This is a genomic window from Pseudoalteromonas arctica, from assembly GCF_012927645.1.
In the GTDB taxonomy this organism is placed as follows: domain Bacteria; phylum Pseudomonadota; class Gammaproteobacteria; order Enterobacterales; family Alteromonadaceae; genus Pseudoalteromonas; species Pseudoalteromonas arctica_A.
In genome coordinates this window covers 1-57,671 of the sequence record NZ_JABBMT010000002.1, presented here as the reverse complement: position 1 = coordinate 57,671, position 57,671 = coordinate 1, and the positions used below count along the sequence as shown (strand labels likewise).

The 57,671-nt window shown below is 40.4% G+C and carries 38 protein-coding genes and 9 tRNA genes; 23 read left to right on the top strand and 24 right to left on the bottom strand.

The annotated features are described in order from the left end of the window. Positions 1–417: 417 nt before the first annotated feature. The 3 genes from HHO47_RS01840 to HHO47_RS01830 all read right to left on the bottom strand — a co-directional run bounded on the left by HHO47_RS01840 (position 418) and on the right by HHO47_RS01830 (position 4,557). The gene (locus HHO47_RS01840) at positions 418–2,442 is read right to left on the bottom strand and encodes a S9 family peptidase (RefSeq protein WP_169018343.1); all 2,025 of its coding nucleotides are present in this window, start codon (positions 2,440–2,442) and stop codon (positions 418–420) included. Positions 2,443–2,599: 157 nt separating this feature from the next. After that, positions 2,600–3,316, bottom strand: a complete 717-nt coding sequence (locus tag HHO47_RS01835; RefSeq protein ID WP_169018341.1) for a thioesterase II family protein — start codon at positions 3,314–3,316, stop codon at positions 2,600–2,602. After that, positions 3,313–4,557 (bottom strand): MFS transporter, encoded by a 1,245-nt coding sequence (locus tag HHO47_RS01830; RefSeq protein WP_169018339.1) that lies wholly within the window; start codon positions 4,555–4,557, stop codon positions 3,313–3,315. Before HHO47_RS01830 ends, HHO47_RS01835 begins: the two co-directional genes overlap by 4 nt. A 497-nt stretch (positions 4,558–5,054) precedes the next feature. On the opposite strand from HHO47_RS01830, the gene HHO47_RS01825 reads away from it, so the two are divergent. The 5 genes from HHO47_RS01825 to HHO47_RS01805 all read left to right on the top strand — a co-directional run bounded on the left by HHO47_RS01825 (position 5,055) and on the right by HHO47_RS01805 (position 14,199). Then, positions 5,055–6,209 carry an isochorismate synthase gene (locus tag HHO47_RS01825; protein WP_169018337.1) on the top strand — a complete coding sequence of 385 codons (1,155 nt, stop codon included), beginning with the start codon at positions 5,055–5,057 and terminating at the stop codon, positions 6,207–6,209. Between the two features lie 30 nt (positions 6,210–6,239). After that, a complete protein-coding gene (locus tag HHO47_RS01820) occupies positions 6,240–6,887 on the top strand; it encodes an isochorismatase family protein (RefSeq protein ID WP_169018335.1) in 648 nt (215 codons plus the stop codon). Positions 6,888–7,043: 156 nt separating this feature from the next. Then, complete coding sequence (dhbA, locus tag HHO47_RS01815; protein ID WP_211183573.1) at positions 7,044–7,802, top strand: 2,3-dihydro-2,3-dihydroxybenzoate dehydrogenase; 759 nt, start codon at positions 7,044–7,046, stop codon at positions 7,800–7,802. A 33-nt stretch (positions 7,803–7,835) separates the two neighbouring features. Then, on the top strand, positions 7,836–11,336 hold the full coding sequence (locus HHO47_RS01810) for a condensation domain-containing protein (RefSeq protein WP_169018333.1): 3,501 nt from the start codon (positions 7,836–7,838) through the stop codon (positions 11,334–11,336). Then, complete coding sequence (locus HHO47_RS01805; protein WP_169018331.1) at positions 11,323–14,199, top strand: amino acid adenylation domain-containing protein; 2,877 nt, start codon at positions 11,323–11,325, stop codon at positions 14,197–14,199. Before HHO47_RS01810 ends, HHO47_RS01805 begins: the two co-directional genes overlap by 14 nt. Positions 14,200–14,408: 209 nt before the next feature. Here HHO47_RS01805 and HHO47_RS01800 read toward each other — a convergent pair whose 3' ends face one another. The 6 genes from HHO47_RS01800 to HHO47_RS01775 form a co-directional block, all read right to left on the bottom strand. Beyond that, positions 14,409–15,530, bottom strand: a complete 1,122-nt coding sequence (locus HHO47_RS01800) for a siderophore-interacting protein (protein WP_169018329.1) — start codon at positions 15,528–15,530, stop codon at positions 14,409–14,411. 111 nt (positions 15,531–15,641) lie between these two features. Then, positions 15,642–16,814: a type III PLP-dependent enzyme gene (locus tag HHO47_RS01795; protein ID WP_169018327.1), complete on the bottom strand. Its 1,173-nt coding sequence runs from the start codon at positions 16,812–16,814 to the stop codon at positions 15,642–15,644. A gap of 1 nt (position 16,815) precedes the next feature. Then, on the bottom strand, positions 16,816–17,439 hold the full coding sequence (locus HHO47_RS01790) for a GNAT family N-acetyltransferase (protein ID WP_169018325.1): 624 nt from the start codon (positions 17,437–17,439) through the stop codon (positions 16,816–16,818). Positions 17,440–17,517: 78 nt separating this feature from the next. Next, positions 17,518–18,795, bottom strand: coding sequence for a lysine N(6)-hydroxylase/L-ornithine N(5)-oxygenase family protein (locus HHO47_RS01785; RefSeq protein ID WP_169018322.1), 1,278 nt, complete (start codon positions 18,793–18,795; stop codon positions 17,518–17,520). A 12-nt stretch (positions 18,796–18,807) separates the two neighbouring features. Beyond that, entirely contained in the window at positions 18,808–20,442 is a 1,635-nt protein-coding gene (locus tag HHO47_RS01780) for a (2,3-dihydroxybenzoyl)adenylate synthase (RefSeq protein WP_169018320.1), read from the bottom strand. 34 nt (positions 20,443–20,476) lie between these two features. Beyond that, positions 20,477–23,560: a condensation domain-containing protein gene (locus tag HHO47_RS01775; RefSeq protein WP_169018318.1), complete on the bottom strand. Its 3,084-nt coding sequence runs from the start codon at positions 23,558–23,560 to the stop codon at positions 20,477–20,479. A gap of 393 nt (positions 23,561–23,953) precedes the next feature. Here HHO47_RS01775 and HHO47_RS01770 point away from each other — a divergent pair, with 393 nt between their 5' ends. Then, positions 23,954–25,312, top strand: a complete 1,359-nt coding sequence (locus HHO47_RS01770; protein ID WP_169018316.1) for an MATE family efflux transporter — start codon at positions 23,954–23,956, stop codon at positions 25,310–25,312. Positions 25,313–25,381: 69 nt separating this feature from the next. On the opposite strand, the gene HHO47_RS01765 is transcribed toward HHO47_RS01770, so the two are convergent. Further along, positions 25,382–26,239, bottom strand: a complete 858-nt coding sequence (locus HHO47_RS01765) for a helix-turn-helix domain-containing protein (protein ID WP_169018315.1) — start codon at positions 26,237–26,239, stop codon at positions 25,382–25,384. A gap of 146 nt (positions 26,240–26,385) precedes the next feature. On the opposite strand from HHO47_RS01765, the gene HHO47_RS01760 reads away from it, so the two are divergent. Then, positions 26,386–28,407 (top strand): TonB-dependent receptor domain-containing protein, encoded by a 2,022-nt coding sequence (locus HHO47_RS01760; RefSeq protein ID WP_169018308.1) that lies wholly within the window; start codon positions 26,386–26,388, stop codon positions 28,405–28,407. An 83-nt stretch (positions 28,408–28,490) separates the two neighbouring features. Then, on the top strand, positions 28,491–29,696 hold the full coding sequence (dapE, locus tag HHO47_RS01755; RefSeq protein WP_169018306.1) for a succinyl-diaminopimelate desuccinylase: 1,206 nt from the start codon (positions 28,491–28,493) through the stop codon (positions 29,694–29,696). Positions 29,697–29,901: 205 nt separating this feature from the next. Here the strand turns inward: dapE and HHO47_RS01750 are convergent, their stop codons facing one another. Continuing rightward, positions 29,902–30,600, bottom strand: a complete 699-nt coding sequence (locus tag HHO47_RS01750; protein ID WP_169018304.1) for a 4'-phosphopantetheinyl transferase family protein — start codon at positions 30,598–30,600, stop codon at positions 29,902–29,904. Positions 30,601–30,780: 180 nt separating this feature from the next. On the opposite strand from HHO47_RS01750, the gene HHO47_RS01745 reads away from it, so the two are divergent. After that, the gene (locus HHO47_RS01745; RefSeq protein ID WP_169018302.1) at positions 30,781–31,161 is read left to right on the top strand and encodes a VOC family protein; all 381 of its coding nucleotides are present in this window, start codon (positions 30,781–30,783) and stop codon (positions 31,159–31,161) included. Between the two features lie 155 nt (positions 31,162–31,316). Here HHO47_RS01745 and HHO47_RS01740 read toward each other — a convergent pair whose 3' ends face one another. From HHO47_RS01740 to HHO47_RS01720, 5 genes are read right to left on the bottom strand one after another with little or no spacing between them, the layout of a single operon-like run. Beyond that, positions 31,317–31,625, bottom strand: coding sequence for an aminotransferase class IV (locus HHO47_RS01740; RefSeq protein WP_432651924.1), 309 nt, complete (start codon positions 31,623–31,625; stop codon positions 31,317–31,319). A gap of 49 nt (positions 31,626–31,674) precedes the next feature. Beyond that, the gene (locus HHO47_RS01735) at positions 31,675–31,842 is read right to left on the bottom strand and encodes a glutamate cyclase domain-containing protein (protein ID WP_348981629.1); all 168 of its coding nucleotides are present in this window, start codon (positions 31,840–31,842) and stop codon (positions 31,675–31,677) included. A 10-nt stretch (positions 31,843–31,852) separates the two neighbouring features. Beyond that, positions 31,853–32,584 carry a 5-oxoprolinase subunit PxpA gene (locus HHO47_RS01730; protein WP_169018671.1) on the bottom strand — a complete coding sequence of 244 codons (732 nt, stop codon included), beginning with the start codon at positions 32,582–32,584 and terminating at the stop codon, positions 31,853–31,855. A gap of 12 nt (positions 32,585–32,596) precedes the next feature. Continuing rightward, entirely contained in the window at positions 32,597–33,394 is a 798-nt protein-coding gene (locus HHO47_RS01725; protein ID WP_169018297.1) for a putative hydro-lyase, read from the bottom strand. 17 nt (positions 33,395–33,411) lie between these two features. Next, positions 33,412–35,229, bottom strand: a complete 1,818-nt coding sequence (locus HHO47_RS01720; protein WP_169018669.1) for a glycoside hydrolase family 3 protein — start codon at positions 35,227–35,229, stop codon at positions 33,412–33,414. Between the two features lie 370 nt (positions 35,230–35,599). Here HHO47_RS01720 and HHO47_RS01715 point away from each other — a divergent pair, with 370 nt between their 5' ends. Beyond that, positions 35,600–38,461: an FAD-binding and (Fe-S)-binding domain-containing protein gene (locus HHO47_RS01715; protein WP_169018295.1), complete on the top strand. Its 2,862-nt coding sequence runs from the start codon at positions 35,600–35,602 to the stop codon at positions 38,459–38,461. A gap of 149 nt (positions 38,462–38,610) precedes the next feature. After that, positions 38,611–39,309, top strand: a complete 699-nt coding sequence (locus HHO47_RS01710) for a M15 family metallopeptidase (RefSeq protein ID WP_169018293.1) — start codon at positions 38,611–38,613, stop codon at positions 39,307–39,309. Here HHO47_RS01710 and HHO47_RS01705 read toward each other — a convergent pair whose 3' ends face one another. Beyond that, positions 39,310–39,810, bottom strand: coding sequence for a hypothetical protein (locus tag HHO47_RS01705; RefSeq protein WP_169018291.1), 501 nt, complete (start codon positions 39,808–39,810; stop codon positions 39,310–39,312). Between the two features lie 123 nt (positions 39,811–39,933). On the opposite strand from HHO47_RS01705, the gene HHO47_RS01700 reads away from it, so the two are divergent. From HHO47_RS01700 to msrB, 9 genes are all read left to right on the top strand, one after another. Beyond that, positions 39,934–43,944, top strand: a complete 4,011-nt coding sequence (locus tag HHO47_RS01700; RefSeq protein WP_169018289.1) for a rhombosortase-dependent M36 family metallopeptidase — start codon at positions 39,934–39,936, stop codon at positions 43,942–43,944. Between the two features lie 162 nt (positions 43,945–44,106). Next, entirely contained in the window at positions 44,107–44,838 is a 732-nt protein-coding gene (locus HHO47_RS01695) for an RNA methyltransferase (protein WP_169018287.1), read from the top strand. An 80-nt stretch (positions 44,839–44,918) separates the two neighbouring features. Beyond that, on the top strand, positions 44,919–48,314 hold the full coding sequence (locus tag HHO47_RS01690) for a chromosome segregation SMC family protein (RefSeq protein ID WP_169018286.1): 3,396 nt from the start codon (positions 44,919–44,921) through the stop codon (positions 48,312–48,314). Positions 48,315–48,354: 40 nt separating this feature from the next. Next, positions 48,355–49,107, top strand: a complete 753-nt coding sequence (gene zipA, locus HHO47_RS01685; protein ID WP_169018284.1) for a cell division protein ZipA — start codon at positions 48,355–48,357, stop codon at positions 49,105–49,107. Positions 49,108–49,196: 89 nt separating this feature from the next. After that, entirely contained in the window at positions 49,197–51,218 is a 2,022-nt protein-coding gene (gene ligA / locus HHO47_RS01680) for an NAD-dependent DNA ligase LigA (protein WP_169018282.1), read from the top strand. Further along, a complete protein-coding gene (locus HHO47_RS01675) occupies positions 51,211–51,555 on the top strand; it encodes a DUF3392 family protein (RefSeq protein ID WP_169018280.1) in 345 nt (114 codons plus the stop codon). Before ligA ends, HHO47_RS01675 begins: the two co-directional genes overlap by 8 nt. Continuing rightward, on the top strand, positions 51,552–52,055 hold the full coding sequence (locus HHO47_RS01670) for a DUF2919 domain-containing protein (RefSeq protein ID WP_169018278.1): 504 nt from the start codon (positions 51,552–51,554) through the stop codon (positions 52,053–52,055). The genes HHO47_RS01675 and HHO47_RS01670 overlap by 4 nt, the downstream gene beginning before the upstream one ends. A gap of 112 nt (positions 52,056–52,167) precedes the next feature. Then, the gene (locus HHO47_RS01665; RefSeq protein WP_169018276.1) at positions 52,168–52,677 is read left to right on the top strand and encodes a peptide-methionine (S)-S-oxide reductase; all 510 of its coding nucleotides are present in this window, start codon (positions 52,168–52,170) and stop codon (positions 52,675–52,677) included. Between the two features lie 8 nt (positions 52,678–52,685). Continuing rightward, positions 52,686–53,126 carry a peptide-methionine (R)-S-oxide reductase MsrB gene (gene msrB / locus HHO47_RS01660; protein WP_169018275.1) on the top strand — a complete coding sequence of 147 codons (441 nt, stop codon included), beginning with the start codon at positions 52,686–52,688 and terminating at the stop codon, positions 53,124–53,126. Between the two features lie 153 nt (positions 53,127–53,279). Here msrB and HHO47_RS01655 read toward each other — a convergent pair whose 3' ends face one another. The 7 genes from HHO47_RS01655 to HHO47_RS01625 form a co-directional block, all read right to left on the bottom strand. Continuing rightward, complete coding sequence (locus HHO47_RS01655; RefSeq protein WP_169018272.1) at positions 53,280–54,941, bottom strand: tetratricopeptide repeat-containing response regulator; 1,662 nt, start codon at positions 54,939–54,941, stop codon at positions 53,280–53,282. A gap of 293 nt (positions 54,942–55,234) precedes the next feature. Continuing rightward, positions 55,235–55,310, bottom strand: a tRNA-Val gene (locus HHO47_RS01650). Between the two features lie 124 nt (positions 55,311–55,434). Next, positions 55,435–55,510, bottom strand: a tRNA-Val gene (locus tag HHO47_RS01645). A gap of 42 nt (positions 55,511–55,552) precedes the next feature. After that, positions 55,553–55,628: transfer RNA gene (locus HHO47_RS01640), tRNA-Val, on the bottom strand. Between the two features lie 119 nt (positions 55,629–55,747). After that, positions 55,748–55,823: transfer RNA gene (locus tag HHO47_RS01635), tRNA-Val, on the bottom strand. Between the two features lie 126 nt (positions 55,824–55,949). After that, positions 55,950–56,025, bottom strand: a tRNA-Val gene (locus tag HHO47_RS01630). 170 nt (positions 56,026–56,195) lie between these two features. Beyond that, positions 56,196–56,271 (bottom strand) — tRNA-Val (locus tag HHO47_RS01625). Between the two features lie 601 nt (positions 56,272–56,872). Between HHO47_RS01625 and HHO47_RS01620 the strand changes: the two genes are divergently transcribed. From HHO47_RS01620 to HHO47_RS01610, 3 genes are all read left to right on the top strand, one after another. Next, positions 56,873–56,948: transfer RNA gene (locus tag HHO47_RS01620), tRNA-Ala, on the top strand. 39 nt (positions 56,949–56,987) lie between these two features. After that, a tRNA-Glu gene (locus HHO47_RS01615) sits at positions 56,988–57,063 on the top strand. A gap of 233 nt (positions 57,064–57,296) precedes the next feature. Further along, positions 57,297–57,372 (top strand) — tRNA-Glu (locus HHO47_RS01610). Positions 57,373–57,671 lie beyond the last annotated feature (299 nt).

The window sequence follows — 57,671 nt, the reverse complement described above, 5'->3', positions numbered from 1 at the left end:
TTTTGGATCAGAGTTTAATCAAGTAAGTTTTTTGGCGGTATTTTTTATCAATTTAGCGATTTCAACAGCTTTTAGTTCTTTGGAAAGGGGGGATGTTGATAAAAATGGCCGTTATCAGCCATTAATTAAAAAATACAAACCGATTTTTTACCAACTCTAACTGACTACAAACCACTTTTTTACCAACTTAAACGCCATAAACAGTGGCTCAAACCGATTTTTTACTAACTCAATGACTAAAAAATGTCATAAACCGAAATTTTACTAACTCGATTTTTTACAAAGTCCGATACTGTTTAAGTATGTAAGGAATTACTCACGTTATCATTGTAAAGGGGGTTTACAAAAAGTGAGCCGCGACTGTCAGTAGGAGATAAAAGAGCTAGGTTTATCTGAAAGCTAGCCCCTAAACCCTTTTTACTTACTATGCTTATCAAACCACCATTGAATATAAGCTACTTTAGCCATCAAGTTTGACGGCCGCTTTGTTATGCCATGTGATGCATCAGGAATACGTACCATTGCAGTATCAACTCCTTGTAGCTTTAATGCTTGGTAGAATTGCTCGGTCTCAGAAATCGGAGTGCGGTGATCCGCTTCACCAGTGAGTAGCATGGTTGGTGTTTTAACATTACCAACATAGCTAATTGGCGAGCGTTTCATATAATGCTCAATATGATCCCATGGTTTACCTGGGAACCAGTAATCAGCAAAGAATGGGTAGAAGTCAGCAGTTAGTACAAAGCTGATCCAATTGATCACTGGCTTGGCAACAACTGCGGCGGCAAATCTGTCGGTATGGCCAACAATCCACGCCGTAAGAACACCGCCACCTGAGCCACCTGTTACAAACAGTTTTGACTGATCAATAAAACCTTTGCCAATAAGCGCATCAACGCCTGTCATTAAGTCATCAAAATCGTTACTTGGATAATTGTGATGAATAGTTTGCGCGAACTTCTTCCCATATGAATCACTACCACGCGGGTTCATATATAAAACCACATTACCTTTAGCGGCAAATAATTGTATTTCAGCGCTAAAGTGTGGACCGTAGTTAGCCACGGGGCCGCCGTGTATTTCTAAAATAAGTGGGTATTTTTTACTACTATCAAACCCAGGAGGGTAGGCGACCCAACCTTGAATAGGTAAGTCGTCATAACTTGATTTCAGCCAAATTTCTTCTACTTTTGCCAGCTGTTTATTACCAAGCGCGTCATCATTTAATTTTGTTAAACGTTGTGTTTTACCATTTTTAACTATTGCTATATCAGCGGGGCGTTGGCTATCTGCAAGCGTGATTGCCACATCACCATCGTCGCTTATATCAAAGTCACCTCCAGAATATGGGCGACCAAATGACACACTACCAATTTTTTCAGTCACTATTTTACGCTTACCACTGCGTGGTTGATAAGCGAGTACGGTTTGTCCTTCACTAGCGTAACTAAAGTACACACCTTTTGAGTTATCAGCCCATTTTATTTGCCCAACACTGCGGTCAAAATCCGAGGTTAAACTGGTGGTATCACCCGATTTTAAATCGCGAATATACAGCTGGGTATTTTCATAATTGGTACGTTTATCATCATAACCTGTATAAGCAAGATAACGCCCATTGGGTGATATTTGTGGTTGCTGATCAGGACCTTCTCGGTCGGTAACAGGGGTGATTTGTAAATCTTTTAATGTTAGTTGATAAATTTCTGAGTTAGTTGGTTTGAGCTTAAACTCTGCATGACGATTAGCTGAAAAATAAAGCGTATTGCCATCTTTGGAAAAGCTGACTGATCCGCCATGGTCAAAGTCGCCAGAGGTTAACTGACGGGCATTACCGCCATTGGCATCAATAGTAAACAAATGACGAAAACCAGGCTTGGTATAGCCGCCGCCATCGGCACGATAATATACGTCATCAATAAATTTAGCAGGCTCTGCCCAGCTGGCACCTTCAGGCTTGCCTGGTAAATTAACCGGGGAACTAACTTTACGCGGTACAAATTGGCTAAACAGTAATTGCCGACCATTAGGTGACCACTGCAAACTTGCAGGGCTTTGAGTAAGATTACTAATTTTTGCAACCGCGCCTGTTTTTAGCCATTTTACATAAATTTGGCTACTGCCATCGCGCGTTGAAATAAACGCTAAACGTGATTGGTCTGGCGACAAGACAGGGGAGTAATCCATATGTACACCCGATGTAAGCGGTTGTAATTGCTTTGAACTACTATCGACCGACCAAATATTACTAACTTTACTATCTGATTTAATATCCATGCGATTACGAACAAAGTAGACGGTTTTACCGTCGTTAGTCATTGCAATTTGATTGGCATATTCAAGGTCGAATACATTTTCTAATTTTAAGGTATTGTTAGCTTGAGCTGCTACGCCATAAAAACTCACCGTAGCCAATAGTGTAAGAGGGTAGAGTAATTTCATTTTTATTCCTTGTTATTAAACAGCATTAATACTGTTATAAAGTAACAGAAAATAGAAATACAGCAGGTTGCGATGAACGGAGATTTATCTATTTAATAAGAGCAGAGAATGAGTGATCTAGTCAACAATGAAACAGTACCAAGCCCTGCTCCATCATTTAGCTTGTTAACTTCGACACGGCAGCGGCAATTTTATCAAACATGGCTTTGCGAGAGCTAAGCTCATTAAAGAAGAAATGATCCCCAGCTAATGGGTAGCAACCTAGCCACTGGGTGGTGTACTCCTGCCAAGCTAGCATATGGCTGTGACTTGGAATATCTGGATCATCCTTGCCATAGAAAACCAGTAAAGGTCGGTTTATTTTTTTTACTCTATCTTGCAGCATATTATCATTAAGATGAAGATCGTTACGTAAAATCGCTAAGAAGAAGTTCATTGCATCTTCATTTTGAAATAGTTCAGAAGGCACATTGTTGTAGTGACGCAGTAAGTTTATTAACCCTGCACGACTCAGCAAATGCTTGGCTGGCATTTTGCGGGTGTAACTATGTGTAGGCCTGCCACTAACAATAATCATTTTTAATTGCTTAAATAGTGGCGTGTGTTCGATTGCTGCAATGACACGCCAAAGTAGTGCAGCCCCCACACTATGACCAAACAACATAAATGGACTGAGTGGATGTGACTTAATTTCGGTTATAATATGGTGCGCAAGAATATCAGGATCATGGAGCAAAGGCTGTTTAGCTAATGCCCCATGGCCTGGATACTCGACGGGTACAATGGTAATGTCGTTGGTTACTTGTTTTTTCCAAGCTGTATATAAAGCGGCACTACTTCCAGCTGGAGGTAGACAAAATAAGTTAATAGTCATGAGGTACTACTTTCGATATTTATATTTTGGTACTTATCATCACGATTTTTCCGTTCAAGTATCAACCAAGCAAGCATGGCAACCGCTAACGTTAGGAGTACGCCAGCAATAGTAATGATGCTATAACCAACATATTTAGCCAATGCCATACTAATGGCGGAATAAATAAATCCCATTAAAGACACTAAGCTAAATTGTAAGGTAAAAAAAGTAGCTTTACGGTGAGTGACAGCAGCCTTGTCCATGATCATAGTTGAAAGTGTCACAAGCAATGCTGGAAAACCAATAAAATAAATCGTAACGGCAGTATAAACTGTTAACTTATCGGTATAACCCATTGTTATTGGGATAATAAAAGCTAAGCCTAACGCTTGTGTTAGGGTAATAGTTAATAATGCCTTGATGCGTCCTAAGCGAGTGATCACCGCTGTTGCGAATAGGGCCGATACAACGCCTATTGCTGAACCAAATACTTTGGTTATGAATCCGACTTCACCCAGCTGCCACCCTGCATCGATTAATAATGGTGTTAATATGGCAAAGCCACTAGTGAAACCAATAGGGTATATTGCTAATAGCATAAACCATCGGCGCTGGCTTTTTATAAAATGATAGACATCACGCAATAAATTCCCTGAGTCAATATGTTGTACCTTAGTAGCTGATTGCTCGGGTTCAGTGAATAACACTATTTGCATTAACGAAATAGACGTTAATCCTGCCAATACCCATAATGAACCATGCCAGTGTAACCATGGATACAACATCAGTATCAGCCCGCCGCCAATAATGTTGCCCAATAAATTCCCCGAAAATTGGATGCTGCTGGCCCATTTTCGTGAATCGGCATCAAACAGTTTACAGGATAAGCCATCGACAGAAACATCTTGAACACTCATAAAAAACATGTAAAACAGCAATGCAGCAAATATCCAGCTAAATTGATGCTCTAAATTCATCATCCCAGTGAGTATCAACAGTAATGTCATACCCGCTTGGGCAACAATTAGCCAGCTTCGATATTGACCTTGAAAAAAGCAGCGGTATTTATCGATTAGCGGTGCATAAAAAACTTTACCTGCTAGCGGCAACATTGCCAAGTTTAGCAATGCGAGTTTATCTAGCGGTACACCTTGTTGCCGCAGAATGGCAACAGCTGCTGATAGAATAAAGGCAATGCCTATGTATTGAGAAATGTAAATGCTGGCCAGCATTGGCCAAGGAAACCTTTTACTAATCATTGTATTACGTCCATAACTAAGGCTGAGTGTACGCTAAGAAAGCTAATTTTAAGATTTGCAAAAATAGCACTTAATTAACATAAATGAAATTATAAACAATTATCATTTAAAATAATAGGTGGTGATAGTTAATACAATTACATTAATTAAGATTTTACGTCTCGCACAGAAAATTGCTGAGGAATACCGTTGCTTCAGTCAAAGGGTTTACATTCAGGTAGGAAAATATGAAGTTGATAGGTTATTTAGTGAACGGTACTGTCTTTGGATACCCGCATAGTAAGAGTTCATAGCGTAATCAGTCAATTACTTACCTTTATCAATGTGTAAGTAATTGCTTGACTAAGAAGGTAAAATAGAATAGCTTAATTACAATTGGTAATTGTTATCATTTGCATTTATTGTAATTGCCTTGTGCTGATAGGGACAGACAATACTGTTTTTATCAGCACAAGATAATTACAAAATTGTGAGCGAAAAAAGCAAAGGAACAAGGAATGCAAAAATCTTCTAGTCGGTTTATCTCAGATATCATTCACTTTGACCAAAATGAGGTATCTGTGTTTGCTACGAGCGAACATCAGTTATTTGCACTTGATTGTGTTGCTACTATTACTACTCCAGCATCTCAGCGGGTTACACTAAATCAGAAAATTGATCAGGCCTTTGCTTCCCTATACGAACAAGGAGTAAAGGATCCTATTTTGATTGGTGCAATCCCATTTGATAATACAAAAAATTCAGCATTGAATGTGTATAGCAGCTACGTTAAAGAACCTCGTGATGCATTTATTGAACAAATAACAAGCGACAATTTTGCAATAAAGAATAAAACAAGAATAACTAGTGAAACACATTTTAAAAATAGTGTTAGCAGTGCTCTTTCTGCGTTTGACCAGTTGGCAATAGAAAAAATTGTGTTGTCACAATCGTTAGAAGTGGAGTTTGAACATTCTCAACCTCCCCTACGAATGGCGAGGCAATTGATGAATAAAAATCCACATGCTTATACGTTTGCTATTCCTGTTGCTAACGGCCACGTTTTATTGGGCGCGAGCCCGGAATTGTTGCTATCTCGTCATGGTAATCAAGTGGTTAGTAATCCATTAGCGGGATCGGCAAGGCGTACTAACGATGAGCAGTTAAATAGCAAGCATGCAGCAAATTTACAGCAATCAAGTAAAGATAATGATGAGCACCGATTTGTTGTTGACAATATTGCGCGTAACTTAGCGCCTCATTGTTGCCATTTATCAATATCAGAGCAGCCACATATACTCGAAACTTCAAGCATGCTACATCTGTCTTCAATTTTTACAGGGCAACTGCGTCAAGGTGCTGCGAATGCATTAAATTTAGCATTAGATTTACATCCGACGCCTGCAGTATGTGGTACACCCACGGATCTAGCCAAAAACTTTATTCTCGAGAATGAAAATTATGACCGTCAATATTACACCGGATTAGTTGGTTGGATGGACTCCAAAGGTAATGGTGAGTGGGTGGTTACTATTCGATGTGGTTTATTATTTGATAATCGCATGACCTTGTATGCAGGGGCAGGCATTGTCAAAGGCTCAGATGCTGATGCTGAATGGCATGAAACTGAATCTAAATTACAGACCATACTCGGCGCATTTTCAGCTAGCTAATTAATCTAACTTAATATTAAGAACCCCTATATGACTATTCCAGCGATCCAAGATTATGCATTTCCGACTGCCAATGAATACCCTGCAGCTAAAGTTGATTGGGCTATAGAACCGAAAAAAGCCGCTTTATTGATCCATGATATGCAAGACTACTTTATTAATTTTTACCATCCAGCTAGTCCTATGATGAGCCGAGTTATTAAGCAGATTTCAGCACTCAAAGCATGGGCAAAAGAACAGCGAATCCCGGTGTATTACACTGCACAACCGGCTGAGCAAAGTGACGAGAGTCGCGGGTTATTAACCGATATGTGGGGCCCAGGTTTAACCGCTAAGCCTGAGCTGGCAAACATTGTTGCATCTCTTACGCCAGAACAAAGTGATCGGTTACTAACTAAGTGGCGCTATAGTGCTTTTTTCTTATCTGATCTAGCTGAACAGATGATGCAAGAGCAGCGTGATCAACTGATCATTTGCGGTATTTATGCGCATATTGGGGTATTACAAACAGCTGCTGAGGCTTTTATGAAGAGTATTAAGCCGTTTGTTATGGCTGATGCTATAGCTGATTTTAGCCGTGATGATCATTTGTATGCACTACGTTATGTACAACGTAACCTTGGGATGGTGAGCACGGTGACTGAAAGTATCGCGATTGATTCCCTGATATCTAGTTAACTAAAAAATTATTCGCAGTAAATAAAACAATGTTATGACACGGTTCGGTTTTTATACGGGCATTGATTAAGTTACTGAAAGTATGCAGTTGTCCACACTGTTATTGGCGTAACTTGTGAAGATGCAATGTGGCTCATAATCACAGTTTTAAGGTCTATGATGAATCAACAACAGAGTAAAAAAATAGCATGGGTGACGGGTGTTAATCAGGGGATTGGTGCGGCCATTTTTCAGCGTTTTCATGAGCAGGGAATGCAGGTGGTTGGTTTTGATATTAGTAAGCGTAATGTTCCTGAACAGCTGAAACCATTTGTTTATGAGTGCGATGTAAAACGATCATCACACGTTGATGAACTATGTCAGCAACTGCTGGTAAGTAGTCCGCCAGACTATTTTGTTAGTGTTGCCGGAGTATTAGAGGTTAACAAAATAGCACAAGCCACGATCGCACAATGGCATAACACATTTGCTGTTAATTTGTTTGGACCGGTTTATTTTATGCGCTGGTTAACACCTCATTTTCAACAGCGACGGGCTGGCAGTATTGTTTTTGTTTCTTCTAATGCTGCACGCGTGCCACGGGTTGGAATGGCGGCTTATGGCGCTTCAAAAGCAGCACTAACTAATATGGCAAAAACTCTCGCACTTGAATTGGCGCCATATTCTGTAAGAGTCAACTCGGTCTCTCCTGGATCTACTTTTACGTCGATGCAAACTGACATGTGGGTTAATGGTGGTAGTGAACAGCGTACCATTGCCGGTGACATGGAAAATTACAAGCTAGGTATACCATTGCAAAAGTTGGCAACGACAGCAGATATTGCCGATGCAGTCACTTTTTTAACGAGTGAGCAAGCGGGTCATATCACCATGCATGATCTGGTGGTAGATGGTGGCGCAACGCTTGGTGGATGAAATCATTGCTCCTTCAATTAAAATAGGTAGAAAATGGAATTAGATAACATAGAACTCGAAATAGTAATTACCGAACAACTAAAACAGATCTTAAAGTTGGCAGATGAAACTATTCCGGTAGCCGCTAATTTGATTGAGTTTGGTCTGCATTCATTGGCTATCATGCAGTTAGTTAATACTTTTCAGGAAGAATACCAACTGTCCTTGAATTATGTTGATTTTGCTTCAGCGCCGAGGATCATTGATTGGATAGTACTGCTTAATCGTGCACAAAAGAGCGATGAGCAAAAGCCACTAACCGATGATGATACGATGAGTGATTTGCCTTCATTATCGACTTTCAACTTGGATGCTATTGCAAGTCAGCCAGAACTAAGTGAATGTGCGTTGTCGGAAATGCAGTATTCCTTCTGGGCTGGACAGCAATCGACGGCGCTATCTGCTCATTTATATGTCGAATTTGACGGCCAAAATATTAATCCTACGGTGTTGAACCAAGCAATCCAGCTATTATTAAAAATGCACCCTATGTTAAGTGTGGTTATCTCAAATAATGGGCTACAAACTATTGCTGATGTTGATCCTAATTATCAAATTGAGATTGATGATTTACGCGATTCTGACAGCGTTGAAATTGCGCAATTTTTGCATCAAAAAAGGATTCGTTTAGCCCATCAAAAATTGGCGATAGAGCAAGGGGAAGTTATTTATTTTAGTTTAACGCTATTACCAGAGCAAGCACATCGACTCCACATTGATGTTAATATGATTGCTGCCGATGCACCAAGTATTTTGTTAATTTATAGAGAGTTAGCGAGTATTTATAAAGGCGAACACACGCAGCTTACAAGATGCAAACAGAGTTATTTTGACTACCTTCAACAACGACAACATGACAGCACATTAAAACAGACGATTCAGAACGATCAAGCATGGTGGCAAGATCGGCTCACGGACATTGCACCACCGCCAAAACTGCCCGCTAGAGCGGAATATTTTCGACCAGACACATTTGTTTGCGATAGCTTACATCACACTTTTTCTCAGCAACATAAGCAGGCATTAACAGCCCTTGCCGATAAATATCAGGTGAGCTTGTCTAATTTAATGCTAGCGGTGTTTTCTATTACAGTTGGAAATTGGTCTAGCGCTAATCGGTTCAGGCTTAACCTGCCGGTATTCAAACGCCAGCCTTATAGCGACAACATTAATAGCTTAGTCGGTGACTTTACGGATCTAGTGATACTGAATGTTGAGTTGCGCGATGATGAGCCTTTTAACATTATGTTGCAAAGATTGGCAGACGAACGTCAAAGAGTACAACAGCACAGTGCCTATTCAGGTATTAATGTACTGAGAGACTTGTCTAAATTACATGAAGATACGCAAATAGCCCCGATTGTGTACACTTGTGGATTGGAGCACGGCGAAATTATTCCTGAATCGGTAACAAAAACTTTAGGTAAGCCTGTTTGGTGTGTATCGCAAGGACCAATGGTTGATTTGGATGTGCAAGTGGCTGAGCATAATCATGGAATACTCATTAATTGGGATGTACGTGTTGCGGCATTTAAAGAACATGTTATCAGCGAAATGTTTTCTGCTTATCTGGGATTACTTGAAGCATTAGTCAATTCGCCACAACGGGCAGAATTACCGTTAACTATACAGCTACCTTTAACGCAGCGTCAGAGGCGGCAACTGCATGGTGATTTGCATTCTCATCCGCAAGCAATGATAAAACCCTTGCAAAGTGATTTTTGGCAACAAGTTAAACATAATCCAGAAAATACCGCCCTGTGTTTTGCAGAGCAGACCATTAGCTACGCACAATTAGCAACAAATGTGAGCAATGTCGCCGTTAACCTAACTGCTAAGCACGTTAAGGCCGGTGATTGTTTGGCAATTGAGCTCAGTGAAAGCGAAGCTTATATAACAGTCATACTTGCTATTTTATCGATTGGGGCAAGTTACGTTATCGCTGAAGGTAATGTGTCAAATCAATGGACTGAGTCATATAAGAAAAATCATTGTCAGTATTCGGTTACTAATAGCCAGATAGTCGCTAGTAACCAGTTCTGTTATGCTGAATTAGCACAGCTGCCAACCATCAGTGAAGCTAACTTCACGATGCAAGAGCCGTTATCTGAGTCAGCATTAGCGTACATTGTACTCGATGCAGAGCATCAAACAGCTGTTAAGGTAACTCATCAAGGAATTGTTAGTAGCTTACTTGATATCATTACCTTATTTAGTTTTGATCAAACTACTCGTTTATTATCGCTGTATAATCCCTTTCAAAAGTTGGTGGCACTGGATATCTTTGCTACGTTGTCATCGGGTGGTACTTTAGTTTTAGTTGAGCAATTACATAAACTAACCCCATCACTGTGGGCTCAGTTTATTCAACAGCAACGAGTTAATACCTTACATTGTTCTGCAACACAGCTAAGCGCACTACTCAATAATGTTAAAGAAAAGTCACTGCCATCATTAGCGTATGTTTTGGCAGGAGCTGAGCCCGTTGCCACGCAGTTGTGGCAGCAACTACAAAGCCATAACCCGAGTGTGCAGTTGGTTGCACTCGCAGGCGCTAAACAAGCAGCATTTTATACCAGTTATAGTGTTTGCGACGAACATAAGGCTAAGCAAACAGCTTTTATGACTTATGGTACACCTTTACCGAGTATTGGCTGTAGAGTGTTAAACGAGCAAAAACGAGATTGCCCAGATCACGTGATTGGTCAATTATGGGTAGCGGGAGCTGCTATTTGTACTGACGATTTGGTGTCAGCCGAGGAGTCGGTAGCTGCTCGTTATGAACAACAGGGAGTTATTTGGTACAACACCGGAAATTTTGCCTATTACCAACAAAGTGGTGAAATTCAACTGTGTGGTTCAGCATCGCAACTGCTTTACAATCAGGGCTATGTTATAGAGCTACAGGCTATTGCAGCATTGATCGTAAAACTAGACACCGTGTTAGATGCCTCAGTGCAGTTTGTAATGGATAAAGGTAACAAGATATTAATCGCAGGGGTTGTGATTAAAAATGACACTGTGCAACAGCATATGATCCATAAACAGTTAGCGAAAATTTTACCTCGTCAGTTATTGCCCAATCACTATTATTTAGCAACAGCTTTACCTGTCAATGCCAATGGTCACATTGACCAACAGGCGTTGCTGAGAGATTGCCTGCAAGAGTGTGAAGTTCAGCAAGCTAGCTCAAATAGCTCAGCCTTACAGCAAGCGGTCGGTTATATTTTTGCCAGCACCATTGGCACCGATATAAGTAGCAATAATCTTGATGAAGACTTCTTTAGCTGTGGGGGCGACTCTTTGCTTGCAACTCACTTAGTCGCCGCGGTTAATCAGTATTTTAAAGGTTGTGAGTTAACCGTAGTTGATGTTTTTATCGAACGTACTGCAAATAATTTGGCTAATAAAATCAGTGACAAGCTACCTGAAATAGCTAACGATATTGCCGAGGTGTTATTAAAAATATTAAGGAAAAATAATGCGTATTGTTGATTCACAGCCCCTAAACCCATTACAGCGTGCATATCTATTAGGTCGTAATACGCAAATTCCACTCGGCGGTGTGGCAATGCATGACTTTAGAGAGTTTTATTGTCACTTTAACGCCTGCGAATTAGAAACTGCCGTGTCGCAATTAGCCGAGAAATATTCGGTTATGCGCACTTTGATTAATGAACATGATCTAAAGCAAGAAATATTAGCAGACGTTATATTAAATATTGAGATAGTCGACCTGCGTGAGTGTGAACAGCAAAGTGTGCAACATGAGCTCAACCATTTACGGGAGAAATATTCGCATAGTGTGCTGCCGTTAGAGCGACCACTTTGGTGTATGCGGCTGGTGTTATTACCAAAAAACATGAACCATGATGACAAGCATGCGCTTTTATTTACTAGCTTTGATGGTCTGATTGTTGATGGTTATGCGGTTGCTATTTTATTAAGTGAGTTGTTTAACGGTAAGGCAACGCATCAAGTGATGAGCCAACGGCAAACACCGCCGAGTTATTTCACTAACAACAGCATTGATAAGGCCTATTGGCAAGATAAATTGGCGAATGTTGACAGTATTACTACTTTGCCTTGGAAGCGCGATTTAGAAACGATTTTTTCGCCTCATTACGTAAGACAGGGCATTATTATACCAAAAAGGCTCTGGCAAGCGATTGCCGCGATGGGAGCTAAACATCAGTTGCTACCTAACTCTGTGCTGAGTGCAGCCTTACTCGAAGTGGTTGCATTGTGGGCAAATGAGCATTATTTATTATTCTCTATGCCTATTTCAAATTCAATATTGCATCAACAGTTGGGTAATCACTCGTCATTTATTGCTGTTGAATACCGCGCAAATACGGAAGTCAGTTTTATTGAAAAGGCACAAACGCTGCAAAAAAATGTATTAAATGCGATGGCACATACGACATTTTCAGGGATTGAGCTAGGAAAGTTGCTGGTTAAGAAAACAGCGAAAATGATTACGTTGCCAGTTGCAGTGACCAACGGCCTGAGTTGGGGAGCAAGCGAGTATGAGCACGTTGACTATATTTCGGGTGTTACACAAACGCCACAATTAGCCTTAGATATTCGGATCAGTCAAACTGCGAAAAATGATATTGCGATTGATTTCGATTATGCTGAGCAGGCGTTACCGGCGCTTGTGATTAGTGAAATGTTGTCTACTGTTGAGCAATATTTGCTTGCTATGTCGAGCTTGAGTGACTTACAGAGTGTAGCGCCTCCTGATTTATGTACACAGGTAACGGCAAAAGCATCGGGACTGCCTGAAGGTGAACCAGGCTCTGAATACGTGGCTGAAGCTATAGTCGACAATTATTTAGAGCAGATAAAAGAACATCTATACGGCAACAGTAATAATAATACCGCGCTCATTTACGCAGAGCAAAAGATCAGTTATGCAACCTTGGGTAAGCAAGTCGCTAAGATTATCAATCAACTATCTGCATTAAATATTAACAAGGGCGATGTGGTTGCTATTTGTTTACCTAAGAGTCCAGAGCATATTGCAGTGACGTTGGCATGCTCACTGAGTAATATTATTTGGTTACCTATTGATATGGGATCGCCAATACAACGAATTCAATTTATGCTTGCTAATTGTCAGGCTGATCTGGCGATCATTGATAAAGCACTTGATTATGATGGGATCAACACTATCAATATTGATCAGATCCTCGATAATCCAGAGGTGTCTGAAACGCTCGAATGTCAGCCGCTATTTGATGCTGAGCCAGGTTATTACCTTTACACTTCTGGTAGTACAGGTACACCCAAATGTGTAGTAATGAACCATTTAGCGACGGCGAATGTAGTAGCGGTAACCAATCAAACATGGCAGTTAACTAAGGCCGATGTTTTGTTTGCAGTGACGCCATTTCATCATGATATGTCGATATACGAGTTATTTGGTGCCATGTCTCTCGGGGCTAGTTTAGTTGTGCCCACTCCAGAGCAAACAAAAAGCGCAATGGATTGGAGTTCTCTGATAGCACAGCATCAGGTTTCAGTTTGGAGTTCTGTCCCAGCCATTGTGGATATGTTATTAGCTTGTGCACAGCCACAGCAACTGCTTTCACTGAAATTAGTATCGCAAGGAGGAGATTACGTAAAACCTAGCATCATTGAAAAACTACGCCAATATGTACCTCAGGCAAGGTTATTTTCCATTGGAGGACCCACAGAGACAACTATCTGGAGTATTTGGCATGAGATATCCCCCTTCGATAAAGATATTATTCCTTATGGTATGGCATTGAAAAATAATCGTTATTACATACTAAATGAAAGTGATCAGCACTGTCCTAACTTTGTGATCGGCACTATTTGTATGTCAGGTGTTAATTTGGCAAATGGTTATCTTAAAGCGGGTGAAATCAATCAACATGATTTTGCGATGATCACTAATCCTGAAGGCGAAACGGTGCGGGTATTTAAAACCAGTGATCGGGGATATTTCCGTGATGATGGCAAAATTATTTTTTCTGGTCGCAAAGAAGGTTATTTAAAAATACGTGGGGTCAGGATCGCCTCAGCCGAAATTGAATTAAGTTTAAGCAAACATCCCTCTGTACGCGATGCTATTGCGCTTGCCTGTGTCAATCCGCAATATGCGAGCAGTGAGCTGGTTGCTGTTTATGTTACAGAGAATAATCAGCCTGTTAGTACAAACAGCTTACGGCAGTTCTTACAGAGTAAGCTGCCTAATTCGCATATTCCATCTCGATGGTTACAATTAGAACGCATGCCGCTGACGGGGAATAGAAAAATTGACCGAAAGCAGTTAAAAGTATTGGCCGAGCAGCGTATCTATCAAAATTATACTGACTCAAATTGCTAAACAGCTATCACAAACACTGGCAACAGATGTTGATCTTTATAGCTTGGTGATATCGTAAAGGCTTTGCCACATAAAAATAGTAAGCCCCCTGAATCTGTTAGTTAGTGAGCTAATCAGGCCGTAGCGGTTTACCATGCTTGTTAAACCGCTACGTGCGAGCACTGTATGTTTTTAATATAACAGTGTCCTTGTGTTGGGCAATGACTTGGTTAAACTTTTTTCAATCGCCAATAACCTTTGGTGTGATTATTTTTGCCCGTAACTTTGCGTTTATTTCGTAAATAGTGTCTGACTTGCTTGGCTGATTCAGATTCGAATGCGGCCCACACAACATCAATCGTTTCAAACTCCTCTAGCACCGCTAAGACTTCATCACCTTGACGTTCAGCTGCACAAACAACAGGTTGTATATGACTACCTTGAGGCAATGACACATCGTCAAAATAGGCCTGTTCATCTGCAACTGCGCTTATTACTACGATGTGCGGTGGCTGCGGGTTCTGCCAATGTTCAAGAATGCCAGCTAAAGCTGGATAAGCAGTTTCATCGGCTATTAATAACGCCTGGCCGGCACTCAAATGGGGATGTTTATCGTCAGTCTCAGAGCGACTCATAATAATATCATTAACGCTCAGCGCTTCGCTCCAGAGACTACCCAGGCTACCACCATGGGTAAAAATATCTATATATCCTTGATCAAAAAACTCAGCGTCAATGCTACTTTTCCATGACTTACGTAACGTATATAAGCGAACATTTTTGTTCATATTATAAAGTAGCTTTTGGCGGCTTTGACTGGATAAATGCTTCATCAACCATATAAAAAAACGATCAAACAAGCCTTTTAACCAGTGTTTTTTATTGCTTGCAGCTGGTTTTTTAGTTACCGGTTTTTTCATGCTTTTTAATAAAAAACCATAGGCATAGCCTGGGTAATATGCTGGTAATGGTGTGTCACTTTTAACGGTTAGACGTAGCATATTGGTAGTGAGTTTTTGTTTATTAGTGACGGTAAAAAAGTGTTTCCCTGAGCCGCTAAAATCACGTCCTTGTTTGACAATTGCTGCATAGGCTAAATAAAGAATTTGCTCCTCTAAATCACCTTCTATTTCAAACTGTATGAAGTTCTCTATTTCTTGAGAATTGTTATTTAAGGTCATCTCAACCAGTACACCCTCTTGAAATATATCGAGAATTTTTGCCGATAATATATTTTTTTGAGGCTGAGCACTCTGCGCTATGGTTAATAACTCTTCAGTGTGATCTTGATTAACATGCTCAATAATATCTAACTTTTTATCTATTTCTTTAATTGGAGTACGGCTGTTCATAAAGTCCTTATTTACACTATGGCGTTATAATGGTGTTACTTTTTGTACCTGTAGTCGCTGAATATTGCAAGCTACAGAGGGGCTGGTTTTGCTAATTTATAGGGTCAACCCTCATAATTCAGGTACGATGTGATAGGCTAATGGCGCAAATCCATTAAATTCAATAGCACTATAACTTGTTGTATATGCCCCAGTAGATAGCCAGAATAAATGATCGCCAATCGCCAGTGATGAAGGTAATTGGTATTGATGATGCTGGTACATTATGTCCAAGCTATCGCAAGTTGGTCCAGCTAAAACGACCGGTTGAGTTGTCCCTTCCTTGGCCGTTAGTAATGGGTACTTTATTGATTCTCCGAGCGTTTCGATTAAGCCATTAAAAGTGCCAACATCGGTATAAATCCATCGTTCGGCGGCGTTTGATTTTATATATTTATCAGTGATCAAGACTATTTCTGATACTAAAATACCCGCATCGCCTACTAATGAACGACCTGGTTCAATAATGATGCGAGGCATTTTATCTGCAAAACTATCTTTTAAAAATTGATGGATCGACATGGCATAGGTTTTAAAGTCGTCGGTTTGTTGAAGATAATGAGCTGGTAATCCACCACCAAGATTGATCATTTCTAACTGGATGTTGTGCTTATGTTTTACCTCATCAAATAGCACTTTTGTAGCCTCAATCGCTTGTCGCCAAGTCGCAATATCACGCTGCTGTGAGCCAACATGAAAGGATATACCATAAGGTACAAGCCCAAGCGCTTTCGCTTTGACGGCCAGCCCTACAGCAACCTCACTAGAGCAACCAAATTTATTAGATAAAGGCCAATCTGCACTTGACGAGCCATCAAAGAGTAATCGAATATAAACTTTTGAGCCAGGCGCGTGCTGAGCGATATTATTCAGATCGGCCTCGCTATCAGTGGCAAAAAGTCTGACTCCCTGAGCATAGAAATAAGCTATATCCATTTTCTTTTTAATGGTATTACCGAATACAATACGTTCAGGATCGATCTTAAAGGCGAGGACTTTATCCAGCTCTGGTGATGAGGCAATGTCGAAGTTAGCGCCAAGCTTTGCTAGTAACTGAATGACTTCATTTGCGGGGTTGGCTTTGACAGCATAGAAGATATCGCTTAAAGGAAATTCTTCAACCATATCACGATAGCGTTGCTCAACAACGGATAAATCTAAGATTAAAAATGGGGTTGCATGCGCTTTAGTTAGACGTGCTATGTCATTTGCAATTTGCGGATTAAAATAGTGTGGCAATTTCATACTAAGTGTTTTCCAATTTTTGATGATCATTGCTGATGAGTGTGTTGTAAATAGGGGAGTGATAAAATCTGTCACGAGTAAAGAAAAACAACGACGCTGTTTTTTCTGGTAACTTAATCTTTTTCTGCTCTTCATAGCCTAAGCCATTGGATAAGCGATGGAATTGTTCGACTTTACTGTCTGGCTCACAGATTATTTTTGTAGTAGTGGGGCTAGTACTGAAAATAAAGTCTGCTAGCATTGACAGTAGGGGCGCTAAATGACCACGCCCTAAAAAATGCTTTTCACCGATCAGAAGATGTATACCCATATCATTTTCTTCTGCGCTGTAATAGCGGGCAATACGATCACGTTTACATTCATATATTTCAGCATACCCTGCGGGTTGGCCATCTATTAGCATGATGTAAAGTCGTTGATGATCATCAGCGAGCATTTTCTCGAAAAATATGTGCAGCTCTAGTTCTGGCTTGTTTAATTGCCATTGAGGGATCACATGATCTGTATGCATCCATCTGTGCAAAAGTGCTAAGTCATCAGGATAGCGGACTTGCTGCAATTCGTAATTAAGCTTATTCATCGATAGTAAAAATTCGTTTGGCAGTGTGCGTGATAGTGTTCGCATACTTGTCCCCCGCTAAGTTTTAGCCTTTATGTTGTTTTGAGCGTGATGTCATTCGTCGTTTAATTAATAATTCTTTTGTTACTCTGGTAAAAACTCTTGAAAGCAAATTTTGTGTTCGACTGGATAGACCTCTCGATTGAGAATTTGATTAATTATGATCGAATTTCGGTAGCAGCCCATGCCTAGATCAGGCGCAGAAATACCATGTGTATAAAGGCCAATATTTTGGGCATAAATATTTTTGTCGTTGTTTAAAGTGTAATCTTTATTGGGGAGCAAGCGCTCTTTATTGTCCCAATTGAGTAGGTGAGCAATGGGGTGTAAACACTCTGGTATTTTATATTCATAACCGAGCGACAAAATGACTATTTCAGATTCTAAAGTAAAATCTTTTTCTACATCTTGCTTTGTGCAATATAAGGTAAATAGCTCATCTTTTCGTATAACTTGATTGAGTTGTGTATTGGTAATTAGTCGTGTTGAAACTCCTAGTTTTTTCGATTTAATGTACAGCAAATCATAAATGTCATTAATTAATGTTAGATTGATCCCTTTATACAGCGGCGCTTGTTTATGAATTATTTCATCTCGCTTTTGGGCGGGTAAATTGTAGAAATGGTTAGTGTAATCTGGTGACGTTAACTCCAACGTTAATTTACCTAAATCCATTGCAATGAAACGTTCTGAACGCGTGATCCAATTTAATTGATATTGATGTAAATCGATTTCTGTCAGTAGATCATAATATACTTCAGCACCACTTTGTCCGCTGCCAACAATAGTGATGGATTTTTTATCTTTATAGTCTTGCTTATGAGCTAAATAATCTGCGCTGAAATGAATGTCCCCTTTGAATGAGCGGCAAAAATCAGGCAAAACGGGACTTGTGCCAGTACCAAGTACTATATGTCGGGCCTTAACTTGCGTACATACATTCTGGCTGCTGCGTGTTTCAACTGTATAAATCTTTGATTTTTCATCATAACTTATTTTTTCTACATGATTATCAAAATGCACATTATTGAGCCGTGCAATCGCCCATTGGCAATAGTCGTTATATTCTGAGCGTAAAATAAAGAAGTTTTCTCGAATATAATACTGATATAGCAGCCCTTGCGATTTTAAATAGTTGAGAAATGAAAACTGACTAGTGGGATCAGCAAAAGTAACTAAGTCGGCTATAAAAGGAATTTGTAATGTACTCCACTCCAGCATAATGCCACTGTGCCAGTCAAAGTTACTTTTTTTGTCAAAAAATATACAGCGCATGTCAGCTAATGGTTCAGTCATACAGGCCAAGCTTAGATTGAAAGGGCCTACACCAACGCCGACAATATCGTAAATATCATTATTCAATGGACTATCCTATTATTTTGCTGCACAGCTAAGCTGGCGTCTGTTGACCTTGCCGACTTGGGTATATTGGAATTTTTCTACCAGTTCAATTTCATCTGGTAACTTGTAGTCGGCGATATTCTTTTTCATCAAAAAGACGCGAATATCACGCAGTGATAAATGGCTCGTGTGATCTTGTTGCAAAATAATCTGTGCTTTTGAACGCTCGCCCAATAAAGGATCTTTAACGGCCACAACAGATACATCTCTTACCGCAGGGTGTCCTAAAATAAGATTTTCTATTTCACTGGGAGTAATTTTTTCACCGGCACGATTGATTTGCTCTTTTTCACGCCCAGTTACAACAATATTTTGATGTTTATCAAGGTAGCCTATATCACCGGTGATATAAAAGCCGTCGGATGTGAAACTATGCTGATTAATCTCTGGCGAATTATAGTAACCATTAATAGTGTAGGGACCACGTGTGAGAATATAACCGATGGACTCATTAGCGAGTGTTTCTCCCATGTCGTCGACAATTTTGATTTCGTCATAGCGTGATAGCGGTTTACCTTGCGTATAAAGTATGGTCTGTTGATTATCGTCAAGCTGAGTAAAGTTCACTAAACCTTCAGCCATACCATAGACTTGTTGTAATTTAGCACGCAACTTGTTGTTGATGGACTCAGCGAGCTCAGGGAGTAGTTTTGCTCCGCCTACTTGTATAACTGCTAAGCTATTGAGGTTAAAGCGTGAAAGTTGCGGTGAATTAATCCATAAGTTGACCAAGGAAGGAACCAGCGAGACTTGTTCGATACCCTGTTTTTCAATGAGAGCAAAGCAGGTTGCTGGACTGGAGTCGGTGCTTAAATAAACGCTGGCACCGACAAAAAATGCGCCTAAAAAGCCTGGCGAACTCATGGTAAAGTTATGCATAACGGGTAACACAATTAGCTGCTTACTATTGCTATTTAGTTTAGCGACCGCGACACTCTGTTGCACTGAGTATAAATAGTCAGCATGAGTACGAGCGATTAATTTAGGAAGACCCGTTGTTCCGCCTGAAAGCTGTAAAAAAGCCACGGCGTATGCACTACCATTAAACTGTTCGAGGTGCGGTGTATCTTCACTGAGATGTATAAATGACTGCGCCAGTATCGTCTCGCTAGTGAGGGTTTCTCTAAACCAAAGTTTAAAGTTGGGTTTGCTAAACCCGAGCGCGATATCCATGGCGTCTTTTGCTGCTTGACCCGCCATATTGATTTTTATGTAGCCCACAGCTCGGCTATTGATGGCAATATTTTCAATCTCATAAGCCCCATGCCCGTTTAGACAAAATACAGGACGTGCCCCAATGTAATATAAGCCAAATAGCACTATAAAAAATTCAATAACGTTAGGAGATTGAATAACAACAAAATCTTCGGCTTGAATACCTTGTTTATGTAGATAACTACCATATTTTGCCGCATAGTGATAAAGCGCTTGATAGCTTAAAGTTTTGTCAGCTTGGCTGACCGCGAGTTGTTTGCCGAACTGTTGGCTAATGCGCTCAAGTAGTTGTATATGGGTTTCATTTTCCCAGCACCCAAACTGCTGATAGATTTCAGCACGCTCAGCTGGAAAAGGAACGAATCCATTTTTAATATCTCTGTCAGAAAACATATTTGATAATCCTTGTTGACGAATTAGTAACCTATTATAAGCAGAGGCAGGTCAGTGCTTTTCTGACGTCCATTAACCTTAAATCAAACTTTTCTGTGTTCTGGGCTAGTGAATGAAATACCGTTTCTGTAACATTTCTTATCAACTCGGCTTGCTCAGAACTATAGTTGCATTTGCGATAAGTCAGTATTACTTTAATCGCCTCATCTGTAGATTGTGGGTTTTCATAGGCTTCAAAATGTAGACCAAACTTGGCGATATTTCGCTCTGGTTCAAGGAGTTCAAAATCAACGTTATGATCGTTTTCTAATGCAATGGCGGTATTTAAAATATTTTGTTGATGGAACTGAATATACACTTCACATAAATTGTCAGTACTTGTGGCAAGCGGTTGTGCTGCCACTGCTTGTTCAACATTTACAAATGGTACATCGCTGTAGGGTAAAGAAGCATGAATGTCGTTTTTAACTTGGCTGATCAGTTCATTTACTGTGAGTGTTTCTGAAAATTTGACTTGATTTAGTATTACATTAGTGAACAACCCAACCGTATCCTGATAACGAGGATCATCTCGTCCGTAAGTCGAGGTTCCAACCAAGAGTTTTTTACTTGAGCTTAGATAATAGACTGCTAAAGATATCGCTGCATAGATCACATGAAACAGTGAAGACTTGTTTATTTTTGCTATTTTATTGAGCCCAGTTGATACGCTGTGAGTAAATGAAAACGTTATAGAATCGCCTGCCACTGACTGCTCATTTGCTTTATTCTGTTGATAAAACAAAGGAGCAGCTTGCTCAACTTTTCCTAGGTAGTGTAGCCAGTATTGTAAGTGTTGTGCTGTGGTGTCTGACTGGTTTTGTGCTAACGCGTATTGGTGGAATTGCGTAGCAGCTGTTTCCCATGTCGGTTTTTTTCCTGCAACATATTGACTGTAAGCGTAAAATAGATCATTAAATAGTACGCTAGTAGACCATTCATCGAAGATACTGTGATAAATTAATAAACAAAGATAGTGTTGGCCCTGCTCATCGTGGACAAATCGAACTCTAAGCGGTAATTCATTGAATAGATCAAAGCTGTAGTTTGCTTCTTGAGCCAATAACTCCGTGGCGCTACTTGCTCCTTGCGTCGCAGATGAAAAAAACCATTGATAATTATTGAGACTAGATGCAGCAATAACCCGCTGTAAAACGGTTTCGTGCTGATCCTGAATAAGTAAAGTACGCAGGGCATGATGGCGGGTTATTACGTCAGTGAAAGCTTGATGGAACGCATTCTCGTTAACCTGCTCTGAAAATTTAAGTGTAAAAGGGATATTGAACATGGAGTTACGGCCATTATCAAATGTTGCCATATAACTCTTTTGCACTAATGATAGTGGCGCAATGATTTCTTCGTCAAGATAGGGGATAACCTCAGTGGTCAATGAATGCTCTGAATACTGGGCAAAGTCAGCTAATGCGTATGCGGAAGGTGCACTGAAAAAATCACTAATGGTGATGTCAATTTGATGCAAAGTTTTTAGTTTGCCAATGACACGCGTAGCGAGTAGTGAGTGGCCACCTAACTCAAAGAAATCATCATTAATATCAATTTCTTGGTTGTTAAGCACATTTTTAAACTCGCCGAGAATAGCATTCGCAATGAATTGCCGATTGACATCCATAGTTTTACTTAAAAGAGAAGCCCTGTGTGGTGTCGGATCGTTGTTTGCCAACATAGATCCACGGCTGAATAATGGAGTAATGGCGATGTTGTCGTCAATCTGAATTTTCTCGATAAAAGCCACAAACTGTTCAAGCAAAAATGCGCCTATAGTGCTTGAAATAGTGTCGCCCGTCGTTAACTCCAATCGACTATGGCCGTCAATTTCAAATTGGATCGCTAAGGTTATATCGTAGTCTGAAGCTATTGGTGGAACTGCTAACGTTGTTACCTCTATGTCATCAAGTTTGAGGTGGTTGGAGGCATCATCAATTTGGGTAACTAAAATGTTGGGAAGTGAGTGTCTGGGGGTTTTGGTTGCAGAGAAAATTTGCTCAATTGATAAGTTATGAGCAATACCGTTGAGCAAATTGTTACGTAGCTCGGTGATCGCAGATACGACCGATTGTTCAGAGTTAGTGATGGTGACCGGAATGACGTTAGAGCTAGACTCTATTTGGTTTAAATTGGTAATTTCATTGGCGCTGATCACTGGTATCAATAAATCAACAGCCGTTTTCTCAAAGAGTTGATTCAGATACAAGCCAAACAAGGTTAATAGTGTTTGAAATGCAGAGGCCTGTGCAGTTATGCTTAATGTTTCGATTTTGCTAGTAGTAATGTCTGTGTAATACCGATGCGCTTTTACTGTTTGTTGCGTAATTGGTTTAGTTGCAATGTTATGCACCGTCGCATTGTGGGTCTGTGTTACATAAAAATGTGCTGGCAAAGTAGTGTGAGTAAATCCTTGTGGATACTTATCAGCCCAGTATTGTTTGGTTGTGGACACATTATTTGCTGCTGTTGAAATTGTTCGCATCTCGAGAGGGATGTCTTTTTTTTGGTAGTAACAATTGATTGCCGTGAAAATAGGTTTCCAAGCACTATCATCGAGTAAAATGTGGTGACCTAAAATGGCTAATACAACTTCGTTGTCAGACTTTGACAATAACCAAAACTTAATAGCTGGTTGAGTTGCTAAATCGATAGCAATACTTTGCTTTTGCAATAAGAAATTAATGGCCTCATCATCTGAATTGATAGGAATAATATCTATTTGGGTAGTGTATGTTGTGTTATGGGTTTTGCTCAACTCACCGTTGTTATCCAATGCATAAACTACATTCAGGTTTGAATCACCTTGATATAGATGTGTTAATGCAGTTGATAACTGTGTTAGGTTTATATTACCGATGAGCTTTAACGCCGCTGCGAATGGCCCTGAAGCGGCTAGCGGATCTTGTTGGTGTAGCATCCAGGCCCGTTCTTCAGCGCTAGAAAGTGGTTGCTTATTTTCGCTATGATTATGTTGAATGCTTTCTTCGGTTAGCGTGTTAATAATCCCTAGGCTCTGTAATTCTTTTTCAAAATCATCGAGTTCTTGCGAATTTAAAATTGACTTTTTGGCCATCCTATCAATATTCCTTTTTTGAGCGTTATCCAATTTATATAAACGATAAAACAATTACTGCGTAATCAATGAAGTGAATCGCTTCATTTAGCTATTCGATGCTTTAACAGCACTTTAAATTTATGTTCAATAAAGATGATATACGATATTTTATTGAATGCAAGTAATTATCATTTGCGTATTCGCTTGTATTTAATAGGCCAGCCAGTTAGGATAAGTCGCTGTTATTAAGTTCATGTTTGTCATTAAATAGCTAAATGAGTATGCGATTTCTGATACACAGCTAGGGTTATAAAACTCGGGAGTAGCTAAATTTTGTATATACTCTTTTTGCAAGAAAGTGATTATTGAAGCGTTCTTTTATCACAAATTTTATCCACAGGAGGCGGGTATATGCCGCTAATTTCTACTATTTACCGGCCACTACTGGCACTTGCCTTACCACTAATATTTATTCAACTATGTCAGGCCTCTCTTGGTTTAATTGATACAATGATCGCGGGGCAGTTTCATTATAATGACTTATCTGGAGTCGGGCTGGGTAGTAGTATGTGGACCCCTGTCTTTATTTTTTTTACCGGCATTATGTATGTGTTAGTTCCTAAAACTTCTGAACTGGTTGCAAGCCATAAAAGAGGTGAAATATATCGATTATTTTTACAAGGGAAAAAAGCCGCATTTTGGTTGGCTATAGTTGGCTTTTTATTAGTACAATTACTTGCGTTTTTGGCTCCTTGGATGATTGCAGATGCGGCAGTGGCAACTATTTGTAAGAATTACTTACATTGTGTTGCCTTTGCTATGCCAAGTTTGGTGTATACATTACTTTATCGATTTATTAGTGAAGGCGATAGTACACTGCTGCCTATTGTTAAAACTGTTATTTTTTTACTCGTGATTAATACCTTATTGAATTTAGTGCTGGTTTTTGGCGTTGCTGGTATGGCTGGGCTTGGCGGAGCGGGATGTGGCGTTGCAACCGCAATTAGCGCTTATATAGCCTTTTTAATGATGAGAAATTGGGTGCAAAAATCAGTCCCTGAAATATCTCAAAAAGCGCCTCTGAAGAGTTGTGATAATGACGCGAAAAAAATACTAAAAGATGGCTTTCCGATTGGCGTCGCATTGGTAGTAGAAGTGCTGGCATTGACGACATTGGCATTTTTTGCATCGTCGTTGGGTGTTAAGCAAGTAGCTGCACATCAAATTGCAATCAATATAGCGATGGTCGCTTTTATGATCCCCTTAGCACTTAGTAGTGCGACAACGATTCGTATTGCAAGCCTTCCTAATGCAGCCGATTATTTAAGTCGTCGATTAACTGCCAAGGCGGCTATTTCTCTTGCATTTTTGTATGGTGTAATCGCAGCTTTAGTGATTATGACTTTTGGTCAATTGATATTACATGCTTTTAGTCATGATGAAAAAGTACTGATGTTGGCGAGCGGTTTGTTACTCTATATTGCTCTCTTTCAACTGTTTGATGCAATTCAAATTGTTGCAGCAGGTATTTTACGTGGCTTACAAGAGTTTATGAGTCCGCTGTTAGTTATATTGGTGGTTTATTGGTTCGCCGTGGTGCCATTTAGCTATTTTGTTGTTAATTATGGTTGGTGGGGGGGGAGCGCCGGAGTTGATAATATATGGCTCTTGTTAAGCACGGGACTGGCATTAGCTGCGTTAGTTCTTAGTATCAATAGCTTTAGAATAGTGAATAAAAAAGTGGATTTATTTGTTGCATCAGAAGCATAGTTGCCATTAGTGTTTTAAGTGCATAGACGAATACTTGCTAATGAGCGAGCCGTAGCCTATTTTTGCTGATTAATGATGTTGTTTTTTCCATAAGGACGGTGTACAACCAACCCAGCGAGAGAATGCTGCTGAAAATTTTGCCGGATTAGCATAGCCAACGGTTGTCGCAATATTCGTAATAGAGGTGTGTAGCGCTAATAATTCTTTAGCGCGCTCCATGCGTCTAATGGTTAAGTATTGATGTGGTGTGTAGCCTGTTTCTTGGCGAAATAGTCGAGTTAATGTTTTGGCATTTAACCCTGATAGTGTTGACAGGCCACTAACGCGAATATCCTCACCAAGGTTAGCTTCAATATAATCAAAAATATGATTTAGTTTAGAAATATTTTTGCTCGTAACACAAACTGTCGATTTTGTTACTAAATGGTGTAGTGCAAGTGACAAACCATGTTCAAAAAATGCAGATGTGCCACCATGAACCTCGGCTTCACGCAATAAAGCAATCATAATTGCAGAGACAAGCTCATCATTAAATAATTGCTTACTAACCTGTTGTAAATCTTCTGTCGTTACTTTTTTACCGTGACAAGCTGGAAGCTCATGCAGTTTAAAAGTAATACCTAACATTTCCATTGCTGGCGTAAAACCTTGAGGTGCAGAGCTTGGTAGAGCTATTCCTATTCGGCCTGGGCGCCAAATATCATCCAACTTCGTTTTATCAGTTATTCTTTTAGTACGTCCTCCCCCTGTTATACACATGCCTAAAATGGCATTAGGTTGTTCATCACCGTTGCCAACAAAGGCATCAAATTGGCAATGGCATAGCACGATAGATCCTGAGGGATTTGAGATCTGCGTTTTAACAACTCTGCCTAATATAGGTGGTGGTTGGTGCCATGCATTGTGATTATTCAGTAAGTTGTTCATCTAAAAGTATCTTTGTCGTTTTTGGATTGATCTGAAGCCTTTTCGGAGTTGAAATAAATACTACAACCAATGATAATGATTTTCAATCTCATTATTGCTATATCATAAAAAAATATAGCCCTATACCATTTCTGCAAGGAGGATAAGTGAAAAAGATAAATACTATTTTGTGGTCATTGCCGTTCATAACAACAATGACGGCGACAGTTCACGCTGCAACTGAAGAGAATACCTTGGCGATCGAGAGGATCACTGTGCAAGGTGAAAAAACCTCACGTTCAATACAAGAAACAGCATCAAGTGTTCTTGCACTGACAGAGCAAGAATTGAGAAATATGCCAGGGTTAAATAGTACTAATAACTTGTTAGATAAAATTCCAAATTTAGTTACCGTGGAGCCAGGTAATGAAGCTCCTACAGTTCGTGGTGTTGATGGCACCGGACCTGCCTCAGGCGCTAATGCATTTTTTGCGGGTACTCGCCCTCGGTTAAATTATCAAGTTGACGGACGTACTTTAGGTTTTAACGAATCTTTATTCCAAAATTCGAGTCTCTGGGATGTCCAGCAAGTTGAAGTTTATCGTGGTCCACAAAGTACCTTACAAGGGCGCAACTCAGTTGCAGGCGCAGTAATAATAACGACAGCAGATCCGACTTTTTACTGGCAAGGTAAAGTACGTGCAATGGTGGGGGGGCAAGATAAACGGGTAGGTTCTATAGCATTATCAGGCCCCTTAATTGACGATGTATTAGCATTTCGATTAGCTTATGATAATCAGTCAAGTGAGACTGCGGTAAAGTTTTCTCCGTATGCTGAAGAGAATGAGCCAAACCGTTACGAAAGTGAAGTGATCCGCGGCAAACTGCTATTCTCCCCTAATGATGATATGCGTTCAATCTTAACGTTAGGGCGAACCGACGGTAAAGCGCCACAGTCAGAGCGGGTGGTGCGTCCTTTTTCAGAGCGAGAGGCCGAATTTCCTAATCAACCTACGTTTCGCTCTATTAATACTTATGGTATTTGGGATACGAATTGGTTAATTTCAGATCAGATGGAGTTTGATCTCAATATATCTAGAACGGATTTTTCTACTAAGCGTCATGCATTAACTGGGCAAGGAAACCTTACTCTTGATGGCAAAGAAACGGTTATTCAACCCCTTTTAAGGATCACGAGTCAAGATCAGCGTTTATCGGGGTTTATTGCGGCTTATATTTTCCGCACTGACCAAGATGAATACATTGATTTATTTGCTGGTGGGACGTTTCGTGATGAAACGCAAAGTGATGCGGTTTTTGCTGAGTTAACTTGGCAATTCAATGATGCCGTTGATTTAACCCTCGGTGCTCGCTACGAAGAAGAAGATCGTTACCGAGTTGGTGGCGCGGGGCCGTTGCAACTGGACTTCTCTGAAAGCTATCGTGAGTTTTTACCAAAAGCAACCGTAGCATGGCAAGCAACTGATGAATGGACCATCGGTGTTACAGCGGGGAAAGCTTATAACGGCGGTGGCGCCGGGATCACATTTGCTCCCCCTTTTGAAGCCTACAGCTATGCGGCTGAATTTGTCACAAATTATGAAATTTTTACTCGGGCTAGCTTGCTAGATAACCAACTAACCTTTAATTCTAATATATTTTATAATCAGTTTGATGATATGCAATTACCTTTCTCGCTTGGGCCTCGTGCAACGGTTATTCGTAATGCTGATAAAGCGACAACCTATGGTTTTGAGTCAGGCATTAATTACGCACTTAATCAGCATAATAACGTTTATTTAAATATTGGTTTATTACAAACTGAAGTTAATCGTTATAACGATTTAACGATACAAGGCAAAGATTTCGCCAGAGCGCCGGCTTTTTCTGCTGACTTAGGTGTAACGAGTACGCCAATAGATGATCTAGTCGTAAGTGCTAACATTCGTTATACCGATGCGTATTACTCCGACGCAACCAATACTCCTCGCGGCAAAGTCGATGCATATGCTATTGCAAATGCACAAATTGCTTATACGTTTAATGCAATACGCTTTGCGATTACCGCGGAAAATATTTTTGACAGTGATAGTGAAGTATCGATCCTGACTGGTGCTAGTAGCGACACTGATGCGGCAACACTCCTTAAACCTCGAACATTAACAGCGAGCATCGAGTATAGCTTTTAATCAGTCATACCCTATAAGGTAATAAAATGCGCCAACGTACTTAGCGTTGGTGCATATCAAACTAATGCGTTGTCAATTATCTGGTGAACATTATCATACATGAACAATTTACTTTAACTCCTGAGTTAACGGATAAATACCAAAGTCGTGTACTTGAGTATGCACGTGAATTGCTGCAATTTGCATCGTTAACACCTGATGACGCTGGTTGCCAAACATGGATTGAAAAAAAGTTATCAATGCTTGGATCTAAAATAGATACGTTTGAAAGTCATGGGGTGAGTAATTTAATTGCTGTTATATCCAATGGTGATGGACCCGATGTAGGTTTTTGTGGGCACACAGATGTGGTGCCCGTAGGTAATCTTAATAAATGGCAAGCTCCACCTTTTGCCGGTGAAATTAAAAATGATTACCTGATCGGTCGAGGCATAGCAGATATGAAAGGCGGTATTGCCGCTGCGTTAGTTGCAGCTGAGATGCTAGTACTCGAAGGGAACTTTGTTGGGCGACTATGGTTTTTAATTACCAGCGATGAAGAGGGCGATGCTTTATTCGGCTCATGTGAAATTGTAAAACACTTTAAAGATGCAAAACAGGACTTGGATTATTGTATTGTTGGAGAACCAACATCAATAAAGCAATGCGGTGATATGCTAAAGGTTGGACGTAGGGGGGCGTTGAGTTTTGCCATTCAAGTTAATGGTAAAAGTGCACACGTTGCTTATCCGGCTCAAGGTATTAATGCTATCCACCATGCCTGTAGCATTGTAAAAGATTTAATGAAATTTGACTGGGATAATAGAGATAGCAATCAGCTAGGTACAACGATGCAAGTCACTCATATCGACTCAGGCTTGTGCAGCGATAATGTCATTCCTGATAGTGTAATAATTAATTTAAATATTCGTTATACCACGGCTTACGATGAAGATGATCTAATTCATTTAGTTACTCATATTGTAACGCGAACGACTAACGATTTTTCACTAACGACTTCGCATGCTTGCAAGCCTTATTACTCTGCAGAGAATAGTAAAAATAAACTTTCGCTAATAAAAGAATGTAAAAAAGCCATAAATCAATGCACTGGTTTGCTTCCCCAAACTTCAACAGCAGGAGGCACCTCCGATGGTCGTTTTTTCAGCGATATTTGTCCGCAAGTAATTGAGTTAGGTTTAACTAATGGGACCATCCATCAAGAAAATGAACGCGTTCACATTAGTGAGCTTAACACCTTAACGAATATTTATTTTGCGTTATTTAAAAAACTACTTTGCAAACAATGAACTAGCATAGCCTTTGCATTTCCAAATATATATCAAGTCTGATGGTGCTTTAAAAACTATAATTAAAAGCTACAAGTTGAAAATAGAAATTGTTATTTTTTAAATTTGATTTGATGGCAATGAAGCCATCGTACTATGTCTTATTTCAATGTAGTGGTCTACTAGAAACCTAGTTACGAATGATTCGTAGGGGTAAAATGGCAGCTTAAAAATTTTTAACTAGCGGTTTAAATTCGCATTCAGTAAGTACTTGCTCGTTGTTACATTGATAAAACACGGTTACACAAGTGTCTTGTGGCACTTGCTCTGAGAGTGTTTGGGTTATTTTAAATTGTAGCTGCCGCTCATTAAAAGCAATGAGCTTGGCGGCTTCAAAACCAAAAAACTGTTTAACGCTCGGGTAGAGTGCTTTAAAAACACTTTCTTTGGCCGAAAAAATCACGGTTAATGGATGTGATACCTGTTTGGCTAATCGTTGAAATTGAAAAAATTCATCAGGATGCAAAATTTGCTTTTGTAACTCTAGCTCTTGTTTTGCACTCATCAGTTGCTCTATATCAATACCAATTCCTGCAATATCGGTACTGTGAGCTACCATTGCCATTGCAGTTTGTTGGCTATGGGTAATGCTACCCACTATTTTATTAGGCCAAATGGGAGCACGATCTGCTGCGCTTATTAGTTCAAAATTATATATTTTAAGTGCCGCGAGCACGTGTTTAGCGCACACTCTACCAGCCAAATATTCGGCTTTTCTTTTATCTACAGCCTTATTCAATTGTGTAGGGAAAATAATTTGATGGGCCGCAAAGTCTGCATCGGTAAAACTCGCGGTTTCAAACTCACAGCAATAGTATGGATACTGCAGTTGTGGCCTGAGTTTTGTAGTTTGCAGTATTTTCATGAAAACTAAAATTTCCCTATGAATTTCTTTGAACATACTGATAGTACTTTATTTTTCAAAAAAAAAGTAAAGCTATTTATGATCATAACTAAAAATTATAGTTTTAATGTCCCAAATAATGGACTAAACCTCAATACACGGTTATCTTGGATATTGTTCAATTTTTGATAAGGAATTTTTATGATTGGCTATACAATGGTTGGCACTAATAACTTGGCAAAAGCAGTCGAGTTTTACGACAATTTATTAGGTGAACTTGGGGCACAACGTTTTTTAGAAAATGAGCGCTTTGTCGCATGGAGTACAGGGGCTGATCAGCCAGGTTTTTCAGTGACTCTACCGCATAATGATGAAGCTGCAACGGTAGGTAATGGCACTATGATTGCGATGTCGGTCGAGACTCCAGCACAGGTAGATGCTTTTTATGCAAAAGCAATTGAACTTGGCGCTACAGACGAAGGCGCGCCTGGGTCTCGTGAAATGCCCGGCTTTTATGTCGGTTATTTTCGAGATCTTGATGGTAATAAGCTCAATGTATTTTGCTTTACTGAAGTCGCTTAATTGTTAATTTGCATAGTAAGTTATGACTAAAGTAAGTGCTTTATTGGCGTTATTTGCAATATGTATTACGCCTGTGGCAAACACAGGCTCAACTGGCTTATAATAAAGTAGTAGTAAGTTGATCTATACAATGATGATGCCTGGTATGGCGTGGCTTAAAAAGGATAACGAAGCCCTATATTAACTGTAAACCAGCGAGTAATGCCGGGTAATATTTGGTTATCCAGCGGTGGCGTACTAATGACACCATCTTTAACAATAAACACGTTACTTGAGCTTGCTTCGGTTATTTCATTTAAGCCGTTATTCATTCGTTCAATATGGGCATTAAAGCCTAGCATTTTGCCTTGATAAGCAGGGATCACTTCGTAAATACCATCACCGAATAAAAAGCCGCGATCCATTGGTGAAATTTTAGCGTCTTGTGCTGCTAGGTACTCACCATTTAGGTAAACCGTACTCATGGGGAATCCTCATTGTTAATAAAACCGTCGAGCTGACGTAGCCGTGTAATTAGTTGTTAGCCATGTGTTGGGCTAAATTACCCATACTAATTTCGTTGCCACCATCACCACTCGCGATTGCTGGGCAGGCGGCTTGAGAGATAAAAAAGTCAAAGCAGCCACAATCGACAGATATATCTATGCCGCGCATATTGTAGTTTCGATTGCTTGACTGAATTGCTCATCACTTAACGAGTGTGGCATAACGCTTTGATCTCTTGAATAAGGGCAATACCTGCAGCGTTATCACCATGCACACATAAACTATCGGCATGTAAAGGCAGCTGTTTGCCCGATTGTGTGGTTACGCAGCCAGTGGCGAGTAACTGTTTAACTTGCGCTATTAGCGCAGGTTTATCATGCACACTACCCGCAACTTTCCGGGATACTAATTGACCGTCATCGGTATATTGGCGATCAGCAAACGCTTCTAAAATTAATTCAAGGTGATATTGTTGTGCTAGTTGTTGATGTTGCGCTGCTTTCGCAGTGGCGAGAATCATTAGTTTTAAAGGGCTCGGGTAACTGGCAATAGCTTGCATCACAGTGGTCAAAATTGTTTTATCGGCCATCATATCGTTATATAACGCGCCATGTGGCTTCACATATTCTAAAGTGAGGCCTTGTACTTTTGCCATGCCTTCAATTGCGGCTATTTGATAATGCAGGCAATTGCTTAGCTCTTGTGGCGTTAATGCCATGGAGCGACGACCAAAGCCCTGTTTATCAGGGTAGCTGGGGTGCGCGCCTATAATGACGTTATGCTGTTTAGCAAGCATCAGAGTACGTGCTAAAACATCACTATCACCGCCATGAAAACCACAAGCAATATTAGCCATATCAATATGCGGCATTACCTCTTCATCGAGGCCCATTTGCCATGCACCAAAGCTTTCTCCTAAATCACAATTGAGCTTCATCATTATTTCCGTTTAAAAAGCCGAGATATGGGCGTTTTGAATGTCGGTGATCAGCATATGACCTGGGCTATGTGTAATACAAAAGTCAGGTGCAGCATTGGCTATGGCTACTTGTGGCGTGACACCACAGGCCCAAAATACCGGTACTTCACCATCTTTAATGGTGACAGATTCACCAAAGTTAGGGCGATTAATATCTTTAATGCCTATTGCAGCTGGATCCCCAAAGTGAACTGGCGCTCCATGCACATCTGGAAAACGACTACAGATTTGGATTGCACGAATGGCATCTGCAGGCTTCATCGGTCGCATACTAACGACCATGTTAGCATGGAATATTCCGGCACTTTCGCAAGGAATATTAGTCATGTACATAGGTACATTTTTATTTTCCGTAATATTACGTATTTCTAAACCCGCCAACTTTAACGACTCTTCAAATGAAAACGAGCAACCAATTAAAAAAGTGACCAAATCATCGCGCCATTGCTCTTTGATATTCGTTACTTCTTCAATCAATTGGCCATTTTTAAAAATACGATAACGAGGTATGTCAGTCCGAATATCTAAATCATGAGCAACATTTGGAATGCTGGTAGCACCAGGCGTACGGCTACTTGCTACGATTGGGCACGCTTTTTTGTTTACTTGGCAAAATTGTAAAAAATCAAACGCATAGCGCTGCGGCAATATCACTAAATTAGCCTGTACAAAGCCGGGAACAAAACCCGATGTACTACCGGTATAATCTTCATTTCTGATCATATTACGAATAGCGTAAGGCGTAGTAAGTGATGCGTTATGTTGCATAGTATCCTCGTAAACTTTTAATTGTTGTTAATGCCACGGACGGTAACAGGCAAAGTGCCTTGCGCTGGTTTTTTACCAACTAGTACTTTTGCAAGAGCAGTGAAAGCTGGCCCTGCCACTTTAACATTATTATCTACATCTATGTTATACGCATAAGTTGCTAGAATTGCATCCGCATATTGGCCGAATGTGGCAATATCATATGGTGCCCTTAAACTAACAAAAATGGTTTTCTTATCAGCGTGCTGTGCTTGCTGAAGTAGTCTTTCAAGTGCTGGGCCTTGTGCCGATTTTGCAATTGCAAATACAGGGTTATCAGCCAGGTCATCCATGCCGCCAATTTCTACCGCGCTTTGATTTGGCGATGCATTGCCTGCGATGATGATATCCGCTTCATTGATTGCTTTTAACGTCGCAGTGGGCTCAAAGCCTTGTAAACTGGTGCAGCTAAATACAAGCGGTTGCTGAGTATTTTCTGCAATCGCCTGTTGTAGCGCCAAACACTTGCGGGTATCAGGCATGATGATATGTATTTTACTGTTTGCCGTCAGTTTAATCGGTAAGGTATGCTGGTCATTTTTAACTTGGGTAATGCCAGCAAGAGCCAGCTCAGCTTCGACTTTGCGATGATTATCATCACCTAAAATAAGGTGTGCTTTTTGCATTGCTAACGATTCGTTAAGCTCTGTGGTCAGTTTAAATTTACTTTTTAAATTGATGATTCGTTGCGCAGAGATGGCGACTTCGTCAGCGTTTAAATTACCTTTTTCAACTTCACTCACTAAGCGGCTGATCAGTTTATCTAATACGACTAAATCTTTTGGACTACGAATTTCAATTGGCATCAGAGCAATATCAACCCCGGCAGCAAAGGTATTTACAACGGCTTCAATTGGTTCGAAAAAGTGGCTAATACCAGCCATATCTAGCGCATCGGTGATCACCACACCTTGATAACCCATTTCATCGCGTAATAATTCGCTGATGATTTTATGCGACATCGTCGCAGGTTTGATCATGGTTTTGCCATCTTTACTCACAAATGTGCTGCTATCCAGTGCTGGGTACTGAATATGCGCAGTCATGATCATGCCAGGGTTTTGCTTTTTAATAATAGTTTGAAACGGAGGTAAATCTTTTTCCCAGATAGTTTCTTTATCGTGCATTACTTTTGGCAAGCCGGTGTGGCTATCAACGTTTGTATCACCATGGCCTGGAAAGTGTTTCAGTGAGGTAATTACGCCATTACCTTCCAAGCCAGCAACTTGTGCGCCACCTAAAATACTCACAAGTGTTGGATCTTCACCATATGAGCGCACATTAATAACAGGGTTATCAGGGTTCATGTTTACATCAACGGTTGGGGCATAGTTAACATTAACACCAATGGCTTTTAATTCATCAGCAATCACTTGTGCAGATTGTGTAGCAAACTTGGTGTCGTGAACCGCATAACTTGCGCCAATCGACATATTACCAGTAAATGAAGTGGCAATATCACGAGGAATACGTGCAACACGTCCGCCTTCTTGGTCAATTGAAATAAATAAAGGTGCGCCTAAGCTCGACTTTGCCGCAGCTTGTTGCATCGCATTATTTAATTTAACGATTTGTGCAATATTATCGATATTTTCAGCAAATAAAATTACCCCACCAATATTATGTTTAGTGATCAGCTTGGCTAAATCTGCAGGTAATTCAGTGACTGCATTACGGCACTTTTGCTCTGGTGTGTTCTCGCTGTCTTGCTTACAATAATAGCGGAAATCGAGCATCAGCTTTTGGCCAAGCTGTTGCTCAAGGGTTAAATTGCTCGCTGCAAAGGTCGATTTCATTGGTAATAAACACCCTAGTCCAAAGAGAATTGATGATATGGCAAACTTATTTAACACAGTAGACTCCAAAGCTGAATTGCTTATTTTATTTATGAATATTTTATTCCTGATGGTAATGCCATTTTGGATTGAAATACAACATATTTTGTCACATTAACGGTTTTTTTTCAGAACTGCAAAAACCACCGACGAATCACATTTTTGCCTGATAATTACATAAATATTAAGGCTTAATAGTTGTTTAGATGAAAAATAATATTAGACGGACTTTTATTAATGGTAATTCTCTTTTATTTCAAGTAATAATATATTCCATAATATTTGGTGGGTCGCCAAGAGAATAAATTAACAGCACGCAAAGGGGCAAATAATGGCAACAGCACAGGCACTATTTCAACAACAACTCAGTGATAAGCTGCCTGCCTCGGCGTTTATTGAAGATTACCCTAGGCGTTATGCTTTTGGCACTGATGCCAGCTTTTATCGTTTAGTGCCGCAATTAATCGTACTGGTTGCTGATCAACAACAAGCGCAACAGGTCATCAGTGCCGCTGCAACATATAAAGTTGCGATTACTTTTCGTGCCGCCGGTACTAGTTTATCAGGCCAAGCAATTACCGACTCTGTACTAGTGCTGCTTAGTGATTGCTGGTCTGGTTATCAAATTGAAGATAACGGCGCTGCTATTCGGTTAGAGCCTGCTATTATTGGTGCTCGAGTTAATGCAGTGCTTGCACCTTTTGGCCGTAAAATTGGCCCTGATCCCGCTTCAATCAATAGTTGTAAAATCGCTGGCATGGCGGCCAACAATTCATCAGGTATGTGCTGTGGCGTGGCACAAAATAGTTACCATACAGTAAAGGACATGACCTTAATCTTTGCTGACGGTACAGTGCTTGATACACGCAGTGAGCAAAGCCGTTCTGAATTTTTACGCAGCCATCAACCGTTTATTAACGATATCACTGCGCTTGCCCAGCAGGTTACAAATAATCCTGAGTTGGCACAGCGTATTGCTCATAAATACCGCTTAAAAAATACCACGGGTTATGGTTTAAACGCGCTAATTGATTACACTGATCCGATAGAGATCATTAAGCATTTAATGATTGGCTCTGAAGGTACGCTGGGGTTTATTGCTGATATTACTTACCACACGGTGATTGATCATGCTCATAAAAGCTCAGCGTTTATTATTTTTGATGATATAAGCCAAGTTTGTGAATTAGTAAAGCAACTCGCAACGCTTGATGTAGCGGCGGTTGAGTTATTGGATAAGCGCTCGCTTCTGTGTGTCGCGCAGCATGACATCATGCCTAAAGATGTGCATAACTACCCTGCAGATAGCGCAGCATTATTAATCGAATTACGTGCAGAAGACGCAATCAAATTAGTTAATTTACAACAACAAGTGGATCAGCTTGTCGCACATTTTAGTGCCCATCAATTAGCGATTATGGCGTTTTCAACAAATGCTAAGCGCAATGCATCATTATGGAATATTCGTAAAGGTACGTTCCCGGCAGTCGGTGCAGTGCGCGAAAATGGCACTACTGTGATCATCGAAGACGTGGCTTTTGAGCTGGATGTATTAGCTCAAGGTATTAAAGCTCTGCATCAATTATTTGATAAATATAGTTACGATGAAGCGATTATTTTTGGCCATGCCTTAGCGGGTAATTTGCATTTTGTATTTACCCAAGCGTTCGATACACCAGCGCAAGTAGCGCGTTATGAGCACTTTATGCGGGACGTGTCGCAACTGGTGGCGGTTGAACTTAATGGCTCATTAAAAGCTGAGCATGGTACTGGGCGAAATATGGCGCCGTTTGTGGCAACCGAATGGGGCACTGATGGCTTTGCTGTGATGCAGCGTATTAAACAATTGTTTGATACAGACCATATTTTAAACCCAGGAGTGATCATCAATACAGATGAAAACTGCCATATTCAACATTTAAAAACCATACCTAGCAGCGACGATATAATCGACAAATGTATTGAGTGTGGTTTTTGCGAAACCGTATGCCCATCAAAAGGACTCACTTTAACGCCGCGCCAACGTATTACGCTGTGGCGACGTCGCACTGAATTGGTTAATCAACTTAGTAACACCCGTGATATTAGCGAAAAACAGCACATTAATCGTCAGCTCAGCAGTATTGAAAAAGATTTTCAATATTTAGGTATTGATAGCTGTGCAGCAACCGGGCTGTGTGGCATGAAATGCCCTGTCGGTATTAACACAGGCGAATTTATAAAATCCCTGAGGGCAAAAAAGCAACGCAATGCGAAATTGGCGCCGCACATAGCCAGTTTTGCGGTCAAACATTTTGCGGTATTAGCAAATACAGCACGTTTTGGCTTAACCAGCATGGCGATGGTGCGAAACATCATTGGTGCACAGGCACTGCGTAGTTTAACCAAACCTGCTAATAAGCTGATTGGCACTCCACTTTATTATTCAGCGTGGCCAAGGGGCGAGCAACCAATTAATCACAGCATAGTACACGCACAACAGACTGATAAAGTGGTTTATCTTCCCAGTTGTGCCAGCCGGGTGTTTGCTGTTGATGAGCAAGCGGATGATCGCCGCTCAATTATGCAAGTTATGCATAGTCTCGCGACTAAAGCGGGAATTGAACTGTTACTGCCGATGCAAATCAATGAGCTATGTTGTGGCATGCCCTTTGCCAGTAAAGGCTTACCTGAACAGGCAAAAAGTAAAGCAGAGCAGTTACTCGATATCGCGCAGCAGATGTCTGAAAATGGTCGTTACCCGATTATTTTTGACGCCAGTCCATGTGCATTAACAAGCAATGAAGCAGCGCAACAGCGCGGTTTAACAGTACTCGAAAGCGCTGAGTTTGCTTATCAATATTTATTGCCTAAGCTGACTATCACAGCCCAACCAGAGCCGGTTATGTTACATGTTACCTGTAGTAGCAAACGCCGTGGCAGTGAACAACAACTTGTTGCCGTCGCTAAAGCATGCAGTAACGAAGTGATTATTCCGGCTGATATTGAATGTTGTGGCTTTGCCGGCGATAAGGGCTTTAACTTGCCAGAATTAAATGCAAATGCATTAAAAACGCTGCGTAACCAAATACCTCAAAATTGCAGTAGCGGTATTTCTAATAGCCGCAGTTGTGAAATTGGCTTAACTCAGCACAGCGGTATTAGCTACCAATCTGTGCTGTATTTATTAGATAAAGTGAGTCAAGTAAAATAGCAACGAAAAGCTAAAAACAAGCCTGTAATTAATTGCTTTTAGCTAAAATGCCTGTACCTTTATATCGTACTTTAAATTAAGGATTGATAATGACTTATATTTCTGCGGTAGGGGATCTCATAATATTTATTAACCTATAGAGTTGCGTCATGTTTACTAAATTAACATATAAATCAATTTCATTGCTCAGTGCTATTTACTTAGTAACTCCAGCTGTTAACGCCTATGAGCCAGCCACTAAAACCAAGCGTGACGAATTTGTAGATATAGCGACGGTAATACCTACAGCGATATTTGATATTCGTTATTACAGTGCTAACAACTTTGTCGGTCAACCTGTTGATGGTTATAACGCACCTAAATGCTTATTACATAAAACGGCAGCAAAAGGGTTGCAGCAGGCACATAAACAAGCGCAGCAAGCAGGCTATAATTTAAAAATTTTTGATTGTTATCGACCACAACGTGCCGTTGACCACTTTGTGCGTTGGGTTAACGACGAAACTGACACAAAAACTAAAGCCGCTTATTATCCTAATTTAGGAAAAGACCAGTTACTCGGTGATTATATCGCAGCTAAATCAGGCCACAGCCGTGGTTCAACGATTGATTTGACATTGACTGACAGTAAAGATCAAGCGCTAAATATGGGTTCACTATTTGATATGTTCGATACCATTTCTAATACTGACGACCCGCGTATAACGCAAGAACAACAAGCGAATAGGTATAAACTAAAAAACCTTATGCTTGCCGCCGGGTTTTCACCTTACGCAATGGAATGGTGGCACTTTACCTATCAGCCACAAGCCTACCCGAATACCTATTTTGATTTTGTGGTAGAGTAATTAAAACTGATCTTCAATGGGGGAATAATTAATAGCGATTTCAATAGTATCAATAATGGTATATTGCTTTAAGTCACTTATTGTTGATTTCAAGTCGGTATTTTTATCGACTAAGAATTGATAAGTGTGCTTTGTAATTTTTTTTGTGTTATAGGTACTTTTGAGTGCAAGCGGAATATCATCGCTTTTCAACGTGATAAACACGGCTCCAGTGACAACTCCCTGCTCCGATGTCGTGTGATTATGGACAGTTGTTCCTTTGAGCAATTTATCCGTTTTATAGCTAATTTTTTCCCCGTTATTATTAATTGAACTGCTAACTAAAAGTGTTGTTTCTACATCTTTTAGTTTTTGTGGAGTTTTCAAAGCCACCTCTTGAGCTTTTTCATCATTAGAGTTGATGTTATTTTCGGCATTACCAGCTGGCGTTTCATTTTTATTACATCCACTTGTTAGTGCAATTGATATTATAAGTAATTGTAATTTAATGTTATTTATCATTGTTTAAACCTCTTCATTTACCTTTATTTACATTTTGCTTTCTTCGGTTAACATCACTTAGTGTACATTGTTCTTGGTGATGAATGTTAACCAAATTAAAATTATAACAACAGAGGATTATTAATGTATCAATTTAAAGTAACAATAGTTGCTTCGATGGTTACGGCTATTTTGGCATCGACTCAAGTACAGGCTACTGAGCAAACTCGATTTTTTAATGCGCCAAGCGTTAGCCCTCAAGTTCAATTTAATCCGCAAGTAACTCAGCAACGTGCATTAGCTGAACGTAGAACGGTATCGGGGCATGATTCAATTTTTGATGCTCAGATTGGCAAGGCAACGTTTCTTTGGCAAGCCGTCGGTCAAGCAAAACCTAATATGTCAGTTATTTTGCCTGAACAAAGAAATGCATACGCTGCAGATTTTTATTTAAATGCTTTAACTGGTTTCAGTGCTAGTAAAAAAGGTATGTCAAATGCAGTGCTTGCAGATTTATCTAAACAAAAAAGTGGTTCTGTAACGGCTAAATATAAACAACAGGTACATGGCGTTGAAGTTTTTAACCGTGAATATAACCTTATCATGGATAAGGAACATAACTTGGTGGCAGGATCAGGCTATTTTGCTAACACAAGTGCAAATATTAAACGTTCATTAGCCCCACTAGCTGATTTTGTTGGTGCAGAGCAGAGCATTAAACAAGCGATTAAAAAGCTAGCAGATATTAATGTATCACTTACAAAATCAACAGAACAAGGCGATTACGTTAAATACAGTGTAACAAATCAAAGAGGTGATAAGGTTGTACTTGGCCAGCCGCGCGCTAAAAAAGTATTCTTTGAGGTTAATGGTCAACTTGAATCAGCTTATTATGTTGAAGTTGAAGTTGCAGATAAGAATAATTTAGAAAGCGACTATTTCAGCTATGTTATTGGTGCAAAAAATAGCAAAGTATATTTCAAAAAAGATCTGAAAGCGCATGCTGCTGATTTTAACTACCGAGTATGGGCTGATGCAGATGGTTACCCATGGGAAGGCCCACATGGTGATGTTATTCCTGCTGATGCTCCTGATCAAACAGATGAAACTGAGATCCTTGATGCACCGATAGTGAGCCTTTCTTATTACAGTAAGTTAAGTACCATGGATCCATGGCTTACTGATGATGCTACAACTACATCTGGTAATAACGTATTTGCATATGCCGACGTGATAGCACCACAAGGTTTCACAGAAGGTGACTTCACTGCTGAAACAACCTCAGACTTTACATTTGATTACCCCTATCAAGTTGATCAAGCCGCGAATAGTTACGACAATCGCAAAGCGGCAATTGTTAATTTATTCTACATGAATAACTTTTTGCACGACTTCTTCTATGATCATGGCTTTGATGAAACTTCGAATGTAGCTCAGCTCTCTAACTATGAGCGCGGTGGCATTGAAGGGGATCCAATTGAGGCTCAAGCACAAGATAATAGCGGTTTAGATAATGCTAATATGGCAACACCAGCCGATGGTGCAAGTCCACGTATGCAAATGTATTTGTATAGTAGTAAAGACGCAAAAGTAGGCACAGACTTTGGTGTGGTCGTAACTTCTGATGCAACTATTGGAGTTCTTGAGTCTTCTAAAGTCTCGGGTTTTGGTCAATTCCAATTTGCTGATGTTGCAGCTGAAGTTGTACGTTTGGTTGATGGTAATGACATTGATTCAGATAGTGTTTTCGATGGCTGCGAACCTGCAACTAATGGTGTTGAGTTAGCTGGAAAAATTGCCCTAGTTGATCGTGGTTCGTGCAACTTCACGGCAAAAGTTTTACATGCTCAAGAAGCGGGTGCAATTGGTGCAATTGTCGTAAACAATGCTTCTGACACCGATGAGCCAGCGGCTATGGGTGGTGAAGATGATGCGGTGTTAATCCCTAATATGGGCCTTAACTTTGCTGATGGTCATCTGATGTATGACTCTATAAGTGCAGGTAATACGGTTACCGTTAATATGTTCAATAATGCTAAGTTAAAAGATGGCACACTAGATAACGGTATTATTGCGCATGAATGGGGTCACTATATTAGTAACCGTTTAGTTGGTAACTCTGCGGGTTTAATTAACTTTCAAGGCCGCGCAATGGGTGAAGGCTGGGGTGATTTCCACTCACTTATGTTTATCGCAAAAGCGGATGATATCAACATTGCAGGTAACGACAAGTTCCAAAAAGCATACGGCAGTGGCACGTTTGTTGAAGACTTCTACAATGGTATTCGCCGTGTACCATACTCTACAAATAAAGCAATTAATCCACTTTCATTCCGCCACATTACTGAAAATGCAGGGGCAGATGTTGGCATTTCACCAACAATTGTAGCCTCTCCACATGCAGCAGGTGAAATTTGGGCGACTATGCTGTGGGAAAGTTATGTAGCATTAATTAATGAACATGGTTTTGAAGATGCACAAAATCGCATGGCTAACTACCTTGTAGCTGGCTATAAACTAACACCAATTGCGCCTTTATATACTGAAGCACGAGATGCGATTTTAGCAGCAGCATATGCTGTTGATAGCAAAGATTATGAGTTGATTTTAGGTGCATTTGCTAAACGCGGCATGGGCTTAGGAGCTGTAGCGCCAGATCGTTTTAGTGAAAATCTAACCGGTGTTGTAGAATCTGACAAGGCGGAGTTGGCTAGCTTTAGCCTCAAAGGTGTGGCTATTGATGCTAACTACAATGGTGCAGAGCTAGGCTTTTGTTCAAATGACGGCGTTGTCGATAAGGGAGAAACGGCCACATTAACTGTGAGTATTACAAATACTGGTAGTAAAATACTTACTGAAACGCAAGCTCAATTGACTGTAGTCAGTGGTCATGATGTGACATTTGAAAATGATGGTGTAGTTATATTTGCTGATACAATGCCATTTTCGACTACAACGAGTTCACCTATTAAGTTTACCTTAAATGAGTCAGGTATAGCTGAAAACTTAGAAATTGAAGTATCATTTCCCGAGTTATCTGCTGACGATGAAATTGTCGAAGCTGCCACTGAAAAAGTTACTTATTTGGTCAATATGGCTTTTGAAGAAAAACAGCTAGTTGGCGTGCAAACTATGGATAACATGGAAGTAGCGAGTGCATCATTATTTGACCTAAAAGAAAGAGTAATGTTCGGTGGTGATTTAGCTAAAGGTACACAAAGCATTGTAGCTGATGATAATGTTGCCTTTTTAAACAGCTTTGGTTTTGAGCTTGGTGAGCAAACGATGTTCTTGCAGAACAACGATTTTCAATCAGATGTAGCGATAGAAACTAAAGGATTTGATATTGGCTTTGCTGGTGACTTTGCAGTGTCATTTTGGCACTTTTATCGTATTGAAGACGAGTGGGATGGTGGTGTTGTTGAAATTAGCGTCAATGGTGGTAATTGGGTTGATGTGACTGATATGGGGGGCACATTTAATCGAGGTTACGATGGTCCGCTAGTTGAGAGTGACTCCCAAGCTATCCAAGAGCGTGATACGTTTACAGGTAGTAATATCAATCAGGATGACGTATACGGTAACTATGAAACAATTAATTTTGGTAGTGCACTAAATGGTAATAGAGCAAAACTACGCTTTCGACTTTCATCAGATGGCGCTGTTGGTGATTTAGGGTGGTGGATTGATAACCTTAAATTTAACAATATAACAACGCCAATCTTCTCAGCAGTAATTGCTGGCGATGCAGTCGTCGCATGTGATAACGCAGCTCCTGTAGTAACTGTTACCGGTGAGTTAAGTATCACTGAATCAGTAAGCAGTACTTTAAATGCTGTAGCCACAGATAGAAATGCAGATGAACTTACTTATATATGGACACAAGTAAGCGGCACAACAGCAACACTATCTAATGCAGATACTGCAGTACTTAGCTTTACGCCTGGCGCAATCACAAGCGACGAAGAAGTTGTGTTCGAAGTTGCGGTCAGTGATGGTACGGTATCGGTTACTGAGCAAGTAACGGTTGCCGTAGGTAATGAAGCTGAATCTGTGGTTGAAAAGCCTAAATCGAAATCAAGTAGCGGTAGTCTGGGCTTCTTGATGCTATTACTTACTCCATTAGCAATATTTGGTCGTCGCCGTAAGCGTTAATCATAATATGAGTAATAATTAAGAAAAGCCCTTGCAGTTAGCTGTAAGGGCTTTTTACATCGTTTGGCTTGGGCAAGTATTAATTGATCCTGTGAGGTTTTTTCAAGTTCAGAACTGGATGTTAAATCTGCTATACTGTGCCCATCATTTTATGGGGCTGTTATGATTTCAAAAAACCAACTCAAGTTAATTCGTGCATTAGGTCAAAAAAAGTACCGAAAGCAACATAATCAATACCTTGTGCAAGGTGAAAAAAACGTACTTGAGTTATTGGCAAGTGGTTTAACAATTATTGATATATTTGCGACAGCAGCCTTTATTGCGCAGTTCCAGCAGCAGTTTACTCACGTAAATATGATTGAAGCTGATGAAGGCGTGTTAACTAAAGCAAGTACTTTAGTTTCTAACAACGCGGCAATTGCGATCGTTGATATGCCAAAAGTTACTTTGCCTGAAGCCGAAGGGTTAATTTTAGCCCTCGATGGCGTGTCAGATCCGGGTAACTTAGGTACGATTATTCGCGTTGCAGATTGGTATGGTATTCAACATATAGTAGCAAGCCTTGATAGCGCCGATCCTTATAACCCAAAAACAATTAGTGCAACAATGGGATCGTTTGTACGCGTTTCGGTTAGCCAAGTTAATTTAGCCGAATATTTGACACAAATTACGCAGCCTATTTATGGTGCATTCTTAGAAGGTGAAAATCTGCACCGCTCGCAATTAGCACAATCAGGTGTATTACTGATGGGCAGTGAATCTCATGGGATTCGTGAAGATTGTGCCGCGTTAGTTACTAATAAAATAACCATCCCCGCTTTTGGGGGGGCAGAATCTCTCAATGTAGCCATGGCAACGGGTATTATTTTAGATAACTTTAAACGCCAAGCTTAATACCAGTACTTACTTTTATCGCCAAGAGCGGTTAAATTAAATACTAAAGCTATAACAATAACAATCGGTAAACCAATTAGATGCGTTTGAGCACCATAAAATTAGCGGGTTTTAAATCTTTTGTAGAGCCCACTAAAATTCCATTCCCAGATCAAATGACCTGTGTCGTTGGCCCAAACGGCTGCGGCAAGTCTAATGTCATCGATGCTGTGCGTTGGGTGCTTGGCGAAAGCTCGGCTAAAAATCTGCGTGGCGATGCGATGACCGATGTTATTTTTAATGGCTCAACCAATCGAAAACCGATTTCTCAAGCGTCGGTTGAATTGATTTTCGATAATACTCAAGGGCACTTACCGAATACTTTTGCTGATCGAAACCAAGTGGCGATTAAACGTTTAGTAACTCGTGACGGGCAATCGTTGTATTTTCTCAATGGCAGTAAATGCCGCAAACGAGATATTACCGATATATTTTTAGGCACCGGTCTTGGCCCGCGTAGTTATGCGATTATCGAGCAAGGTATGATCTCGCGCTTAATTGAGAGTAAACCGGCAGATTTACGGGTTTTTTTAGAAGAAGCTGCTGGCGTTTCAAAATACAAAGAGCGCCGTCGTGAAACGCAAACCCGGATCAAAAGTACCCGCGAAAATCTTGAACGCTTACTCGATGTTCGCCAAGAGCTACAAGCACAAGTTGATAAACTGGCAGTACAGTCAGTTGAAGCAAAAAAATACCGCGAGTTCAAAACCCAAGAGCGCACTTTAAAAGGGCAGCTTGCGGTCTTAAAATGGCAAAAGCTACATCAGCAACAAGTGACGAAAGCCGACACAATGGCCAAGCTGAATGAGCAAATTAGTTTTTTTAAAACTGCTCATTTAGGTCATGACGATGTATTAGCAAGCCTTGAAAGCCAAGTGCAATTGCAACTTGAAAAACTCAATGATGCGCAGCAAGCTCAGCACCGAACGCACACTGAATTAACTCGTGCTGAGCAACAGCAAATAAACTTAAAACAACAACAACAGGCGTTTAGTCATAATCTGATCAAACAACAACAGTTGCAGTTACAAAATCAGCAGCTGCAACAACAGCAAAAAGACCACACTGATGAGCTACAAAATGCGTTACAAGAGGCAATCGAACATACTTTAATATGTACAGAGCAAGTCACTGAGATGGCCGATGCGGTGACACAGTTGCAAAGTGCCAAGCAGCGCAGTGCGACTGATTGGCAACGAGTTAATGAACAGTTTCAGGCTATTAATACACAATATAGCAAGCAACAAAATAGAGTGGATCAACAGCTGCAAAATTTGCACTACATTAAAAACCAGCAAACGGCATTAGAAAGTGAATTAATAGAGCTGGCAGAAAATCCAATTGCTGAACAAGTAGCGCAGCAGCAGCAGTTAATGCAGTCACTAACGCAAGAATTAGCAGCAAAACAAACTGCTTTAAACAAAGTAAATAGTAATGTCCAACACGCTCAAACCGTGTTACGCACCTGCCAAAATGCACAGCAAACACTCGTACAACAACAAAATGAAAATAAAGCTAAAATAACAGGCTTGAAGACAATACTCGCAGATACTCCAGCGCAAGGGAGTGGCGATGTTTTGGCACAGTTAGTTGTACGTACTGGATTTGAGCATGTGGTTGAACAAGCATTGCAAGGACTTGAACAATTAAATGTGACATCTACAGCAACACCTAACGGAGTATGGCCAACTACCGACACTGCACCGAAAAGCTCATTAGCGGTGTTTATAGAGCAAGGGGTTTATCCTGATTTATTACATCGTATTAAGTATGAAAATGATTTTAATCGTAATGATTTAGCGGATCAGTATTGGCTTGCAGTGATTGATCGCCAAGGTAATATTCAGGGTCGCAATTGGCATCAACAAGCCAGTAAAAGTGCAGAAAATTCGTTGCTGATCAAACATAAACAGTTGGCCGAAGCAACACAGTTAGCATCTCAACTCAGTGACGAACTAGCTATACAAAGTAATAAGCTTACAGAACAACAGCAAGTATGTGAGCACTTAAAGGCACAAAGCGAAGAGTTAAAAGCAGCGGTACATCAGCTTGCTCAACAAGTGGCCTCGGGCAGTACTCGTCGCGATATGCTCAAAGAGCAATTACAGCAGTTTCAAAATCAACAACATAAATTACAAGCAAAGCTACAGCAGTTAAACGTTGAACACACGAGCATAGAGAATAAAGTGACTGAACAACAGCAACATATGGCAAGTGTGGCAAAACAGCGTAATGAAATAAGTGTTGCGCTTAATGATGCTCAAGTGCAGCAGCAACACACTGATGAGCAATATAAACAGGCAAACGCTCAGCTTGAACAGTATAAAACGCTTGCCCATCAGGCGACGCTAAGTGAGCAAAAAGCGCGCAGTGAATGCCAACTCAGTGACACTAAATTACAACATGCAATGACCGCCAGCGAAACAGCCAGTGAAGCTGTCAGTGAGTTAACCGCGCAAATTGAAGAGTTGGTGATCCCATTAGAAGAGGTCGCAGAGAAAATAATATTATTACTGGAGAAAAATCAACAAAATGACATTAAAATCAATAAGTTGAAAAGTGAATTGACGGAGGCTAAAACAGCTCTTATAGATAAACAAACAATGCTTAAAGCGTCACAGGGGGAGCTGGTGCTTTTACAAGAACAATTACAACAACTTGCCCTCGAAGAACAGAGCTTATTAATTAAAGCCCAGACGGCTCTTGAACCACTGGTTGAGTTACAGCAAAACTTGAAAGAAGTATTGGCACAGCTCCCTGAAAACGCCTATATAAACACTTATCAAGGACAACTTAATAAAGTAGGACAAAGTTTAAGTGACTTGGGCGCGGTAAATTTAGCGGCGATTGATGAGTTTGAACAAGCGCAGCAGCGCAGCCAGTATTTAGATCGTCAAGTCGAGGATTTAAGCAAAGCATTGACGACACTTGAAGGTGCAATTGGAAAAATTGATCGCGAAACCAAAACGCGCTTTAAAACAACTTTTGATCAAGTAAATCACGATTTTGGCCAGTTATTTCCTAAAGTATTTGGCGGCGGCAGTGCATATCTTGAATTAACCAGTGATGACTTACTGGAAAGTGGTGTTAGTATAATGGCACGCCCACCGGGCAAGAAAAATTCAACAATTCACCTTTTAAGTGGTGGAGAAAAAGCGCTGACCGCATTATCATTGGTATTTTCAATATTCAGGCTCAATCCAGCTCCGTTCTGTATGCTGGATGAAGTTGATGCACCACTTGATGATGCGAATGTTGGGCGATTTTGCCGATTAGTGGAAGAAATGTCACAATCGGTGCAATTTATTTATATCAGTCATAATAAAATTGCCATGGAAATGGCTGGCAGGTTGACGGGTGTAACAATGGCTGAACCGGGCGTTTCGCGTGTGGTCGCTGTTGATATTGAACAAGCGGTGCAAATGGCACATGCATAAATATTAATATTTGAGTAGATAAATAATAAAAGGTGAGGGGATGGCCGAACAATTAAGATGGGTTTTAATCATTATCAGTGTAATTGTCATTGGTGGATTATTAATACATGGCCTATGGTCAGTGCGTAAAAAAGATGCACCTGTTGCGACTAATGATGAGCGTGTTGAGCCTGCAGATCAAGCGCCTACTGAGCGTCAAAGCGTAGCCGAGCCAGCATCTCATACTGAGCGTGATGAACCGCAGTTTGGGGATTTAAGCTTCAGTGCTGATGAAAAGCAACCACACTCTTTTGCAGCGTCAGATGACGAACCTGCCGCTGAGGTTGATGATGTAACTACTACAACAGAGGCAAGCGTAGAGGATGAACCAGAGCAACCGGCTGCAAGTGATTTTATTATTGTGCATATTCAAATGCCTGAAGGCTTGAATATGGAAGGCAGCAAATTATTGCCAGCTGTAAACACACTTGGTTTTAAGTACTCTGAAGAAGGCTTTTTTAATCGCCATTTAGACCCAGCAGGACTAGGCCCTGTGCTGTTTCGGTTAGTAAATATGTATAACCCTGGTACTTTTGATATAGATAATATGGAACAATTTAGCACCGCTGGAATTAGCTTGTTTATGACCTTACCGTGTGATGGTGACGGGCTTGCTGCATTTAATATGTTGCACAGTGCGGCTAAAAAGTTAGCAGATGAATTTGGCGCTGTTATTTTAGACTCACAACGTGAAGAAATGACCGTTGATAGTGTGCGCAATTATGTTGAAAAAGTGAGACGCTTTTCAGCTTAATCACCTGCAATATACAGTTAATTAAGAATTTTATAAGCCACTTGGCGATAACTCGTTTAAGTGGCTTTTTTATGTTTTTTGAGGTCAGTATGTCCACTTTAGTGTTAGCGCAAATAACGCAACTTCGTCAGCAGTTAGAAGATCACAATCATAGTTATTATGTACTTGATAAACCAAGTATTCCTGATGCTGAGTATGATCGTTTATTACAACAATTAAGTGCGCTTGAGGTAGCAAATCCTGAGTACTTGAGTACTGATTCACCAACCCAGAAAGTAGGTGGTGCGCCGCTGGCTAAGTTTGAGCAAGTCACTCATCAAGTGCCGATGTTGTCACTTGATAACGCTTTTAGTGAAGAAGAGTTCAGCGCTTTTAATCGCCGTATTAAAGAACGTTTGATGGATAACAATGAGCTGACCTTTTGCTGTGAACCAAAACTTGATGGTTTAGCGGTGTCGATTTTATACCGTAATGGTGTATTAGTGCAGGCGGCAACACGTGGCGACGGGCACACCGGCGAAAATATTACCGCTAACGTGAAAACGATTCGTAATATACCGCTTAAATTACGTGGCAATGATTTTCCTGATGAAATTGAAATTCGTGGTGAAGTGTTCATGGATAGCGCCGGATTTGACAAACTTAATGCTGAAGCCGAAAAGCGTGGCGACAAAGTATTTGTAAATCCACGTAATGCAGCCGCAGGCAGCTTGCGTCAACTCGATTCAAAAATCACCGCCAAGCGACCTTTGATGTTTTATGCCTACAGTATTGGTGTTGTGACAAATGGTGAATTACCAAGTGATCATTACCAGCAATTGGCTAAGCTAACTGACTGGGGCTTACCACTTTGCCCGGAAACAAAATTAGTCGAAGGCCAACAAGCGGCACTTGATTATTATCACGATATTCTTGAGCGCCGCAGCAGCCTTAAATATGAGATTGATGGCGTTGTAATAAAAATAAACAACAAAGCGCTACAAGAGCGGTTAGGTTTTGTAGCGCGTGCGCCGCGCTGGGCCATTGCCTATAAGTTTCCTGCGCAAGAAGAAATTACTCAGCTACTGGATGTTGAGTTTCAGGTAGGGCGCACTGGCGCAATTACCCCAGTGGCTCGTTTAGAGCCAGTATTTGTTGGTGGTGTCACGGTTTCAAATGCAACGTTACACAATCGTGATGAAATTGACCGATTAAGTGTTAAAATTGGTGATACTGTGATCATTCGCCGTGCTGGTGATGTGATCCCACAAATAACCCAAGTGGTGTTAGAGCGTCGTCCAACTGATGCCAAAGAGATTGAGTTTCCAGCTACGTGTCCAATTTGTGACTCTCATGTTGAGCGCATTGAAGGCGAAGCCGTAGCGCGTTGTACAGGCGGTTTGGTATGCCAAGCACAGCGTAAAGAAGCGATCAAACACTTTGCTTCACGAAAAGCACTCGATATCGATGGTCTTGGCGATAAAATTGTTGAACAGCTGGTGGACCGAGAGCTCATTAAAACGCCAGCAGACTTATTCATACTTAAACAAGGACATTTTGAATCGCTTGAGCGCATGGGGCCAAAATCGGCGAAAAACCTAGTAGTTGCACTTGATGATGCAAAACAAACGACGTTGGCTAAGTTTTTATACTCATTAGGTATTCGTGAAGTCGGTGAAGCGACGGCGCAAAATTTAGCTAATCACTTTTTAACGCTAGATAAAGTAACTGCGGCAACAACTGAAGCGTTAGTCGAAATTAGTGATGTTGGGGAAATTGTAGCCAAGCATGTGCGTGGTTTTTTTGCTGAGCAACACAACTTAGATGTAGTAACTGCCTTGCTGGAGCAGGGTATTCATTGGCCAGAACTGACGCCGCCAAGTGAAGACTCACAACCGTTAGCAGGCTTAACCTATGTGTTAACAGGAACTTTGAATGAGCTTAATCGAAATGATGCAAAAGCACGCTTGCAGCAGTTGGGGGCGAAAGTGTCAGGTAGTGTATCAGCTAAAACCGATGCGTTAATAGCGGGTGAAAAAGCCGGTTCTAAGCTCACGAAAGCACAAGATTTAGGCATTGAAATACTGACCGAAGATGATTTAATTGCATTACTGGCGCAACATAATGGGTAGCATTATTACGCTTTTTCAGGATTTAGCACTGACCTTTGGTCAGTGGCTAAAGCCTTACTTATATAATATCGCATTGTTACTGGTAGTGTGTTTGGTGTCTTTGTATGCAAATGAGATTATCAAAACCACGAAACGCTTTGTAGCAAGGCGTCACTTTATACTCAGAGTGTGTGCATTTGTACTGGTAACCGGGTTTGGTTTTGGCTTGTTAGTAGTATTTTTCACTCCATTACTAAGCCAGTTACTGATGTTCTTTGGTGTGCGCTGGTTAGGTGTTACAGCCGTGGCTGCATTCATCTTACTTGGCGTAGCAGCCGAGAGGAAAAATCAGTTATGAAGCGTTACGGACCAGAGTATTGGGACAAATATGGCACCTATCGCACTCCAATTGCGTTTCATTTGAGTTTATTGGTATTACTGCGAGCGTACTTTATTTGGATCATTGCGGCACTTAGCAGGCGACCTGAGCTTGATTTAATGTCATTGGTGTTTAGATCTAAAGCTGACTTTTTCAGTGCGTTGGCTATTGGTGCAATAGCCATTATTCCTGCCGTAATTTTTTGTTTGCGCAGGCCACAAAAAAGCGCAGACAGTGGCGCATGGTTAGCGCGAGTGTGGCGATTTATGCGTTGGCCATTATTGGCATGTGCAGCGATAGATTTAAGCTGGCTAATTATTCAAGCCGCCCATAGTTATTATCAATTTTCGATGTTTTTAGCACTGCAAATGGTGATGGTATTGTGGGTGTTATTATATTTAGCAAAAAGTCGTTATTTAACGGTGTTTTTTAATGACTGGCCAGATCCAGAGCTTGATAATAAAAACGCAAGTAAATAAGAGGGAAATCATGATGCGTAAAATCAACCTATTTTGATATAATGAAATAAAATCCTTAAAACAGTGGTATATACCTAAACACATCAAGTTAGTCGTTGCTTTTGGAGGTATCATGAAACAACAGATCGGTTTAGGTGGAAGCTGCCATTGGTGCACCGAAGCTATTTTCAGTTCATTAAAAGGTGTTGAGAGTGTTGACCAAGGTTGGTTTAAAAGCTCAGATAACAGCAGCCAATTTAGTGAAGCGATCCGATTGCGCTTTGATCCTCATAAAATAAGCTTAACTGATTTAATTGCAATCCATATCGATACTCACAGTGCGACGAGTGAACATAGCATGCGCGAGAAGTATCGTTCTGCAATTTATGTTTATACGAGCACGCAAAGTGAAGCTGCACAGCACGCGTTAAATTTAAAGCAAGCAGATTACAACAAGCCATTAATTACACACGTTTTACTGGCAGGGGAGTTTAAACATTCACCGAGCCAGTATCAAAATTACTATTTTTCAAATCCTAACAAACCATTTTGTGAGGTACGGATAAACCCAAAACTCACAATGTTATTAACGCGATACCATGATAATGTGGATAGCAGTAAATTAACCCATCTTAGTCAATGAGGTCAGTTATGTTGAATTGGAATGATATTTTAAACTTTGCCAATAAAGGTAATCCAGAGCCGAGCCGTAAAGTAGTAAAAACCGAGCAGCAATGGCGTGAACAATTAACCGAAGAAGCCTTTTATGTGACGCGTAATAAAGGCACAGAGCGCCCGCATAGTTCAGACAGTTGTACGTTGTTTGAACCAGGTAAGTATGCTTGTGTATGTTGTGAAAACTTACTATTTGATGGCGATGAAAAGTTTGATAGCGGCACTGGTTGGCCATCATTTACTCAACCCGCGCAACTAAACTCGATTGCTTACAATGCTGATAAGACCCATGGTATGCAAAGAATAGAAACTGTGTGTAATGTATGTGATGCTCACTTAGGTCATGTATTCCCAGATGGGCCAATGCCAAGTGGTCTGCGTTATTGTATAAACGCGGTCTCATTGCAGAAGGTGTAATTTATTAGCTCGTAATTGACAATAACCAATGCCTTACTGAATTTATATTATAGGAGTTCAGTAAGGCCGAATTTTAAAAGTCATATCACCACTTATCAGCGATATTTCGTGTTCCCCATTATTATAAACAACCTCTCATCAAAACTATTTATTCTATTTGGTTTTGCCAGGCTCTTCTAGATTAGCAAGCGTTAGCCCCATACTCGTGGCTTGTTGTACTAATTTATTAAAGCGTTGTTGCTGCTCGTTATCCAATGTTGTCGCACTGAGTAACACATAGCATTTTTTTGCCATCATTAGGTTTAAGGTTTGGCCATTTTGCTTGGAACTATCAAATAGACACTGCAATAAATTTAAAGCAATACTAGGATTGCGAGGCATGACTCTAAATGCTTGTGTGAATGCTTCAAGAGCGGTATTTAATTGGCCACGATTAAACTGTGTAACAGCATGGTTATTGAGCTCTTTGGGGCCCATTTTTATATCACGGCGTTCACTTTGTTGTTGTTGAATATAACGTAAATAAACAGCATCACTCACCGTTGGATGACGTTCACAATGACTAATAATTTGGTTAAATAATGACTGTGCTTTGTGGTAAAAACCCAGTTCATGAAATGCCTTTGCTTTATCAAGTGCGCCGTCTACAGAGCGAATGTGGCTATCGTCATCGTCGAGCTGCTCAATCAACATTTTTGCTTTTTGATGCTCATCTTTCAAATAGTGTAAGCGGGCATTTAAAACATCTATTTGTGCCTGATTGTGACTATTTGGAAATTGGCTTTTTAAATCAGCTAAGTATTTATTGGTTTGTCTTGAAATACGTTGAATCTGATCGCTTTGATCTGTTGTTAATGCAAAATCAATACCCGCCCGTACAGCATTTAAATATACGTCAGGGTGATCGTGAATCGAATGTTTGGCAAAGTTGGCGATGTCTTTTTGTGTTAGGTAATTTTTCTCATAATCATGATTGATCAGAGATACATGGCTAAGTGATTTTTGGCGCTCGATATTGCGTGGAGCTATATCAACGGCCTGGCTTAAAAAACTTTGCGCTAATTCAAATTGGTTTAATTTAATCTCCAGCTTACCAAGTAAATCGAGTGCGACTAATCGTGTTTCATGGCGTAGCAGCATCGTTTTTAGCATTCTTTGCGCAAGAATATGCTCGTTATTCGCAATTAATGCTTCAACTAAACCTACCTTTGCCCATGTGAATTTTTGAATATCAAGCACTGATTTAAAGAATGCTTTTGCTGTATCTGCTCGTTTTAAGCGAAGTAGGGCATCACCTTTCAAACGTAATAATATTGCACTATACGCATTACCTTTTTTATCAAGCGCACTGTTGATTGCTTTAAGTGCTTTAGAATCATTACCATCGTCGATGAAATTATAGATTGTTTGTAAATTATTTTTACGCAGTAAAATACGCTCAATACGTGTTTTCAGATCATATATAGTGAATGGCTTGACTAAAAAATCATCGGGTTGTAATTCAAGTACGCTGTGTACCAGAGAACCACTGGTTTCAGCTGAAATAAAAATGAAGCCAGTAGAATTTTTTATTAAACGTTTAACGCGTAACTCTTCATATAGCTGATAGCCATCTTGGTGCTTACTCAAATTAAAAGAGCAAACAATCAGATCAAACTGTTCGCTGGTGCACTGCTCTTTCGCTGAATTTGCATGTTCAGCAAAGCGCAGCTGTCGAAAGCCAAGTTTTTCGAGCGACTGTTTCATATAGCTTTGAGCAAGCGGTTGCTCTTCCACTATAAGTATTTTTGCATTAGAAAAAATCTTTGCTGGCATTAGACTTGTGACCACATTAACGAATCAGAGACTATAATAAACAGTCTAGTCGCTGACAAGGGAATTTAAAATTTAAAACCGCAGACTTCTTTTATTGATCAGTTATGGGTTTTCAAGCAGCTCAATTATAGCGCCAGTTATTGCTTGAGGATTTTTATATTGGTAGGAGAGCCTAGGCTTGTTACACACCTTGGTTGATGCTTTTTAAACTTAATTAGATCATCAATTAAATGTGATTAGTATAATTATCCATTAAAGAATATAACGTAAGGTTTGATTGAGAGTTTTATATGTGGTGGGTGATACTGGACTTGAACCAGTGACCCTCGCCTTGTAAGGGCGATGCTCTCCCAACTGAGCTAATCACCCACATATAAATTTACATTCTATACTCACCATTTTAAGAATGGTGGTTCATACTGGATTTTAGCAGTTACCCTTACCTTTTGTTAAAAGGGGGGGATGCTCTCCCACAATTATATTTTAGATTATATGGTGGGTCGTACTGGACTTGAACCAGTGACCCTCGCCTTGTAAGGGCGATGCTCTCCCAACTGAGCTAACGACCCCAAATAATCAATTACTAAACTTTACGATAACCATTTGATAAATGGTGGGTCGTACTGGACTTGAACCAGTGACCCTCGCCTTGTAAGGGCGATGCTCTCCCAACTGAGCTAACGACCCGCATGCAAGTTTACAGCGCTACTATTAGATAAATAGTACTGGACTTTAACCAGTGAACCTCGCCATTTATTATGATAGTGGTGATGTTCTCTTTTTTTTAATATGCACCATTCTAAGAATGGTGGGTCGTACTGGACTTGAACCAGTGACCCTCGCCTTGTAAGGGCGATGCTCTCCCAACTGAGCTAACGACCCATATTAAAATATTACTGGACTTTAACCAGTGAGCGTCACCACTTTTTAAAAAATGGTGATGTTCTCTTTTCCCCAACTGAGCTAATCACTCATTTAGAGATCTTGTAATATGCACCATTCTAGGAATGGTGGGTCGTACTGGACTTGAACCAGTGACCCTCGCCTTGTAAGGGCGATGCTCTCCCAACTGAGCTAACGACCCATATTACAATTTTAAAACGTAACTATTAAAATAAATAGTACTGGACTTGAACCAGTGAACTTCGCCGTTACTTGTAAATAGCGGTGATGGTCTCTTTTCTTGTAACTGAGCTTGTGACCCATATTACAATTTTAAAACGCGACTATTAATATAATAACAGGTTTTATATGTGGTGGGTGATACTGGACTTGAACCAGTGACCCTCGCCTTGTAAGGGCGATGCTCTCCCAACTGAGCTAATCACCCACATCTAAACAACAACTCATTACTGCGTTGTTGTGGGGCGCTATTATAGATAGAGTTGTAAATGTGTCAACACTTGAATGAGGAAAAATGTTTTAGATGCAGGTTTTATAATCAATGAAGTAAGATTGAGATTGTTTTATAGTCAATTCACTTACTTTAAACCTTCTTCGAGTTTTACCCTGAAAGGTCAACAGGCTCTAATAACTAACAATAGAGCGGGGGCGTTAAAGTTAATTACTTACTGCTCATCTTAAATTCGTTTTATTTGGTGATGAAAACGCTGTTATGAAAAACAAGAAAATACTCCGACTTTATTTTGCATATAAATGTATACCCTATTGTTTTGATGTTTTGGAGTGTGTTTCACCTCAGTTAATCTAGATTGTACGCCTTTCAATCCTAATTTTTGTTTTGAAACAGCTGTCTTGCATGTATTTTGAGCGCCTCGGTTTATTCATTATTCAGTTTGTTGAAAATTAAACCGTTTAAAGAAAGTTACTGAAAAAAATGTTGACATTATTTTAGTGGCTGCATAGAATGCGCCCCGCACTCAGCGATACACAGCACGGTTTAACTGCGCAAGTGTTTAGCAAAATGAGTTGGGGCTATAGCTCAGCTGGGAGAGCGCTTCGCTGGCAGTGAAGAGGTCTGCGGTTCGATCCCGCATAGCTCCACCAATTTATTAAAGTGCTTGTCCTAGGGTAGCAGTTTTCTGTGTCCCCATCGTCTAGAGGCCTAGGACACCGCCCTTTCACGGCGGTAACAGGGGTTCGAATCCCCTTGGGGACGCCACTTAACTTTAGTTAGATAAGGGCGGGTTAACCGAGAAAATAGCGAACAAATTAAGCTCGAGTCTTAATTTGTAGTAAATCGCAATTACCTTAATAAGCTCAGGATGTGAGTATAACTAATCAATTGTCCTAGTGACACAGGAAATGTTTCTGAAAAGATAATGCCATAGTCTCATAGGCTCGGCTCATCTTATACAGAAATAGCAAGTCAGTGATTTGCAAAGCAATTTCTGCGTCCCCATCGTCTAGAGGCCTAGGACACCGCCCTTTCACGGCGGTAACAGGGGTTCGAATCCCCTTGGGGACGCCACTTAGTTTAAGTAATGCATAAAGCAGTGTGACACCGCACTCTCTATGCACGACGTTAACAAGAGTACTAATCTCTTGGGGGCGCCACTTAGTTTAAGTAATGCATAAAGCAGTGTTATTAAGAAAACTCGCTTGAATCGAGTCTAACTATTCAGTTGTCCTAGTGACACAGAAAATGTTTCTGAAAAGATAATGCCATAGTCTCATAGGCTCGGCTCATCTTATACAGAAATAGCAAGTCAGTGATTTGCAAAGCAATTTCTGCGTCCCCATCGTCTAGAGGCCTAGGACACCGCCCTT

Excerpts from the sequence above, each read along its gene's own strand:
- HHO47_RS01840 (WP_169018343.1), bottom strand. The coding sequence starts at position 2,442 with ATGAAATTACTCTACCCTCTTACACTATTGGCTACGGTGAGTTTTTAT.
- HHO47_RS01835 (WP_169018341.1), bottom strand. The coding sequence starts at position 3,316 with ATGACTATTAACTTATTTTGTCTACCTCCAGCTGGAAGTAGTGCCGCT.
- HHO47_RS01830 (WP_169018339.1), bottom strand. The coding sequence starts at position 4,557 with ATGATTAGTAAAAGGTTTCCTTGGCCAATGCTGGCCAGCATTTACATT.
- HHO47_RS01825 (WP_169018337.1), top strand. The coding sequence starts at position 5,055 with ATGCAAAAATCTTCTAGTCGGTTTATCTCAGATATCATTCACTTTGAC.
- HHO47_RS01820 (WP_169018335.1), top strand. The coding sequence starts at position 6,240 with ATGACTATTCCAGCGATCCAAGATTATGCATTTCCGACTGCCAATGAA.
- dhbA (WP_211183573.1), top strand. The coding sequence starts at position 7,044 with ATGATGAATCAACAACAGAGTAAAAAAATAGCATGGGTGACGGGTGTT.
- HHO47_RS01810 (WP_169018333.1), top strand. The coding sequence starts at position 7,836 with ATGGAATTAGATAACATAGAACTCGAAATAGTAATTACCGAACAACTA.
- HHO47_RS01805 (WP_169018331.1), top strand. The coding sequence starts at position 11,323 with ATGCGTATTGTTGATTCACAGCCCCTAAACCCATTACAGCGTGCATAT.
- HHO47_RS01800 (WP_169018329.1), bottom strand. The coding sequence starts at position 15,530 with ATGAACAGCCGTACTCCAATTAAAGAAATAGATAAAAAGTTAGATATT.
- HHO47_RS01795 (WP_169018327.1), bottom strand. The coding sequence starts at position 16,814 with ATGAAATTGCCACACTATTTTAATCCGCAAATTGCAAATGACATAGCA.
- HHO47_RS01790 (WP_169018325.1), bottom strand. The coding sequence starts at position 17,439 with ATGCGAACACTATCACGCACACTGCCAAACGAATTTTTACTATCGATG.
- HHO47_RS01780 (WP_169018320.1), bottom strand. The coding sequence starts at position 20,442 with ATGTTTTCTGACAGAGATATTAAAAATGGATTCGTTCCTTTTCCAGCT.
- HHO47_RS01775 (WP_169018318.1), bottom strand. The coding sequence starts at position 23,560 with ATGGCCAAAAAGTCAATTTTAAATTCGCAAGAACTCGATGATTTTGAA.
- HHO47_RS01770 (WP_169018316.1), top strand. The coding sequence starts at position 23,954 with ATGCCGCTAATTTCTACTATTTACCGGCCACTACTGGCACTTGCCTTA.
- HHO47_RS01765 (WP_169018315.1), bottom strand. The coding sequence starts at position 26,239 with ATGAACAACTTACTGAATAATCACAATGCATGGCACCAACCACCACCT.
- HHO47_RS01750 (WP_169018304.1), bottom strand. The coding sequence starts at position 30,600 with ATGAAAATACTGCAAACTACAAAACTCAGGCCACAACTGCAGTATCCA.
- HHO47_RS01745 (WP_169018302.1), top strand. The coding sequence starts at position 30,781 with ATGATTGGCTATACAATGGTTGGCACTAATAACTTGGCAAAAGCAGTC.
- HHO47_RS01740 (WP_432651924.1), bottom strand. The coding sequence starts at position 31,625 with ATGAGTACGGTTTACCTAAATGGTGAGTACCTAGCAGCACAAGACGCT.
- HHO47_RS01730 (WP_169018671.1), bottom strand. The coding sequence starts at position 32,584 with ATGAAGCTCAATTGTGATTTAGGAGAAAGCTTTGGTGCATGGCAAATG.
- HHO47_RS01725 (WP_169018297.1), bottom strand. The coding sequence starts at position 33,394 with ATGCAACATAACGCATCACTTACTACGCCTTACGCTATTCGTAATATG.
- HHO47_RS01720 (WP_169018669.1), bottom strand. The coding sequence starts at position 35,229 with ATGAAATCGACCTTTGCAGCGAGCAATTTAACCCTTGAGCAACAGCTT.
- HHO47_RS01715 (WP_169018295.1), top strand. The coding sequence starts at position 35,600 with ATGGCAACAGCACAGGCACTATTTCAACAACAACTCAGTGATAAGCTG.
- HHO47_RS01710 (WP_169018293.1), top strand. The coding sequence starts at position 38,611 with ATGTTTACTAAATTAACATATAAATCAATTTCATTGCTCAGTGCTATT.
- HHO47_RS01705 (WP_169018291.1), bottom strand. The coding sequence starts at position 39,810 with ATGATAAATAACATTAAATTACAATTACTTATAATATCAATTGCACTA.
- HHO47_RS01700 (WP_169018289.1), top strand. The coding sequence starts at position 39,934 with ATGTATCAATTTAAAGTAACAATAGTTGCTTCGATGGTTACGGCTATT.
- HHO47_RS01695 (WP_169018287.1), top strand. The coding sequence starts at position 44,107 with ATGATTTCAAAAAACCAACTCAAGTTAATTCGTGCATTAGGTCAAAAA.
- HHO47_RS01690 (WP_169018286.1), top strand. The coding sequence starts at position 44,919 with ATGCGTTTGAGCACCATAAAATTAGCGGGTTTTAAATCTTTTGTAGAG.
- zipA (WP_169018284.1), top strand. The coding sequence starts at position 48,355 with ATGGCCGAACAATTAAGATGGGTTTTAATCATTATCAGTGTAATTGTC.
- ligA (WP_169018282.1), top strand. The coding sequence starts at position 49,197 with ATGTCCACTTTAGTGTTAGCGCAAATAACGCAACTTCGTCAGCAGTTA.
- HHO47_RS01675 (WP_169018280.1), top strand. The coding sequence starts at position 51,211 with ATGGGTAGCATTATTACGCTTTTTCAGGATTTAGCACTGACCTTTGGT.
- HHO47_RS01670 (WP_169018278.1), top strand. The coding sequence starts at position 51,552 with ATGAAGCGTTACGGACCAGAGTATTGGGACAAATATGGCACCTATCGC.
- HHO47_RS01665 (WP_169018276.1), top strand. The coding sequence starts at position 52,168 with ATGAAACAACAGATCGGTTTAGGTGGAAGCTGCCATTGGTGCACCGAA.
- msrB (WP_169018275.1), top strand. The coding sequence starts at position 52,686 with ATGTTGAATTGGAATGATATTTTAAACTTTGCCAATAAAGGTAATCCA.
- HHO47_RS01655 (WP_169018272.1), bottom strand. The coding sequence starts at position 54,941 with ATGCCAGCAAAGATTTTTTCTAATGCAAAAATACTTATAGTGGAAGAG.